Origin of the sequence: Streptomyces sp. SM11 (assembly GCF_002910905.1) — a bacterium.
Taxonomy (GTDB): domain Bacteria; phylum Actinomycetota; class Actinomycetes; order Streptomycetales; family Streptomycetaceae; genus Streptomyces.
On record NZ_NEUE01000164.1, the window covers coordinates 1 to 53,544 of the forward strand.

Sequence of the window (53,544 nt, forward strand, 5' to 3'; positions counted from 1 at the left end):
CGAACTGCCCACCCGCCACGGCCGCGACACCGGCCGGATCGTCGAGGCCGCGGCCACCGGCGAACTGGGCGCGCTGCTCGTCGCCGGGGTCGGCGCCGAGGACCTGCCCGACCCGAACCGGGCCCTCCAGGCGCTCAACGAGGTCGGCTTCCTGGTCTCGCTGGAGCTGCGGCCGAGCGCGGTCACCGCCCGGGCGGACGTCGTCTTCCCGGTCGCCGCCGTCGCGGAGAAGTCCGGCACCTTCCTCAACTGGGAGGGCCGGGCCCGGATGTTCCAGGCGGCGCTGAAGCCCGAGCAGATGCCCCGGACGCTCGCGCCGACCGACTCCCGCGTGCTGCACATGCTGGCCGACGCCATGGACGTGCACTTCGCCCTGCCGGACCTGACCGCCGCCCGCCGCGAGCTGGACCGGCTCGGCGGCTGGGAGGGCGGCCGTGCGGAGGACCCGCGCGAGCCGGCGCAGCCGCTGCCCCGGCCCGGCGACGGCGAGGCGGTCCTCGCGGGCCACCGGATGCTGCTCGACCTGGGCCGGCTCCAGGAGGGCGACACCGCGCTCGCCGGGACCCGGCACGCGGCCGTCGCCCGGCTCTCGGCAGTCACCGCCGCCGAGTCCGGCGTCAAGGACGGCGACCTGCTCGCCGTCACCGGACCCGCGGGCACCGTCGAACTGCCCCTCGCGGTCACCGACATGCCGGACCGGGTGGTCTGGGTGCCGCTGAACTCGGTGGGGCGCGGCATTCCCGCCGACACCGGCGTGAACCCCGGCGGCCTGGTGCGGATCGGCCCCGCCGCCGCACCGGGTGCTCCCGTCGAACCATCGGAGGTACGAGCGTGACTGGCCTCGCCGCATTCACGACGGCGCCCGAGGGCGTCGTCCTCGCCGCCGAGGATCTCTCGATGTTCGGCACCGACCCCTGGTGGCTCGTCGTCATCAAGGCGGTCTTCTGCTTCGCGTTCCTGATGCTGGTCGTGCTGTTCTCGATCGTGTGGGAGCGCAAGGTCGTCGCCTGGATGCAGCGGCGCGTCGGTCCCAACCGGCACGGCCCCTGGGGGCTGCTCCAGTCGCTCGCCGACGGCATCAAGCTGATGCTGAAGGAAGACGTGATCGTCAAGCGCGCGGACAAGGCGGTCTACGTCATCGCGCCGATCCTCGCCGCGATCCCCGCCTTCATGGCGATCGCGGTGATCCCCTTCGGCCCGGCGGGCAACGAGGTCTCCATCTTCGGACAGCGCACCACGATGCAGCTGACGGACCTCCCGATCGCCGCGCTCTACATCCTCGCCGTCGGCGCGGTCGGGGTGTACGGCTTCGTCCTCGGTGGCTGGTCCTCGGGCTCGACGTACCCCCTGCTCGGCGGAATCCGTTCGTCCGCCCAGATGATCTCGTACGAGATCGCCATGGGCGCCGCCTTCGCCTCGGTCTTCCTCTACTCCGGGTCGATGTCCACCTCGACGATCGTGGAGGCGCAGGCGGACCGCTGGTACATCATGCTGCTGCCGGTCTCGTTCATCATCTACATGGTGACCATGGTCGGTGAGGCCAGCCGGGCGCCGTTCGACATGCCGGAGTCCGAGGGCGACCTGGTCGGCGGGTTCAACACCGAGTACAGCTCCATCAAGTTCGCGATGTTCATGCTCGCCGAGTACATCCACATGGTGACCGTGTCGATGATCGCGGTGACGCTGTTCCTCGGCGGCTGGAGGGCTCCGTACCCCGTCTCCGCCTTCTGGGAGGGAGCGAACCACGGCTGGTGGCCGATGCTCTGGTTCTTCCTGAAGCTCCAGGTGCTGATCTTCTTCTTCATCTGGCTGCGCGGCACCCTTCCCCGCGTGCGCTACGACCAGTTGATGAAGCTGGGCTGGAAGGTCCTCATCCCGGTCTCGGTGGTCTGGCTGATGCTCGTCGCCACGGTCCGGGCCCTGCGGAACGAGGGGTACGACTTCTCCCGGATCGTGCTGTACGTGGGCGCGGCCGTGATCGCGATCCTGCTGATCTCCTTCGTCGTCGACATGTTCCGTGACCGCAGGTCCCGGGCCGAGGAGGAGGCTGCCGGACCGGAGCCCGCCTTCGACCCGATGGCGGGCGGGTTCCCGGTGCCACCGCTGCCCGGACAGACGCTGCCACCGGTGCCCAGGCGCAGGCCACGACGGGACCGGGAGCTCGTTGTCAGTGGCGGAGCGGATACTCAGAGTGACGAAAGCGCGAGTGACGGAAAGGAGGCCGGCGGTGTCTGACAAACCAGAGCTCACGGGCTCATCGGGATCCGCTGGGTCCTCGGGGGACTCGGCGGACAAGTTCCAGAACCCGGTGGCCGGCTTCGGCGTGACCTTCAAGGCCATGTTCAAGAAGCGGCTCACCGAGCAGTATCCGGAGACGCCGAAGGTGACGGCGCCCCGCTTCCACGGCCGCCACCAGCTCAACCGCCACCCGGACGGCCTGGAGAAGTGCGTCGGCTGCGAGCTGTGCGCCTGGGCGTGTCCGGCGGACGCGATCTACGTGGAGGGCGCGGACAACACCGAGGAGGAGCGCTACTCCCCGGGGGAGCGCTACGGCCGCGTCTACCAGATCAACTACGCGCGCTGCATCCTGTGCGGACTCTGCATCGAGGCCTGCCCCACCCGGGCGCTGACCATGACGAACGAGTTCGAGCTCGCCAACACCACCCGCGAGAGCCTCATCTACACCAAGGACGAGCTGCTCGCGGGCCTGGACGAAGGCATGGTCGACAGCCCGCACGCGATCTTCCCCGGCATGGACGAGCAGGACTACTACCGGGGCGTGGTCACCGAGGCCGCCCCCGGCACGGTCCGTCAGACGGCCGTGTCCAAGGGCGAGGGCGACCAGCGGGACGAGGACCCCATCGAGTCCACCCGGGCCGCCGACGCCCGGCAGGACAAGGGGGTGGGGGCGTGAACTCCCTGGCCGCATCCACCGCCACGTCGACCGGCGAGGCCGTTCAGTTCTGGATCCTGGGCACCGTCGCCGTTCTCGGCGCGCTCTGCACGGTGCTGGCGAAAAAGTCCGTGCACAGCGCCCTGTCACTCGCCGGAACCATGATCGTCCTCGCGGTGTTCTACCTCGCCAACGGCGCGTATTTCCTCGGCATCGTCCAGATCGTCGTCTACACCGGCGCGATCATGATGCTGTTCCTCTTCGTCGTCATGCTCGTCGGCGTCACCGCGGCGGACTCCCTCAAGGAGACCCTCAAGGGGCAGCGCTGGCTGGCCCTCGGATGCGCCCTCGGGTTCGCCGTGCTGCTGATCGCGGGCATCGGCAACGCCTCCCTGAGCACCTTCAACGGGCTCGGCGCGGCCAACGCCCGGCACGGCGGCAACGTCGAGGGAATCGCCAACCTCATCTTCACCAAGTACGTCTTCGCCTTCGAGATCACCGGCGCCCTGCTGATCACCGCGACGGTGGGCGCGATGGTGCTCACGCACCGCGAGCGCACCGAACGGGCCAAGACCCAGCGGGAGATGTCCGTGGAGCGCGTGCGCGGCAAGCACCTCCCGCCACTCCCCGCCCCCGGCGTCTACGCCCGGCACAACGCGGTGGACATCCCCGGTCTGCTCCCCGACGGCACGCCGTCCGAGCTCACCGTCATGCAGACCCTGCGGGAGCGCGGTCAGATCCGCGACGTCTCGCAGCAGTCCCTCGCCGATCTCAAGGCCCTGGAGCAGCGCTCCGGGGAGCGGCTCGGACGTGAGGACGCGGACGCCGTGGCACGCGGAGCCAATCCCGCGTCCGCGGCGGAGAATTCGGAGGCCGCCCAGTGAACCCGGTCAACTACCTCTACCTCGCGGCCCTCCTGTTCGCGATCGGCGCCTCCGGGGTGCTGATCAGGCGGAACACGATCGTGCTGTTCATGTGCGTCGAGCTGATGCTCAACGCCTGCAATCTGGCGCTCGTCACGTTCTCCCGGATGCACGGCAACCTCGACGGGCAGATCGTCGCGTTCTTCACGATGGTCGTCGCCGCCGCGGAAGTCGTCGTCGGACTCGCGATCATCGTGTCGTTGTTCCGCTCCCGCCACTCGGCCTCGGTCGACGACGCCAGCCTGATGAAGCTGTAAGGGGTCGGAAACGTGGAGAACCTGATTGCGCTGCTCGTCGCGGCGCCCCTGCTCGGAGCGGCGGTCCTGCTCTGCGGCGGACGCCGGCTGGACCGGACCGGCCACTGGCTCGGCACCCTGCTCGCCGGCGCCTCGTTCGTCGTCGGACTCGTCCTGTTCACCGACATGCTGGGGAAGGGCGCCGAGGACCGGGCCCTGCACCAGCACCTGTTCAGCTGGATCCCGGTGGAAGGCTTCCAGGCCGACATCGCCTTCCAGCTCGACCAGCTGTCGATGACGTTCGTCCTGCTCATCACCGGTGTGGGCACCCTGATCCACATCTACTCCATCGGCTACATGGAGCACGACGAACGCAGGCGCCGCTTCTTCGGCTATCTCAACCTGTTCCTCGCGGCGATGCTCATCCTGGTCATCGCCGACAACTACCTGCTGCTGTACGTCGGGTGGGAGGGCGTCGGTCTGGCATCGTTCCTGCTCATCGGCTTCTGGCAGCACAAGCCCACCGCGGCCACCGCCGCGAAGAAGGCCTTCCTGGTCAACCGGGTCGGCGACATGGGCCTGTCGATCGCCATCATGCTGATGTTCACCACCTTCGGCACCTTCGCCTTCGGGCCGGTGCTGGAGTCGGCGGGCGAGACGAGCCAGGGCAAGCTGACCGCCATCGGCCTGATGCTGCTGCTGGCCGCCTGCGGCAAGTCGGCCCAGGTGCCGCTGCAGTCCTGGCTCGGCGACGCGATGGAGGGCCCGACCCCGGTCTCCGCCCTCATCCACGCCGCGACCATGGTCACCGCCGGTGTCTATCTCATCGTCCGCTCCGGCGCGATCTTCAACGCCGCTCCGGACGCCCAGACGGTCGTCGTCATCGTCGGCGCGGTCACGCTGATCTTCGGTGCGATCGTCGGTTGCGCGAAGGACGACATCAAGAAGGCCCTCGCCGGGTCCACGATGTCGCAGATCGGCTACATGATCCTCGCCGCGGGCCTCGGCCCCATCGGCTACATCTTCGCGATCATGCACTTGGTGACGCACGGCTTCTTCAAGGCCGGGCTCTTCCTCGGCGCGGGCTCCGTCATGCACGGCATGAACGACGAGGTCGACATGCGCAAGTACGGCGGCCTGCGGAGGTACATGCCGGTCACCTTCGTCACCTTCGGCCTCGGCTATCTGGCCATCATCGGCTTCCCCGGCCTGTCCGGCTTCTTCTCCAAGGACAAGATCATCGAGGCGGCCTTCGCCAAGGGCGGCACCGAGGGCTGGATCCTCGGCTCCGTGGCCCTGCTGGGCGCCGCGATCACCGCGTTCTACATGACCCGCGTGATGCTGATGACCTTCTTCGGCGAGAAGCGCTGGCAGCCGGACGCGGAGGGCCACGAGCCGCACCCGCACGAGTCCCCGAAGTCGATGACGATCCCGATGATCGTGCTGGCCTTCGGCTCGGTGTTCGCCGGAGGGTTCTTCGCTATCGGCGACCGGTTCATCAACTGGCTGGAGCCCGTCACCGGTTACGACCACGGGCACGCCCCGCTGAGCGCGGCCACGGTCACCGGAGCCACCGTGGTGGCCCTGGTCATCGGCGTCGGCATCGCCTGGGCGATGTACGGGCGCAAGCCCGTGCCCGTCGTCGCCCCGCGCGGCTCGGTCCTCACCCGGGCCGCCCGCCGCGATCTCCTCCAGGACGACTTCAACCACGTGGTCCTGGTCCGCGGCGGCGAGCACCTCACCCGCTCGCTGGTCTACGTGGACCACTCCCTCGTGGACGGAGTCGTCAACGGCACGGCCGCCTCGGTCGGCGGGCTCTCCGGCCGGCTGCGCAAGATGCAGAACGGCTACGCCCGCACCTACGCGGTCTCGATGTTCGGCGGTACGGCGGTCGTCATCGCCGCGACCCTGCTGATGAGGGCGGTCTGATCACATGTCCTTTCCCCTCCTGACCGCGACGGCGGCACTCCCGGCGATCGGCGCCATCGCCACCGCCGCCGTGCCCGCCGCGCGGCGCACCGCGGCCAAATGGCTCGCGCTGCTGTTCTCGCTCGGCACACTCGTCCTGGCGGCCGTCGTCTTCCTCCGCTTCGAACCGGGCGGCGACCGCTACCAGCTCACCGAGTCCCGGGCCTGGATCGCAGACTTCGGCGTCCGCTACGAACTGGGCGTGGACGGCATCGGGGTGGCGCTCCTCGGCCTCACCGCGCTGCTGATCCCGTTCGTCATCGTCGCGGGCTGGCACGACGCCGATCCCCAGGAGACGAAGTCCTCGCGCTGGCGTCCGACACAGGGCTTCTTCGCCCTGATCCTCATGGTCGAGGCCATGGTGATCCTGTCGTTCGTCGCCACCGACGTCTTCCTCTTCTACATCCTGTTCGAAGCCATGCTCATCCCGATGTACTTCCTCATCGGCGGCTTCGGCGACCGGGCCCACGCGGGCACCGACGAGAACGCCGCTACCCAGCGGTCCTACGCGGCGGTCAAGTTCCTCCTCTACAACCTGGCCGGCGGCCTGATCATGCTGGCCGCCGTCATCGGGCTGTACGTGGTCGCGGGCAGCTTCTCGCTCTCCGAGATCGCCGAGGCCCGCGCCAACGGCTCCCTGGAGATGGCGACCAGCACCGAGCGGTGGCTCTTCCTCGGGTTCTTCCTCGCCTTCGCGATCAAGGCCCCGCTGTGGCCGCTGCACACCTGGCTGCCCAACGCGATGGGCGAGGCCACCGCACCGGTCGCCGTGCTGATCACCGCGATCGTCGACAAGGTCGGCACCTTCGCGATGCTCCGCTTCTGCCTCGGGCTCTTCCCGGAGGCCAGCAAGTGGGCGACACCGGTGGTCATCACCCTGGCGCTCGTCTCCATCGTGTACGGGGCGCTGCTCGCGGTCGGCCAGCGCGACATCAAGCGGCTCATCGCCTACGCCTCGATCTCGCACTTCGGCTTCATCATCCTGGGCATCTTCGCGATGACCAGCCAGGGCCAGTCGGGCGCCACGCTCTACATGGTCAACCACGGGATCTCGACGGCCGCGCTGCTGCTGGTCGCCGGATTCCTCATCACCCGGCGCGGATCACGGCTCATCGCGGACTACGGCGGGGTGCAGAAGGTCGCCCCCGTGCTGGCCGGGACGTTCCTCATCGGCGGGCTCGCCACCCTGTCGCTGCCCGGACTCGCCCCGTTCGTCAGTGAGTTCCTGGTCCTGGTCGGCACGTTCAGCGTGTATCCGGTGGCCGGCATCATCGCCACCTCCGGCATCGTGCTCGCCGCGCTCTACGTCCTGGTCCTCTACCAGCGCACGATGACCGGCCCGGTGAAGGAATCGGTCCGGTCCATGCCGGACCTCAAGGCCCGGGAGCTGGCGGTGGCGCTTCCGCTGATCGCCGTGCTGATCTTCCTGGGCGTCTTCCCGAAGCCGCTCACCGAGGTCGTCAACCCGGCGGTGGAGCACACCATGTCCGACGTACAGAAGAAGGACCCCCAGCCCGAGGTGGAGGCCGCCAAGTGAGCGCAACAGCTGTCCACAGTCTGTGGACTACGGCGAGCGGGGTGACATCGGCGGCACCGGGCAGCACGTTCACGGCGCCGAAGATCGAGTACACCCAGCTGATGCCGGTCCTGATCATCGTGGTCGCCGCCGTCCTGGGCATCCTGGTGGAGGCCTTCGTGCCGCGCCGGGCCCGCTACCACAGCCAGCTCTTCCTGACCGTGGTGGCGGTCGCCGCCTCGTTCGCCGCGATCGTCGGCCTCGCGGCCGGCGGGTACGGCACCACGAAGGCCCAGATCGCGGCCATGGGCGCCATCGCGATCGACGGCCCCACCCTGTTCCTCCAGGGCACCATTCTCCTGGTCGCCATGGTGGCGGTGTTCACCTTCGCCGAACGCCGGCTCGACCCCACCGCCCACGGCAACCGGGTCGACTCCTTCGCCGCCCAGGCCGGAGCCGTACCGGGCGGGGAAGGCGAGAAGGCCGCCGTCCGGGCCGGCTTCGCCACCACCGAGGTCTTCCCGCTCCTCCTCTTCTCGGTGGCGGGGCTGCTGGTCTTCCCGGCCGCCAACGACCTGCTGACCCTGTTCATCGCGCTGGAGGTCTTCTCCCTCCCGCTCTACCTCCTGTGCGCCGTGGCCCGCCGCAAGCGGCTGCTGTCGCAGGAAGCCGCCGTGAAGTACTTCCTGCTCGGCGCGTTCTCCTCGGCGTTCTTCCTCTTCGGGATCGCCCTCCTCTACGGCTACGCGGGCTCCCTCGCGTACGCCGACATCGCCAACGTCGTCGACGGCTCGGTCCTGGAGATCGACCCGGCCCTCGCCGACACCATGGGCAACGACGCACTGCTGCTCATCGGCGGCGCGATGGTCCTGGTCGGCCTGCTCTTCAAGGTCGGTGCGATCCCGTTCCACATGTGGACCCCGGACGTCTACCAGGGCGCCCCGACCCCGGTGACCGGTTTCATGGCCGCCGCCACGAAGGTCGCCGCGTTCGGCGCGATGCTGCGCCTGCTGTACGTGGCACTGCCCGGCCTCGCCTGGGACCTGCGGCCGGTCATGTGGGCGGTGGCCATCATCACGATGCTGGGCGGCGCGATCGTCGCGATCACCCAGACCGACATCAAGCGCCTGCTGGCCTACTCCTCGATCGCGCACGCGGGCTTCATCCTCGCGGGTGTCATCGCGGCCAGCCCGGAGGGCATCTCCTCGGTCCTCTTCTACCTGCTGGCCTACTCCTTCGTGACGGTCGGCGCGTTCGCCGTCGTCACGCTGGTGCGGGACGCGGGCGGCGAGGCCACCCACCTGTCGAAGTGGGCCGGACTCGGCCGCCGCTCGCCGCTGGTCGCGGCGGTCTTCGCGGTGTTCCTGCTGGCCTTCGCCGGTATTCCGCTGACCTCCGGGTTCTCCGGGAAGTTCGCGGTGTTCAAGGCGGCCGCCGAGGGCGGTGCGGGCGGACTGGTCGTCGTCGGTGTGCTCTCCTCGGCCGTCGCGGCGTTCTTCTACATCCGGGTGATCGTCCTGATGTTCTTCAGCGAGCCGAAGGCGGACGGCCCCACGGTCGCCGTCCCGTCCCCGCTGACCATGACGACGATCGCGGTCGGCGTCGCCGTCACCCTGGTGCTGGGCCTGGCCCCGCAGTACTTCCTGGACCTGGCGAGCCAGGCGGGAGTCTTCGTGCGGTAGCCCGCGCAGTATGAGCGACAGCAGCGCCGGACGGTCGGCTATCCACAGACCGTCCGGCGTTGTCGTTGCCTCCGCCTATCGTGGACGGGGACGAGAGCAGGACGGACAGGGCCGGGACGCGCGGACCTCGGGGGACAGAGCATTGGGTGTGACCATGGATGAGACCACCGGGACGGTGACCGACACCGACACGGGCGGCGAGAGCGAGGCGCGGCGGACGCTGCACCGCGTCTTCGGGTACGAGTCGTTCCGCGGCGAGCAGGGCGCGGTCATCGAGCATGTGGTGGCGGGCGGCGACGCGGTCGTGCTCATGCCCACCGGCGGCGGAAAGTCCCTCTGCTACCAGATCCCGTCCCTGGTCCGGCGAGGCACCGGCGTCGTCGTCTCGCCGCTGATCGCCCTCATGCAGGACCAGGTCGACGCTCTGCGGGCGCTCGGCGTCCGGGCCGGCTTCATGAACTCCACGCAGGACTTCGACGAGCGGCGCTCGATGGAGGCGCAGTTCCTCGCGGGCGAGCTGGACGTGCTCTACCTGGCGCCCGAGCGGCTGCGCCTGGACTCCACCCTCTCCCTCCTGGCCCGGGGCGAGATCTCCGTCTTCGCGATCGACGAGGCGCACTGCGTCGCCCAGTGGGGCCACGACTTCCGCCCCGACTATCTGGCCCTGTCCGTGCTCGGCGAGCGCTGGCCGGACGTCCCGCGCATCGCCCTGACGGCGACCGCGACCCACGCCACGCACGAGGAGATCACCCGCCGCCTCGGCATGCCGGACGCGAAACACTTCGTCGCGAGCTTCGACCGGCCGAACATCCAGTACCGGATCGTGCCGAAGTCCGAGCCCAAGAAGCAGCTGCTCTCCTTCCTCAAGGAGGAGCACGCCGGGGACGCGGGCATCGTCTACTGCCTCTCGCGCAACTCCACCGAGAAGATCGCCGAGTACCTCTGCCGCAACGGCGTCGAGGCCGTTCCGTACCACGCGGGCCTGGACGCCGGGACGCGCGCCACCCACCAGGCGCGCTTCCTCCGCGAGGAGGGACTCGTCGTCGTCGCGACGATCGCGTTCGGCATGGGCATCGACAAGCCGGACGTCCGCTTCGTCGCCCACGTCGATCTCCCCAAGTCCGTCGAGGGTTACTACCAGGAGACGGGCCGCGCGGGCCGTGACGGGGAGCCGTCGACGGCCTGGATGGCGTACGGACTCCAGGACGTCGTCCAGCAGCGCAAGCTCATCCAGGGCGGCGAGGGCGACGAGGCGTTCCGCCGCCGGGCCGCCTCCCATCTGGACTCGATGCTGGCCCTGTGCGAGACGGTCCAGTGCCGCCGGGCCCAGCTGCTGACCTACTTCGGCCAGGAGCCCACGGCCCCCGCCTGCGGCAACTGCGACACCTGCCTGGCCCCGCCGGAGACCTGGGACGGCACGGTCGTCTCGCAGAAGCTGCTCTCCACGGTGGTGCGGCTGAAGCGCGAGCGGAACCAGAAGTTCGGTGCGGGCCAGATCATCGACATCCTGCTGGGCCGCAAGACCGCCAAGGTCATCCAGTTCGACCACGACCAGCTCTCCGTCTTCGGCATCGGCGAGGAGCTGGCCGAGGCGGAGTGGCGCGGTGTGGTGCGCCAACTGCTGGCGCAGGGCCTGCTCGCGGTCGAGGGGGAGTACGGCACGCTGGTCCTCACCGAGGAGAGCGCGACGGTCCTGGGCCGGGAGCGGGACGTGCTGCTCCGCAAGGAGCCCAAGAAGCCCACGACCCGCTCGTCGTCCTCCGCGGGCGGAGCCAAGGGCGCCAAGGGCAAGGCGGCCGCCGCCGACCTCCCCGAGTCCGCCGTCCCGGTCTTCGAGGCGCTGCGTGCCTGGCGTGGGGCCACGGCGAAGGAGCAGGGCGTCCCGGCGTACGTCATCTTCCACGACGCGACGCTGAGGGAGATCGCGACGCTGCACCCGAGCTCCCTCGCGGAGCTGGGCGGCGTCAGCGGCCTGGGCGAGAAGAAGCTCGCGACGTACGGGGAGGGCGTGCTGGAGGTCCTGGCGCAGACGCCGGGGGGCGGGGCACCGGCGTCCCCGGAGGCCTCGGCTCCCGCCGCTCCGGCCGCGTCGCCCGCCGCCGCACCCACGGCCCTCGTGCCCGCGTCACGCCCGGCGGCCCCGGTTCGCGCCAAGGCCCCGGTCGCCCCGGTCCCGCAGCACAGCGACCCCGAGTTCGGCTGGGACGAGGAACCGCCCGAGTACGAGTGAGACGCGTACCGGGCGGTGAGGGCGAAGGCGGCGGATCTACCCCAGGTCCGCCGCCCGGCGGCGGGGCGTGATCGCGGTGAGGTCCAGGTCGACGGGGAAGGGCACCGCGATCTTCATCCGGTCGTGGAAGATCCCCGTCGAGGTGTACGCACCGGTGGCCGGTTCAAGCTCGAAGACGTACACCACGGCACGCCCGTCGTGGTTCTCCACCCGCCAGTAGTGGGGGATCGTGGCGCGGGCGTATTTCACGGGCTTGGTTTCCCGGTCGCGGGACCGGGACTCGGGGGATACGACCTCGATGGCGAGGCGCACCGACTCGGCGGGGAACCGGGTCTGGTTCGGGTCCTGGATGATGTCACCGTCGATGACGATCACATCGGGCTCGGGCCGGTTGTAGCGGTTGATGTCGATGGTGAACTCGCGCACGACCTCCAGCTCGGGCGGAACCAAGGACTGCAGCTGCCACTCGAAGAAGCTGACTGCTCGTGAACGGAACAGGGTCTGCGGACTCACGAAAACGAGGCTCCCGTCGATCAGCTCCGTGTGCGGAGGCAGATTCGGGAGTGTGTCCAGGTCATCGGCGGTCCAGCCGCCCTCGGGCGGGACCGCCCACCGCGGCTCGGAGGCCTCGGGTTCGATGCTCATCATTGCTCCCATGGGGAGGAGTCTCGCGGGCCCGACCAGCGTATCCGCCGGGAACCGGATGAGGCTCCCCCGAACGTGTGAACGCCTCGCGCACCGCTGACCGGGCCCGCTCGCCCGGCCCCCGCCGCCATCTACTCCCCGCCGCCCCCTCCGCAGCCGCCGCCCTCTCCGCCCTCGCCGCTCCAGCCGTCGCCGGACTCGTGCTGCTTCACGTTGTAGTGGACCGCTGCGGCGGTCCACTCGGTGCGGCGCATGACCTTCATCACCGTCCGGCCCGTGCGGCCGAGGCGGGTCAGGTCGCCGGCCAGACCGATGGCGGCGGCCAGGGCGGCCAGCACTCGGTCGCGGTGGTCCGGATACCCCGCCGCCTCGGCCGCCGCGAACCGGTCGAGGACTCCCCGCGTGAGGTCCGGCACGCCCGGGAAGTGGCGGTGGTACGGGAAGACGCCGAGGAAGCGGCGGGTCTCCCGGGACAGGACGGCGCGTTCGACCAGGGAGTCCAGGTACTTCTCCTGTACGTGCCGGTCGTTGTCACCCACCCAGCGCCGGGCGCGGACCCCCGGGCGGCGGCGGCTCTTGGCCGGCGGGCCCAGGGTCCGGAGCAGGGCGGAGAGGAGCGGGTCGGCCGGGTCCAGCGGGTTCACCACCTGGACCCGGCCGCTCTCCTCCCGTATCCGCCCCTGGAGCTCCAGCTCCGCGAGGACGGCCCCGGCGGTCCCGTACGCCAGATCGCGGGCCTTGCACGTCGGCCTGCCCCGCTCCGGGTCCAGGGCGAGCAGGATCAGTTCCTCGGGCAGCGTCAGTACGGGGGCGTCGTGCGTCATGGCGCGGTGACGATCCTTCCGGTCACGTCGCCGAGGCCCACGCGGGTGCCGTGCGGACCGGGGGCCCAGGCGGTCAGGGTGACCGTGTCGCCGTCCTCCAGGAACGTCCGCTTGCCCTCGGGGAGTTCGAGCGCCTCGCGGCCGTTCCAGGTGAGCTCCAGGAGCGAGCCGCGCTGGGCGGGCTCGGGGCCGCTGACCGTGCCGGAGCCGTACAGGTCGCCGGTGCGCAGCGACGCGCCGTTCACCGTCATGTGGGTGAGCTGCTGGGCGGCCGTCCAGTACATCGAGGCGAACGGCGGCTCGGTGACGACCTGGCCGTTGATCTCGACGGTGATCCGGATGTCGAAGCCGCCCGGTTCCTCGTCCTCGGAGTCGTCGAGGTAGGGCAGGAGAGGGACGTCGCGGGCCGGGGGTGCGGTGCGGGCGGCGTCCAGGGCCTCCAGCGGGGTGACCCAGGCCGATACGGAGGTGGCGAAGGACTTGCCGAGGAACGGGCCGAGCGGCACGTACTCCCAGGCCTGGAGGTCGCGCGCGGACCAGTCGTTGAGGAGCGAGAGGCCGAAGACGTGCTCGCGGAAGTCGGCCAGCGGGACCGGGGTGCCGTGCGCGGAGGGGACGCCGACGACGAAGCCGACCTCGGCCTCGATGTCCAGCTTCACCGAGGGCCCGAAGACGGGGGCCGGGTCGGTCGGCGCCTTGCGCTGGCCGTTGGGCCGCACCACGTCGGTGCCGGAGACTACGACGGTGCCGGAGCGGCCGTGGTACCCGATCGGCAGGTGCTTCCAGTTGGGGGTGAGCGCGTCGCCGTCCGGCCGGAAGATCTTCCCGACGTTGGTGGCGTGGTGCTCGCTGGCGTAGAAGTCGACGTAGTCCGCGACCTCGTACGGCAGGTGCAGGGTCACCGCGGCCACCGGGTGCAGCAGTGGCTCGATGTCCGCGCGATGGGCGGGGACCGTCAGCCAGGCGGTGAGTGCGCGGCGCACGTCCCGCCAGGCGGTGCGGCCCGCCGCGAGCAGCGGCGTCAGGCTCGGCTGCGCCAGCAGCCCCGCGTACGGGGAGCCCAGCGCGTGGGCGGCGGCCCCGGCGTCCAGGACGTGGTCGCCGATGCGGACGCCGACCCGGCGGTCGTCGGGGTGGTCGGGGGTGGAGAACACACCGTACGGAAGGTTGTGCGGGCCGAAGGGGTCGCCCTCGGCCAGATCGAGCGGGCTGCTCTGCTCGGGCATGTGGTGCTGCCTCGCTTTCCAGGTCGCGTGGAGGACACGTTACGTCGGTGCTCCTACCCAGCGGCAGTGCCCCGACTATCCCCAACTGTGCGCATTGCCCGGAAAGTTCGTTCGGGTCCCCCGGAATTCCGGGGGACCCGAACAGGGAACACGCGCGCGGCTCAGCCCGCCGTGCGCGGGATGCGCTTCTCCCAGGTGCGGTGGAAGACGACCTCCCCGCCGTCCTTGCAGATCACCTCGTCGGAGGTGATGAAGTCCTGGTCGTCGGCGGCGATCTCGGAGCGGGTCTCGATCTCCACGTCCCAGGCCATTTCCGGGCGGTGCAGCCGGATCCGCCAGTCGGAGCGGGTCCGCGCGGAGAGCGGGTCGTCCTGCTGGATCGTATACGTCTCCAGGGCGTCCTCGGTGAATTCGAGGCCGTCGGGGTAGACCCGCGTACCGCCGTAGCGGGGGTCGACCTCCAGGCGCCATTCGCCCTCGGCGACATCGCGGACGACCAGGCGTTCGGGGCGCGGCTCCTCCAGGGTGACCGGGTGGACGACGCCGAGCGGTTCGGACTGTTCCGGTTCGCCGAAGGCGATCGCCGGATCCTCGGTGTGGCGGCGCACCGGCAGCTCGACGAAGCTGCCGTCGGCGTCCAGGGTGAAGCCCGCCGAGCCGGCCTGCGGCCAGATCCAGGGCCAGTACGAGGAGGAGACGGCGAGCCGGATGCGGTGGCCGGGCGGGAAGATGTGCCCGATGCCGTTGAGGTCGAAGACGACGTCCTCGGTCTCGCCCGGCGTCCAGTCGTCGGTGCGGTCGCGGCCGTGGCGGGCGGCGAGGTTGAGGACGCCCCGGGTGACCAGGGTGGAGGAGCCGTCCGGTGCCACGTCGCAGAGCCGGGCGACGGCCTGACCGCGCGGGACGTCCATCCGGATGCGGAGCTTCACGCGCGGCCGGCCGAGGATCTCGATCGGCGCGTCCGCGACGGGGAACTCGAACGACACCGACTTCGCGTCCTCGTCCCGCTGGTCCGGCGGCAGGTCCGCGTCGTTGCCGAACGGGAAGAAGCGGCCCGCGTCCACCCCGGTCTGCTGCGGCGAGGCGACGATCCGCTCGCCGCCCTGGAGGGCGTACGCCACCGGGGCGACGTTCTCCGAGGGCCAGCTCGCGTCCCCGACCCAGCGGCCGGGCAGCGTCTCGTACACCGTGGCGGGCGGGTGCGAGCCGCTGATCCAGGACCGCAGCAGCGGCTCCCGCATCACGCCCGTCTCCTTGCCCTTGAGGTGCTGGTCCCACCAGCGCAGCGTCTCCTGGAGGAAGCCGATCGCGGGTCCCGGCGGCAGTCCGCGGTCCGGGTACTGGTGCGACCACGGCCCGATCAGTCCGCGCACGCGGTCCGGGTCCAGATGCTCCACCAGCCGCAGGACGGTGTCGCGGTACGGGTCGTGCCAGCCGCCGACCGCGAGGACGTTCGCCTTGATCGCGCCGTAGTCCTCGCAGACGCTGCCGTGCTTCCAGTAGTCGTCGCGGCTCTGGTGGGCCAGCCAGATGTGGACGAAGGGGGCGACCGCCTCCAGCCGCTTCAGCCACATCTCCTTCCACGCGTCGCCGACCTGCGCCGGGTCCGGCGGGCGGCAGACGAAGGCGAGCATGGTGGCGGCCCAGGCGTGCATGTCCACGGCGAGGACCGAGCCGCCCATGTAGTGGACGTCGTTGTCGTAGCGGTCATCGGCCGAGCAGACGGTGACGATCGCCTTCAGCGGCTCGGGGGCGAGCGCGGCGATCTGGAGCGAGTTGAAGCCGCCCCAGGAGATGCCGAACATCCCGACCCGGCCGGAGCACCACTCCTGCTGGGCCAGCCAGTGGATGACGGCGACCCCGTCCTCCAACTCCTGCGCGTCGTACTCGTCGCCCGGCAGCCCCTCGCTGTTGCCGTGGCCCCGGACGTCGACCCGTACGGAGGCGTAGCCGTGGCCCGCGTACCAGGGGTGGCGCTGCCAGTCGCGCGGCGCGGTCCAGTCGCCGAGCCGGTAGGGCAGGTACTCCAGCAGGGCCGGGACCGGTTCGTCGGTCAGCGGCCGCCAGATCCGGGCGTAGAGCCGGGTGCCGTCGGACAGCGGGATGGAGACGTCCTCGCGGGTGGTCTCGTACGGGAACTCGGTCGTGATGTTCATGGGTCACCTCGATGTACGACGACGGGTGCGAAGGGGCGCGCTCAGTGGACGGGGTGCATCGTGCGCCGCAGCCAGGGCGTGGCGACGATCATCGCCACGCCGGCCGCCACCGCGATGGCCCCGTTGACGCCGAAGTAGGCGGGGTTGGAGACCTGGCCGTACAGCTTCACGATCTGGGCCTGGATGCCGTTGGCCAGGGCGAGGGAGAGGAACCAGAGCGCCATCGTCTGGCTGGCGAACGCCTTCGGGGCGAGCTTGGTGGTGGCGGACATGCCGGAGGTCTCCAGCAGGATGTCGCCGAGCCCGAGCAGCAGGTAGGAGCCGACGATCCACCAGGCGGCCATCCGGTACACGTCGTCGGTGTGACCCGAGGTCGGCAGGACCATCAGCAGGAAGGAGAGCCCGCCGAGGATCACCCCGAACGCGATCTTGTTGGAGGCGTGCGGCTGGCGGGGGCCCATCTTCACCCAGACCGCGGCGACGACCGGGGCGAGCGCGACCTCGAAGGCGCCGAGGGCGGAGGCGTACCAGCCGGCCGGGAAGGTGAAGCCGAGGATCTCGGTCCGGGCGTTCGTCGACGCGAGCAGAATCATCGTCGAGTACGCCTGGAAGAGGATGAAGTTGAAGACGACGGACCCGAGGAAGAGGACGACGTACGGGCGGAGTCTGCCGCGTTCCTCGGCGGTGACCCGGGGGGAGCGGAACATCACCACGAAGTAGGCGATCGGCGCGATCACCGAGATGACGGTGAGCACGTCGACGAAGCGGTCCATCGTCAGCCAGCCGGCCAGGGCCAGCGCGGTGGCCACGACGGCGACGGCCACGGCCCCGCCGATGATCAGCCGGACCACGCGGCGCATCGCGGCGGGGGCCAGCGCGAATTCGGCGGCGTGCTTGCGCCCGGCCAGGTGACGGCGGCCCGCGACGTACTGGATCAGACCGAGGGTCATGCCGACCGCGGCGGCCGAGAAGCCCCAGTGCCAGCCGGCGTGGTCGCCGAGCCAGCCGGTGATCAGCGGGCCGGCGAAGGCCCCGATGTTGATGCCCATGTAGTAGAGGGCGAAGCCGGCGTCGCGCCGCTCGTCGTCGGTGCGGTAGAGCTTGCCGACCATGGAGGCGACATTGGGCTTGAGCAGGCCTGTTCCGGCGCTGATCAGGCCGAGGCCCACCCAGGTCATGGTGTCGGTGGGAACGGCCATGGAGTAGTGGCCGCACGCGATGAGGATGCCGCCGTACAGCACGGCCCGGTAGGAGCCGAGGATCCGGTCGGCCAGCCAGCCGCCCGCCACGGAGACCAGATAGACCAGTGTTCCGTAGGCGGCGGAGACGGAGGCGGCGGTACCGGGGTCCATGTCCATGCCGCCGTTCGCCACCGTGTCGGCGAAGAACAGCACCAGGATGGCCTGCATGCCCAGGAACGAGAACCGCTCCCAGACCTCCAGGCCGGACAGGGTCATCAGGCCCCGTGGCTGCCCGAAGAAGGCGTGGTCGTCCTCGGGCGGGGGCTTGGCCGGCTCGGTGCCGGCGATGCTGTGGGACAAAACGGGAACTCCTGATCGTATGATCTTATCCCGAACATACCGGCGGTGATGGGAAGCCGCCCACGGTGATCCATGGAGGACCGGATACGCTGAGTTGATTCGAGACTCAGCGACACGTCGACATTGCGTGTGATCGTCAGCAGACAGGAGATGCCCTCGTGACCGTCGTCGGGCCGTTCGGACTGCACGTGCGGGACCAGGCTCTTGAGGCCGATGTCCAGTCGGGCCTGGCCGCTGTCGAGGCGGGGCTGCTCGAAGCCACCAAGAGTGACGTGCCCTTCATCACGGACGCCGCCCAGCACCTGGTGCGTGCGGGGGGCAAGCGGTTCCGCCCGTTGCTGGTCATGCTCGCGTCACAGTTCGGTGATCCCGGTGCGCCGGGAGTCGTCCCCTCGGCCGTCGTCGTCGAGCTGACGCACCTGGCCACGCTGTACCACGACGACGTGATGGACGAGGCCGACGTGCGGCGCGGGGTGCCCAGCGCCAACACCCGCTGGGGCAACTCCGTCGCCGTCCTCACCGGCGACTTCCTCTTCGCCCGCGCCTCCCACATCCTGGCCGACCTCGGCCCCGAGGCCGTCCGCATCCAGGCGGAGGCCTTCGAGCGGCTCGTCACCGGCCAGATTCTGGAGACCGCGGGCCCGCGCGACGGTCGCGACCCCGTCGACCACTACCTGGACGTGCTCAGCGGCAAGACCGGCTCGCTGGTCGCCGTGTCCGGCCGGTTCGGCGCGTTGATGGCCGGGGCCGACGAGCGGACCGTGGACGTCCTCACCCAGTACGGGGAGCGGCTCGGCATCGCCTTCCAGCTCGCCGACGACGTCCTCGACATCGCCTCCGACTCCCACGAGTCCGGCAAGACCCCCGGTACCGACCTGCGCGAGGGCATCCCGACGCTTCCGGTCCTGCGGCTGCGCGCCCAGGCGGCGGAGGACGGCAAGCCCGACGACCTGGAGCTCGTCGAGCTGCTCGACTCCGACCTCAGCGGCGACGAGGCCCTGGCCGAGGTGCTGCGCCGGCTGCGCGCCCACCCGGCGCTGGAGCAGGCCCGCCAGGACACCGTGCGCTACGCCCAGGAGGCGCGCGCAACGCTCGCGCCGCTGCCCGAGGGGTACGCGAAGTCCGCGCTGGAAGAGCTGTGCGACGCCGTGGTGCACCGCGCGGGCTGATGAGGGTGTGCCTGCTGGCGCCGTGGTGCGCCGTGCGGGCCGGGGCCGTGCCGACGCGGGTCGACGTGGCGTCACCCGGTGTCCTACCCCTACTGGATGGCCCAGGTGCCCCGTCCGGTTGTCATACCGGAGCAGTAGGCGGAGTTGATCCCCCGGGCTGACGCTTCGGGCCGTCCGTTTTGGTCAGATGGATACCAACGGAAGCGCCGACCACGGAGGTAGGGCACACATGGCACCGAACGACAGCGCGGAAACCACCGGCGAGGCCACGGGCACTGTCGTGGGCCGCCGGAAGGCGGCGCGCTACATCGTCCCCGTCGCGGTCGCGGGAGTGGCGGCCGCGACGATCGGGCTCGTCCCGGCGCTCGCGAGCACCGGCGACCCGGACCTGCCGAAGATCAGCGCGCAGGAACTCATCGAGAGGATCGCCGCTTCCGACGAGGAGCAGCTCTCCGGCACGTTCAAGATCAGCACCGACCTGGGCCTGCCCCTCGACGGCCTCGCGGGTTCGCTCGTACAGGGCGGCGAGGACAAGGACGGCGGCGCGGCGGCCCCGCAGGACAAGCTCATGGAGCTGACGTCCGGCACGCACACGCTGCGGGTGGCCGCCGACGGCCCGGAGCGGCAGAAGCTCTCCATCCTCGGGGACGCGTCCGAGTACAGCGTCATCCACAACCAGGGCGAGGTCTGGGCGTACGACAGCAAGTCCGACGAGGTCTACCACGCCGAGGCGCCCGAGGGCCGGGACGGCGGCGACGGCCGCGGCGACGGTGCCGAGAAGGCTCCGAAGCTTCCCGAGGGCGCTCCGGCGACCCCGAAGGACTTCGCCGAGCAGGCGCTCGCGGCGGCCGGGGACACCACCTCGGTCACCGTGGACGGCACGGCGCAGGTCGCCGGGCGGGACGCGTACCAGCTGCTGATCAAGCCGAAGCAGTCCGGTTCGACGATCGGCTCGGTCCGCATCGCCGTGGACGCCGAGAACGGCGTACCGCTGAAGTTCACCCTGTCCGCGGCGAGCGGCGGCAAGGCCGTGGTCGACGCCGGGTTCACCAAGGTCGACTTCTCCCGGCCCGCCGCGTCCACGTTCTCCTTCACGCCGCCCAAGGGTGCCAAGGTGACCGAGGCCGACGAGCCGGCGACCGGCGAGGACGAGCACGGCGCGATGCAGAAGGCGCTCCCCGGGCAGCTGGCCGAGCTGGACGGCTTCGAGGGCCTCAACGTCATCGGCGAGGGCTGGACCTCGATCGCCGAGATCAGGACCCCCGGCGGCAAGGGCCTCCCCGCGGCCGGCTCGGGCGACGTCCCGGCCGAGGCGCAGGGCTTCCTCGACGCGCTGGGCGACAAGGTCACCGGGAAGTTCGGTTCGGGCACGGTCTTCAAGACCCGCCTGGTCAACGCCCTGCTGACGGACGACGGCTCGGTGTACGTCGGAGCGGTGACGAAGGACGCGCTGGTGCGTGCCGCCGACGCCGCCGCCAAGTAGGACACGCCCGGCGCCCGCCGTGCCGGGCGTCCGGCGCCGGACACCCGCCCCGTCGCACACTGTGCGGCGGGGCGGCAACGCCGTAAGGACCTGGCAGCCGCGCGGACGGAGAGGTGCGACCGGGATGACGACGACGGGTACAGCAGCGGTGGGCGGGGCAGGCGAGGCCGGCGTGGTGGCCACCGGTCCGGTCATCCGCACCCGCGGCCTGACCAAGCGCTACCGGGGCGGCCAGCTCGCCGTGGACGGCCTCGACCTGACCGTGCCCGCCGGCAGCGTCTTCGGCTTCCTCGGCCCCAACGGCTCCGGGAAGACCACCACGATCCGGATGCTGATGGGCCTCATCGACCCGACGTCCGGCACCGCCGAGGTGCTCGGCCGCCCGATGCCGGGGGCCGCCCGTACGGTGCTGCCGGAGGTCGGCGCGCTGATCGAGGGGCCCGCGCTGTACGGCTTCCTGAACGGCCGGGACAACCTCCTGCGGTACGACCGGGCCGACCCCACCGCCGACCCGCGCACCCGCCGGGCCCGCGTCGGGACGGCCCTGGCGCGGGTCGGGCTCGCCGCCGCCTCGGGCAAGAAGGCCAAGGCGTACTCGCTCGGCATGAAACAGCGCCTGGGGCTCGCCGCCGCCCTGCTCAGGCCGCGCCGGCTACTGGTCCTGGACGAGCCGACCAACGGCCTCGACCCGCAGGGCATGCGCGAGATCCGTCTCCTGGTCCGGGAGCTGGCGGCCGAGGGCACCACGGTGTTCCTCTCCTCCCACCTGCTGGACGAGATCGAGCAGGTCTGCACGCACGCCGCGGTGATGGCCCGCGGCCGGCTGATCGTCCAGGGCCCGGTCGCCGACCTCGCCGCGGGCGCCCGGGGCCGGCTCGCCGTCACCACGCCCGACCCCGGGGACGCCGCCCGCGTCCTTGGGGAACACGGGCTCACCGGCCTGAGCGCCGACGGCGACCGGCTGACCGCCGACGCCCCGCCCGCCGCCGTGGACCTCGCCGACCTCAACGCGGCGCTGGTGACCGGCGGGGTGCGGGTGCGGTCCTTCGGCGTCGAGCGGGGTTCGCTGGAGGACGCCTTCGTCGCACTCACGGGAGAGGGATTCGATGTCGCGGGCTGAACAGGTGCCGCAGGCCGAGACGGTGTCGCGGGCTGAGCAGGTCATGCCTCCGGGGAGCGCGGGGCTCCGCCCCCGTAGCCCGCTGTGGACCCTGGGCATCCTCCGGTCCGAGATCACCACGCTGCTCCGCCGCCACCGGACCTTCGCCCTGCTCGGCGTGCTCGCCGCCGTACCCGTCCTCATCGGGATCGCGGTCCGGATCGAGACGGGCGGCGGCGGTGGCGGGGCGGGCGGCCCGGACGCCGGGGCGGGTCCGGCGTTCCTCGCCCAGATCACCAACAACGGCCTCTTCCTCGTCTTCGCCGCCCTCGCCGCGACGCTGCCGGTCTTCCTGCCGATGGCCGTCGGCGTCGTCGCGGGCGACGCCATCGCGGGCGAGGCGAGCAGCGGCACCCTGCGCTATTTGCTGGTCGCCCCGGCGGGCCGGACCCGGCTGCTGCTCGTGAAGTACGCCTCCGTCCTCGCCTTCTGCCTGGTCGCGACCCTGGTCGTGGCGGCGTCGGCGCTGGCGGTGGGCGCGCTGCTGTTCCCGGTGGGGGAGGTCACCACGATCTCCGGGACCCGGATCGGTTTCGGCGAGGGGCTGGCGCGGGCGGCACTCACGGCGCTGGTCGTCGCCGTCTCCCTGACCGGGTTCGCCGCGCTCGGGCTGTTCGTCTCGACGCTGACCGGCAGCGGGATCGGGGCGATGGCGGCCACGGTCGGGCTGCTGATCACGGTGCAGATCCTGGACAGCATTCCGCAGCTGAGCGGCGTGCACCCGTATCTGTTCGCGCACTACTGGATGTCCTTCGCGGACGTCCTGCGCGAACCCGTCCACTGGGACGACCTGATCAAGAACTTCCAGTTGCAGGGGCTGTACGTCGCGGTGTTCGGCTCGGCGGCCTGGGCCCGCTTCACGGCCAAGGACATCACAGCCTGAGTGAGCGGCCCGGGAGGCGATCCGGGAGGAGCGGATCTCCTGGCCGGATCGGATCGGCGGGAGGCCGTCCGCGCCGTCGGCCGGGCGAGCCGTCCCCCGATCGGCTCGTCGCGGCACGAACGGCACGAACGGTGCGGACAACGGGGACGACACGACACGGTACGTTCCGTTTCCGCCTGGGTATTGTTCGGTCTTTGGCGACGAGATGTCAACAAGAGATTGGCTGGAACCCCCCTATGCTCACCGAATGATCACATCGCCGAGCAGCGTGCGCCGTAGCGAACGGTCACGCCGCGCGATCCTGCGGTCCGCTCTCGACCTCTGTACGGAGCGGGGGTACGGGCACGTCACGATAGAGGCCATCGCGGCCGGCGCCGGGGTCAGCAAGAAGACGATCTACCGCTGGTGGCCGTCGAAGGGCGCGGTACTGCTGGAGGCGTTCACGGACGCCCTGGTCGACGCCACCCCGTTCGTGGACACCGGCGATATCGGTGCCGACCTGCGCACCCATGTCGCCGGCGCGGTGAATCTGCTCTCGGTCCCGCCGTTCGGCCCGGCCTACGCGGGCATTCTCTCCGAACTGCACCACGACGACCTCCTGGCCCAGCAGCTGCGGGAGCAGCTGGTCGACCCGCGCGTCGAGGAAGCGATCGGCCGGCTGCGCAGCGCCCAGGAGCAGGGCCAGATCCCGCCCGGCGCGGACCTCCCGCTGGCCGTGGAGATGCTGTACGGCCCCGTCTACTACCGCCACGTGCTGCGCAAGCCCGTCCAGGACGAGGAAACGGTCGCCGCCCTGGTGGACCACGTGCTGCGCTCGCTGCGCGCGCCGGGGTATTAGGGGGTGTCCGGCGGAAGTCTTTGCCGAACGGTCGACCAAGCGCCGCCCCGGATAGCGTCCTCGCGTTCCTTCCCGTCCGGGGCGCGGGTCCCTCCGGCGCACCCGGAGGAGCCCGCCGAGAGGTGTGTGCGATGAGCGTGCTCAAGATGTCGGAAGTGGCGGACGCCCTGCCCCGGGCGTGGAGGAGCGGCACAGCGAGCCCGAGGCGCTGCTCGTGCTCGACGGCCTCCTCGAACTGTCCGTGGACGGAGCGGCGGTGACGGTGGGGCCGGGCGAGCTGTACGTGGTGGGCGCGGGCGTCGCCCACGCGGTGCGCCCCGGCAGCCGGGGGACGCTGATCATCATGGATACGGAGTGTGGGCATGCTGTCTCCGGAGACGGCTGACGGTGCCTGCCTTCCACCCCCGGGAGGCCCCGGGCGGACGTCCACCGGTGGCCGGGCCCGGTGAGCCGGGTGATGCTGGACCGGCGCGTGCCGGCTCCGGTGCTCCGGTGCGCCGGAGCCGGAGGGTGGGTGGAGCCGTGTCGGACGCCGAGACCCCGGCCGGGCCCGGAGGGGCAGCCGGGACGGGAAGCGGGGGAGGGGCGGGAAGAGCGGCAGGGGCGGCCGGGACGGGAGCGGGAGCCGGGATGCCTCCGGGCGGGCCGGACCAGCTGGACGAGGCCGTACTGGCGACGTTGTTCGCCCAGTCCTCCCTCGGCCTGGTCGTCCTCGACCCGCAGCTCCGGCTGGTACGTGCCAACTCGCTCGTCGAGGGCGTGGAGACCGGGGAGTACATCGGCCGCCGTTTCACCGAGGTCTTCCGGCTCGACGACCCGGACGGTTCCGAGCAGCTCATGAAGCGGGTGCTCGCCGGCGAGGGTCCGGTGCGCGACCACCTGGTCCGGGGCCGGCTGCGCCGGATCCCCGGCGACCGGGAGTTCCTGGTCTCCGCCTACCGCATCGACGGCCTCGGCCCCGGCTCCGCCGACAGCCCCGACGCACCCGCCTTCGGCGTGCTGACCGCGATCGTCGACGTCACCGAGCGGGAACGCGCCCGCGCCCGGGAGACAGCGCTCGCCGCCGTGCGCGACGCGGTCGGCGGCTCCCTCGACGTCGCCGCCGTCTGCCGCGCCTTCATCGACGCCCTGGTGCCCGGTTTCGCCGACCTCGCCGTCGTCGAGGTGGTGGACGAGGTGCTGCGCGGCGCCGACCCGCCGGTGGGCCCGCTGCCGACCGAGACCCCGCTGCGCAGCGCGGCGAGCGGCCGGTGCGACGCCGTCCGGGATGCGGCGGAGGCCCGGAGCGGGGCCGGGGCCCGGCGGCGGCCGGCCGGGGCGACCCGCCGCCTCCCCGACCGTACGCCGTACGCGCTCGCCGTCGCCGATCTGCGGGCCCGACGCGTCGCGCTCGGCCCCGACACCCCGTGGCTGGCCACCGACCCGGACGGGGCGCACGCCGTCGTGGAGAGCGGCGCGCACTCCCTGATCGTCGTGCCCCTCACCCTGCGGGGCGCGGTCCTCGGGCTGGTCAGCCTCTACCGCTGCGGGGCTGCCGAGCCCTTCGACGAGGACGACGTCTCCCTCGCCGTCTCGGCGGCCACCCGGGCGGCCCTCGGCATCGACAACGCCCGCCGTTACGAGCGCGAGCACGTCATCGCCTCGACCGTCCAGCGACGGCTGCTCCCGCAGGCCGAGCGGCAGCAGACGGCCGTCGACACCGCGCACGTCCTGCTGCCCGGCCGGGACAGCGGCTGCTGGTTCGACACCATCGGCCTGTCCGGCGCCCGTACCGCGCTCGTCGTGGGCGGCGTCGCGGGCGAGGGCGTCCAGTCGGCCATCGCCATGGGCCAGTTGCGTATGGTCATCCAGGCGCTGGCGGGCCTCGATCTGGAGCCGGAGGAGGTCCTCGCCCGGCTCAAGGACACCGCCGACCGCCTCGCCGGAGAACGCGCCGCCCTGCCCTCGGGCGACTCCCTCCAGGGCGAACCCCTGAGCGCGGGCTGCGTGTACGGGGTCTACGACCCGTTCGCCCGCACCTGCACCGTCGCGCGCGCCGGGCACCCCGCGCCGCTGGCCGTCGGCCCCGACGGGCGAGCGGTCGCCCTCGACGTACCGGAAGGGCCCGGACTCTTCTCCGCCGACAGCGCGCTCTTCGCCCCCGCCACCGTCACCCTGGAGGAGGGCAGCCTCCTCGCGTTCTGCACCGCCGAACTGCTCTCCGGGGACGGAGCGGCCGAACGCATCACGGAGACCCTCGCCCTGCCGGGCCGGAGCCTCCAGCAGCTGGGCGACGACATCGTGTACGCGCTGCCGGACGACACCCGCTCCGCCGGTGCGGCCCTGCTCCTGGCCCGTACGGGTACGGTCTCCGATCACCTCGTCGCCACCTGGGACCTGGCCCAGGACCGCACGACGCCCGCCACCGCCCGGGTGCTCGTACGCGACCGGCTCCAGGGCTGGGGCCTGGACGAGGACACCGTCGACGCGACCGAGCTGATCGTCAGCGAGCTCGTCACCAACGCCGTCCGCTACGGCACCCCGCCGCTGCGGCTGCGTCTCCTGCTGGACTCCACGCTGACCTGCGAGGTCCACGACGGTTCCAGGTCCTCCCCGCACCTGCGGCACGCCCGGACCGTCGACGAGGGCGGCCGGGGCCTGTTCATCGTCTCCCGCCTCGCCTCCCACTGGGGAGCCCGCCACGGACCGGACGGAAAGGTGCTGTGGACCGAGCAGGAGCTGCCGGGCGACGATTCCGGGCCGTTCCCGCCCCCGCCGGGATGATTACCACCCGTACGGGCAGGTCGATCGCGCAGAGTGGTCCGTATGACGACACCTGCGGAGCTGCTCCGCTCCTTCGCCCGCACCCGCGCCTCCCTCGACGGCGAGGAGGTCACGTACTGGTGGACCGGAGACGTGTACTCCTGGGCCCCCGACGAGCCCTACCAGCGGGTCTTCGGCTTCGAGGGCCTCAACGTCTCCCGTCTGGTCCCGGACGTGGACGCCGGGCCGGACGCGTACCGGCTGCTCACCCGGGAGGCCGCGTTCTACCTGGACCCCGTCAGCCGCGAGATCCTGGAGACCTGGCATGACCTGCCGGTGGTGCACGTCTGGAACGACCCGGCGAACCAGAAGTGGCTTCCCTTCCCGATCCCGACGACCGACCTCGGGGATCAGGTCTGTTTCAGCCTGGAGATCCCGCTGGCCTACCCGTCACCGCTGCCGGTGGCCCAGTACCCGGTCCACTCGGCGGGGGACACGTACAAGGCCCTGGAGCTCTTCCAGTTCTTCGCCGACCGCGCCGACCTGGCGGGCCCGGCGCCCGGTGTCCCGGCCACCATGTCGTGGAGCCGGATGTCCCCGTGGCTGCCCTGGATGGCCCGGGGGCAGCGGCCCGGCGGCCTCACCTTCCACTGCCGGGGCCGCAAGCTCGGCGCGTACTCCGAGGTCCCCGAGCGCACCCGCGCCCACATCGCCGCCCACCACCCGGAGTTCGCCCACGCCCCGGAGCAGTGGAGCGAGCCGAACGAGACCAGCTGGACCTACTTCCGCAAGCTCAATCCGCCGCAGGGTTAGGGGACGTTCAGGGGAGGACGATGTCCCGGCCCGGGCCGCCCTCGACCGTGTCCTTCCCGGGGCCGCCGAGGATCAGGTCGTCGCCGCCCTCGCCGTGCAGCACGTCGTCGCCGGTGCCGCCGAGCAGGATGTCGTCGCCGTCCCCGCCCATGACGTGGTCGTCGCCCGGGCCCGCGTACACGAGGTCCGCACCGTCGTACGCCTCGATCATGTCGTCGCCCCGGCCACCCCACAGCAGTTGGTCGCCGTCGACGCTCATCAGGTGGTCCATGCCGTCGCCGCCGTCCAGGACGACGCGCCCCATGACCATGTCGTTCCCCGCGTCACCCCGTACCGTGTGCGCGGTGTGGGCGTGCAGGGTGTCGTCACCGGGTCCGCCGCTGACGGTGGCCACCCCGGGGTCGCTGGTGGCGATCTCGTCGTCGCCGTCACCGAGGAACACGTCGATCCGGTCCGGCCGGGCGCTGTCCGTGGGCAGTTCGCAGACGACGTACGTCTCGTCCCCGGGGGTGAGGTACGTGCAGTGGTCGCCGGGCTGGAGCGGTACCGCGTCGCGGAAGCCGATGCGCCGGACGCCGTCGGCCCGGTCCATCGGGACCACGTGGAGGTCGTTGGTCTGTCCCGCGGCCGCGGTGAAGGTGATCGACTGCTTCGCCCAGTCGGCGCCGACGCGGGCCTTCGCCCCGGTGGCGGCGGGGGCCGCGACTGCCGGGGGAGCGGCGAGGCCGGTGGCGAGCAGGGCCACGGCGGCCGCGCGGACGGTGACGTGGTGGCGGTTCATGGGGCCTCGTCTCGATGGGGCGGCCGGTGGGCCGGCCTGCTGGCGGGATGGCTGCCCGGGGGCCGGCCGGGCGGCCGCGAGGACGGTGTCCTCGCATCCTCGCGACCGCGGTCGGCGTGCTCCGGTACCCGGACGGACAGGTCCGGTTCGTCCCGGCGGGGCCGGGTGGTGCGGCGTCGCGTCAGCTCACATGGACGTCCACGCAGACGTAGAACGCGTTGGCGGTGTCGGCGATGTTCCACACGGCCAGCACCTTCTGCTTGCCGGACAGGCCACCGAAGCTGACCTGGTGGGTGACGGTCCCACCGGGCCGGGCGCCACCGTCGTCGAACTCCGCGATCTTCCGGCCGCCCGCGTAGTACTGCCAGGTGCTGGTGGCGTGCCGTGCCGTCAGCCGCCAGTTGAAGCTGGTCGTCCGGCCGACCGGGGTGACCTTCCAGCCCTTGCCGTCGTTGTTGAGCTCGGCAAAGGCGGCGTTGCCTCCACTGCAGCTCATCAGGCCCTTGGGGCCCTCGACGCTCTGCGGCTCGTACTTGATGGGACCGCAGGGGACCACGCGGGCGGCGCACTGGGCCTGTCGGCTGGGGGGCGATGAGATGTAGCCGTGCGCGCTCGCGCTGCCCGCCGGCAGGCTGACGGCCAGGAGCGGGGCGATGCCCGCGCCGATGGCGACGGCTAAGAGCCTCTTGCTTTTCATGACAACTCCTCTGTGGGGGTCTGTGCCTGCCCGCGCGAGGACGGGAAAGGCATGCGCATGTCAAGCTGCCAGGCTGTGACGGTGGGGCTGTCACGGGTGGCGACGAAAGCGTACCGCTCTTGGTCTAGACCAAGCTAGTGCGCGGACGTGACCTCTCTGCCCGGCTGCCGGGCTGCCGGGCGGATGTGCCGAACAGGCGCTCCAGAACCACCGCGACCCCGTCCTCCGCGTTCGACGCCGTCACCTCGTCGGCCGCCGCGCGCAGCTCGGGATGCGCGTTGCCCATGGCCACCCGGTGGCCCGAACCGGCGAACATCGGCAGGTCGTTGGGCATGTCCCCGAACGCGACCGTCCGCTCCGCCCCGACGTCGAGCAGCTCGCCGGCCAGGGCGAGCCCGGTCCCCTTGTCCACCCCGAGCGGAGCCAGCTCCACCGTGCCGGGCCCCGCCATGGTCACCGTCGCCAGATCGCCCACGGCCCCGCGCGCGGCGGCGGCCAGCGCGTCGTCGCCCAGCTCCGGGTGGCGCACCAGCACCTTGATCACGGGCCGCTCCCACAGCGCGGCGCGGGAGTCGACGCGTCGGGCGGGAAGCGTCGGGTTCGGCATCCGGTACCCGGCCTCGATCAGGGTCGCCCCTTCCGCGCCGTCCTGGTCCACGGCGGCGAACACCGCCCCGACCTCCGCCTCGATCTTCCCGAGCGCGGTGTCGGCGGCCTCGCGGTCCAGGGTGACGGACCGCAGCAGCCGCCCGCCGTTCGCCCCGGCCTCGTACAGCTGGGTGCCCTGCCCGCAGACGGCGAGCCCGGTGTACGCCAGGTCCGCGAGCAGCGCCCGTATCCCGGGGACGGGCCGCCCGGTGACGATCAGGTGCCGGGCGCCCGCGGCGGCGGCCAGGGCGAGCGCGGCGCGGGACCGGGCGCTCACGGTGTCGTCCGGGCGCAGCAGGGTGCCGTCCAGGTCCGTGGCGACGAGGGTGTACGCGGGAGAGGCGTCGGCGGTGTATGCGGGAGAGTCGCCGGGGGCGTATGCGGGTGGCGTGGGCATGGGCCCCAGCCTAGAAGGGCCCGAACGGCCGCTTGCCCGTCAGGGGTTGGATCGGATATGCGGTTCGCGGTCAGGCGGCCGTCCCGCCGGCGTTGCGGATGAGCTGTCGCAGCACCTTCATCGTGGTGACGTAGTCGGTGTCGTCGATGCCCTCGTGCAGCGCGGCGCGGATCGCGGGAGCATTGCGCTTGAGGTCGACGCGCGCCTGTTCCCCCGCCTCCGTGATCCACAGCCTGCCGCCCGAGTCCCGGGTCAGCCAGCCCCGCTCCACGAGCGCCTCGGCCTCGGCCGCCAGGTCGTCCTCGGGTCGGATGTACGAGGCCATGGCCTGCTGGAGCTCGGGGACGGTCATCCCTTCGCCGTCGGGCGAGATGTCGTGCGCCGACAGATTGCGCAGAAGCCAGAACTGGGGCTGGGTGTGGCCCTTCTCGGCCTGCCGGTCGCGGGTGTAGGCGATCAGTGCCTCGTAGGCGACCCCGGTCCAGTAGGCGGCGGGCTGTCCGGCGAGTTCTGCGTCGCTGAGCTGCTGATCGGGCATGACGTGTGCTCCCTCGGTGGTGCGGTCGGGGGCCCGCGTGTGTCGTGCGGGCCCTACGGCGACCGTAGGACCTCAAGCTCGGTTGAGGGCAAGGCGTCCGGGCGTCATGTGCCGTTCGTGCGCAGGAAGATCTCAAGCCGTTCGGTGAAGCCCGGTGCCGCGGCGACGAAGTGACCGGCGCCCGGATGCACACTGCGCTCGCCGCCGAGCGCAACCGCGAGGGCGTCGCAGATCCGCTCGAGCGCGGCCGCGTGGCCTCCGGACGTGACGAGCACCGGGATACCGGCGGCACGGATCACGTCGAGCCGAGGGCGTGCCTCGCTGGTCGGTCGGCCACCGTGCGCCCGCCGAACGCCGGCGGCCACGCCCTCGGGGAGCGGTCCGTCGCCGATGGGCGCACCCGTGAGTCGGAGGAACTCGCGCAGTGCTGCGGGGGAGGTGTCCATACCGTTGGCGAGGACCGTATCCCCGGGGCGCTCCAGCCGTGCCACCTCTGGATCGTCAGGGACGAGGTAGTTGAGCGGCGGCTCGATCAGGGTGAGTGACCGCACGTTGCCCGGCGAGGCAGCGGCTGCGATCAATGCCCCAAGAGCGCCGTAGGAGTGGGCGACGACATGCGGGCGGCAGACGAGCAGCGGTGCCAGGTCCAGGGCGTCCACGACGAAGTCCTGACGCCCCTGCGGTGGTGGCGGGCTCGGCGGATAGCCACGGCGATGGACGTATGCCAGCGTCCACCGGCCGGCCAGGGGAGCGACCGGGCCCCACGTCGTTCGCGGGCCCGCGCCGCCATGCACGAACAGGACCTCGGGACCGGAGCCATCACGGACGACCGCTATCTCGCTCACGAGGCGAGCGTAGCGGCGCACGGCGATCCACTGTCCCGCGTCCGGGGGCTTTGCGGAAGATTACGGACGAGCGGGCCGAAGCCCTCCCCGGTCGAACGCAGCGGGTATACGCGTCATCGGGGCGACCGGGCCTGGTACAGGCAGGGCGAAGCCCCACCGTGCCTGCACGGTGGGGCCGTTGCTCCGGCGGCTCGGGTGGCTCAGGCGGTGCCGAAGCCCCCGGTCCGGACGCCGGCCACGAAGGCGGTGAACGCGGTGGCGGGGACGTCGAGGACCGGGCCGCTGACGTTCTTGGAGTCGCGGACGGGGACGATGCCGTGGGGGGTGGCGAGGTTGGTGGCGACCTCGACGCACGCGCCGCCGTTGTCGCTGTACGAGGACGTGAACCAACGGGGGGTCTCGGTTGTCACTGGATGCCCTTTCGCAACTGCCTGAACATGTCTACGGACGCCGCCTGGGAGGGCGCTACCGCCTGCATCTGATGGTAGGCCGTCAGATGGGAAACCACCGAGCCACTTTCGCGCTCCAGATAGCCCTGTTGCGCGGACTCCGCGTACGACATGAGCGAGCGGTCCGGCATGGTCAGGATGTAGATCGGCAGATTGAACGGGCGGAGCTCGCCCATGTCGAACGTCGCCACCTGAAGCACGGTGTTGGGCTGCTCCGCGAACTCGATCAGGCGGTCCATCTGCGCCTTCATCACCTCCGGCCCGCCGACCGGCCTGCGGACGCAGCTCTCGTCCAGCATCGCGAAGACCAGCGGCGGCTTCTCCCGGACCAGGGCCGCCTGGCGCTCCGCGACCAGCGAGATGCGCTCCTGGGCCTGGTCAGCGGTGATGGCCCCCCGTCTGACCGCGCTGTCGGCCAGGACCGTGGTGTACTCCGGGGTCTGGAGCAGCCCCGGCATGACGCCGACCTCGTACAGCCGGATCTCCGCCGCCCGGCGCTCGTAACCGAGGAACTCCGGGAAGCCCTCCAGCAGGCTGCCGTGCTTGATCTGGCCCAGCTCGCGCTCGAACGACGCCTCGATCCCGGTGAGCCCCAGCACTCGGTCCGTACTACGCGAAAAGCGCAAGGTCGCGAGTTTGCGACCAGTTTCCACCGATGAGATGTGTGTGCTGGAGTAGCCGTTGTGATTCCCCAGCTCCTCCTGTGTCCAGCCCCGCGTTTCCCGTAACCCGCGCAGACGTGCACCGTAGGCCGCCTGCGCGGAGCTTTCCGGATTCAACTCCTTGATGTTCACGGACCCCACCCCGATCTTCCGTGCCGAATAGGCAGGTTGAATGGCTCCTCACGTTAGGTCACGCTGAATCGCCCCGGTAGTCATACGGCTACAGAGAGGAGCGATAGGTGTACGGCGAGAACGTTTGCCCGAACGCGCAGGAGCCTCCCGACCTCCCGGCCCCCGGAACGCTCATGGTGGACACCGCTCGGGGCGACCGCGTGGGCGAGTTCCGTGGGGTCGCCGGCCCCTACTGGTCGTTGCGGCCCGTGGGCGGCGGGGCGGAGTGGGAGGCCGAGCCGCACCGGGTCCGGCCCGCGCTCCTGATAGAAGAGCTCCGGGCCAGGACCGCACGGCTCAACGCCCGCAGCCGGGGCGAGGTGCTGTGAACGCGGGTCAGGCACCGGTGCGTTGGTACGTCGCCGAGAGCCACGGCGGCGACGCGGCGCGGTCCGTGCGGCTCGGCGGGATCATCGCGCCGACGCGGCGGCTGGCCCTCCGCTGGCTGCGGCGGCAGGCCCGGCGCTTCGCGGACGCGCTGGACCCGGACCCGTACACCCCCTGGGTCCCGGCCCGTGCGCTGTACCCGGTCGCCGAAGGGGGCCGGCGCGACGCGTCGGCCGAACCCCGTTCCTGGGCTAACAGTTTCCGCGAGCACGACTACGCGCTGGGGCGGCTCGCGGACGGGCTGCCGTACGAGTTCGTCGCCCGGGACGCGGCGGCCTGGTACGGCCTCGTCATGCGCCCCCTGATCCCCGCCTGTACCCCTACCCCTGCCCCTCCCACTCCTCACCGGCAAGGATGAGCGTCATGTTGCAGTGCACCGCCTTCACCGAACTCCCCGAGATGGGCGCACGCGTGGCGCTCATGGGCTCGGCGGACGGGCAGGGTCAGGCGTCGGACGTGCCCGAGCTGGACGACTTCCTGCTCTGTGAACTCGGTGAGCACGACGAGTCGACCGAGCACGCGGCCCAGCTCTGGTCGGCCTCGGCTCCCGCCGGGCGGGACCTGTGGATGTTCTGGACCGAGGCCGACGGACGCCGGAAGTTCCGCTTCAAGCAACTGCTGCCGTGTCCGGCCGTCATCCACCGGCTGTCGGTCAAGGAAGGGGACGCCTGCGTGCTGTACGACCGGCACCCGGCCGCGCACTCCTGGGACGTGAGAGACCCGCTCGCCGATCTGATGGCGGAGCGGATCCGGGAGGACGTACGGCGCGACCGGGACGGATGGGGCGGAGAGGCGCCCTGAGGCTGTGCCCCCGCCCGGCCTCGGTCCGGCCTCGGTCCGGCCCCGGCCTCATGGGTCGGTACGCCTCGTCCGGGTCAGCTCAGGCAGAACTCGTTGTCCTCGGGATCCGCCATGACGATCCAGCTTCCACCCTGCTCGTCGACCGTACGCAGCACCCGAGCGCCCAGCCCCACCAGCCGTCGCTCCTCCGCGTCACGCTGCCCCGGCGCGGAGTGGACATCGATGTGGAGGCGGTTCTTCACCGTCTTCGGCTCCGGCACCCGCTGGAACAGCAGCCGCCGCTCCCGCCCCGTACCGCTGACCTCGTCGTACGGGTCGTCCGGATGCCGGGCCGCCGCCAGGTCGAGCCAGGCGCGGCGGCCGTGGGCGTGGGTGGTGATGGCCTCGGGTACGGCTCCGGCCGCGAGCAGCTGCTCGACCAGCGGGCTGTTGTCCTCGACGAGGTAACCCAGGGCCGCCGCCCAGAATCCGGCCTGCGCGTGCGGGTCGGCGCTGTCGATCACGAGCTTCCAGGACAGTGTCTGAGTCATGGAAACCGTTTATAGTGGTTACATGAGTGGAGAGGCAACGGACACGCCTGAACGGTCTGAACGGCAGGGTCCGGGGCCCGGTCGGCAGGAGCTCTCGGGGCTGTTGCTTCGGCATCCGGACGGCAGCTCGTTCCGGTTCGATCCCGGCGCGCTGTGCCTGGAGCTGCTGCCGACCGGGGGGCCCGGCCCGTTGTCGTACTTCGAGGTGCTGCACGAGCCGGCCGACCTGGTGCGCTGGGTGGAGGAGAGCCGGCTGCCGGACGGGCTCGGTCCGGGCGACGGGCCCGGTTCGGGTCCGGGTGTCGCGCTTCTCGTGAACTCGGCGGAGGTGGCGGACGCGCGTGCTCTGCGCGATGCGCTCTGGCGGCTGGCCGAGGGGCATGTGCAGGGGGCGCCGCCCGGCGCGGACGACCTCGCCACCCTCAACGGCGCGGCGGCGCACCCGCCCCTGACGGCCCGGCTGACCGCGGGCGGCGGCCGGGCGTGGGCTCCGGGGGGTACCGGGGCCGGGCTGCTGGCCACCGTCGCCCGTGATGCGGTCGACCTGTTCACCGGGGCGTACGCCCACCGGATCCGCACGTGCGGCGCGCACGGCTGCCGCCTGCTGTTCGTCGACACCTCCCGCCCCGGCAGGCGCCGCTGGTGCTCGATGGAACGCTGCGGCAACCGCCACAAGGTCCGGGCCCACCGCGCCCGGCTCGCCGCTGACGGCGAGTGAAGGGGGCTGCACCCGCCCCGTGGTCGATGGCGGCTATCTCTGTGCATGGGTCACGAAAATCTATGTCCGCCGGAGTAGACATTGGATGGTGCTGTGGTTATGGTTTCTCTCGTAGCTCAGAGAGACAGCAGGGCCCGGCAGAGACGAACTGCCGGGCAGCAGTACACGCAGTTGCCGTTCGCAGGACGGTGCGGTGGTGGAGTTTCGAAGCCAGGGTTGTTGCAGGACGGCGACGGGGCTGACGGCCGCACCGGGTGGCCCGCAGTGATCAGGGGCCGCCGTCAGCAGTACCGCGATTCACGCGGGAGCAGTACCCGCAAGTGCAGTACCCAGCAGTGAAGTGAGCAGCACCTCGGTGAAGGCGTCGACTGCGGGCGCGCGCACCGGGAGGTTCGGCAGCGGGGTTCTAAGCCGGAGCAGACGCAGGATGGGCGACGGGGCTGGCTGTCGAAGAGTGGTGCTGTCACAGGCCACAGAGCAGTACGTAGGAGAGTAGTACGCAGGAGAGCAGTACCAGCAGTAGGCAAGTGATTGATCCCAGAGGGAAGAACGGAGGAGCGAGGCGCCATCAGGATCGCCCGGGCGGAGTCGTGAGCCCGGGTACCGCAGGACATCGATAGTGAGGTGGTCTCCGGTCAAGCAACCGCGATCCCCGCAACCCCGGCAGCTTCCAGGCCGGGTCGGCGGAAACAGAAGGCCGGCGCAGTAACCAGGGCCGGCAGATGGTGTAGCAGTTCCTTCGGGGCCCGAGTGCCATACGGCACTCGGGCCCCTCCACGCATTCCACAGAGAGGTGCAAATGACAGCAGGCGACTCGTTCGGCCGTCTCGATGACGACGACTATCCCGCCTACACCATGGGCCGGGCCGCCGAGATGCTCGGCACCACGCAGGGCTTTCTCCGGGCTATCGGAGAAGCCCGCCTCATCACCCCGCTGCGTTCCGAGGGCGGGCATCGCCGCTACTCCCGCTACCAGCTGCGCATGGCCGCACGCGCCCGGGAGCTCGTCGACCAGGGCACCCCCATCGAGGCCGCCTGCCGCATCGTCATCCTCGAAGACCAGCTCGAAGAAGCCCAGCGCATCAACGCCGAATACCGCAACGCCGCCGCACCGGAGAACCCGACGACCGCAGGCTGAGGTGGTGCTGCTCCCCTGCCCGGCCCTGATCCGCGTCGGGACCGGTATGCCGGTATACGGGCTGATGGGCTGTCGTCGGGCGGGAGGGTGCCGCTGCAGCGGCACCCTCCGAGCCATAAATGGCGACCGGCCCTGCTGGAACGCTGCGTTGCGGGTGGGGCAGTATCTATGACCGCGAGACGAGAGTTAAATGTTTCGCGCGGGCAGCCTGTTTACCGCAGCGAACAGAGTGGAGTTATTTACCGTACGTAGGCCGCTACCGCGTGCTATTGTCGATCTCAGTTGCAGTCGTGGTTCCCAGAAAACTTCAACGCTTTCGTCGGCATTTTAGCCACGGGAAGCGTTCTGTATTTCCGGTTATTCTCCGGTCGGGGCATCATCGCGGCGACCCGGTATCCGTGGATTGCGGGTCCTGGCGTACTGCCCCAAAGGAGATATGACATGGCATCCGGCACTGTGAAGTGGTTCAACGCGGCCAAGGGTTTCGGCTTCATCGAGCAGGACGGTGGCGGCGCTGACGTGTTCGCCCACTTCTCGAACATTGCCGCCGAGGGCTTCCGCGAGCTGCTCGAAGGCCAGAAGGTGACCTTCGATATCGCGGCGGGACAGAAGGGCCCGACGGCCGAGAACATCGTTCCCGCCTGACGCTGACGCGTACTTCGTAGCTGGGGCCCGCATCCCTCGGGGTGCGGGCCCCAGCTACGGGCATTCCCGGGGGGCGTCGCCTGTGTGGCGACGATGCCCGCAGATCCCTCTCCAGGGACACGGGCCTCTTCGGAGCCGTACCCGTAGACGCCCTGGACTCCCTGCCCGCGTGACGTCGCCCATGTCATCGCCTGCACGTGCGCCCGATGCGCCGCAGGTCAGATCTGATCTCGCATTTCGTTCGGTCCGTTCTTGTGATTCCCCGCGCTGTTCTTCTGCTGCGAGAATTCCTTGATACGTGCCGTGTCAAGGAAGGTTCTGCATGAACCCCGCACGTACGAACAATCGCTCCTCACGCGCCCGCAGCCGTACGGGCAGTCCCGCTTTCGGCTCCGATGCCGGTGCGCACCGGAGCAACCGCTCCGGCTCGCCGGCCCCGCGCCGTTCCGCAGGACCGAGCCGTCAGGGCGGCCGCGGCCGGCGGCCCGCGGCGGCCTCGGGCGAGTTCGCCCTGCCGGAGACCATCACCCCCGCGCTGCCCGCCGTCGAGGCGTTCGCCGATCTCGACCTGCCCGAAGGGCTGCTGGCCTCTCTCACCGCACAGGGCATGCGCGTCCCGTTCCCGATCCAGGGCGCGACCCTGCCCAACACCCTCGGGGGCCGCGACGTCCTCGGACGCGGGCGTACCGGATCGGGCAAGACCCTCGCCTTTGGCCTGGCCCTGCTGGCCCGCACCGCCGGACAGCGCGCCGAGGCCGGTCAGCCGCTGGCCCTGATCCTCGTGCCGACGCGTGAGCTGGCACAGCAGGTGACCGACGCCCTCACCCCCTACGCCCGCTCGGTCAGGCTGCGTCTGACCACCGTCGTCGGCGGAATGCCGATCGGCAGGCAGGTCAGCGCACTGCGCCGTGGCGCCGAAGTCGTCGTCGCGACGCCGGGGCGCCTCAAGGACCTGATCGACCGGGGCGACTGCCGGCTGAACCAGGTCGCGATCACCGTCCTGGACGAGGCCGACCAGATGGCCGACATGGGCTTCATGCCCCAGGTCACCGCGCTCCTGGACCAGGTACGCCCCGAGGGCCAGCGGATGCTGTTCTCCGCCACCCTCGACCGCAACGTCGATCTCCTGGTCCGCCGCTACCTCACTGACCCGGTGGTCCACTCCGTCGACCCGTCCGCAGGCGCGGTCACCACGATGGAGCACCACGTCCTGCACGTCCAGGGCGCCGACAAGCACCGGACGACGACCCGGATCGCGGCGCGCGAAGGCCGGGTGATCATGTTCCTGGACACCAAGCACGCCGTCGACCGGCTGACGCAGGACCTGCTGAACAACGGGGTACGGGCCGCTGCCCTGCACGGCGGGAAGTCGCAGCCGCAGCGCACCCGGACCCTGGCCCAGTTCAAGACCGGCCACGTCACCGTGCTCGTCGCGACGAACGTCGCGGCACGCGGCATCCACGTCGACAACCTCGACCTCGTCGTCAACGTCGACCCGCCGACCGACCACAAGGACTACCTGCACCGCGGTGGCCGCACCGCGCGGGCCGGCGAGTCCGGCAGCGTCGTCACTCTGGTCACCCCCAACCAGCGCCGCGACATGACCCGACTCATGGCGGCCGCGGGCATCGTTCCCCAGACCACCCCGGTCCACTCCGGGGAAGAGGCGCTCAGCCGGATCACCGGCGCCCAGGCACCCTCCGGCATCCCCGTGACGATCACCGCGCCGGTGACCGCGCGGCGTGAGCGCAGCCGCACCACGGGCTCCCGCGGCCGACGCAGCCCCGCCTCTGCCGCACGGCGCGTGAGCGCGCATCAGTCCGCATTCGACGCGGCGGCCTGACGCGGCGGCCCTGAACAGCCGAACGCGGCCGGCGGCTCGCCGGCCTGCCGGTCGTCGACGAGCAGGGCAGCGCGCTGGGCGTCCTGGCCTGGCCCGCTGAACCGCCTCACCGCGGCAGCCCCATCCCCTTCCACTCCCTGTGAGGCACCATGCGCTGCGTCATCGCCCGCTTCCCGTTCGACCTCACCAAGAGTGGCGTCCTGGAATCCATGAAGGGCGTCAAGCCCGAACAGGTCATCGGCGCGTCCGTGATCATCGGCCGCCGCACCTACCCGATCAAGCAGGTCGGGCAGGTCATCACACGTCAGGACCGCCGCGATTTCAGCGCCGGTGAAGTCCTCCGGGCCATGACGCAGCTCGGCTTCACCTGCCCCGGCCTCCCGTGCAACGCCGCGCCCAAGCGCGTCGCCAGCCCGTTCCAACAGGCTTCCACCATGCTCGGCGCCCCTGCCACCGTCTGACCGGACGACAGGCGTGAGCCGCCACCGGAACAACCGTGAGCCCGCCACCAGGACAGAACAGAACAGTGAGGGCCCTATCGACAGGCGCCGGTCGAGCCCTCGCCGCGTGCCGAGAGGTCCGTCAGCGCGCAGCGGTGTACTCAGCGGTCGGAGTAGCTGAAGTCGCCCATGGTCCAGGCGCTGACGTCATCGATCGCCACGCGGTACATCCCGCCCGTCTCCGGGATCCCCACCGTGCCCTGCAGAATCCGCGCCACATGGAAATGCAGATGCGTGGGCGCTTTGTCCACAGGCGTCGGGGCGGTGAAGGCGGCGGAGAACTCGCTCAGGCGGGCCGAGTCGGCCAGGACTTCCGACACCCGCTGCCTCCAGACCGCTTCGGGAGCCAGCCGCCCCGTGATGACAGCACCACCGGCGACCACGGTCAGAGTCATCTGATTGCTGTGCCCGGACTCCACCAGGGCAGCGACATCAACAAGCAGCTCGTCAGGCTTCGACATGGGGCCAATCCTACGCACGGCCGTCCGGCCGGCCAGGGGGTGTCTGACAATTCCCGTCTGCCTCACGGCCGCCCTGCGGGCGACGACGGGAATTGTCAGACACCCCCTGGCGGAGTGGAGCCATCACCGGCGTCAACAGCGCCGGGTCAGTGGCCCTGGGTCTCGTGTGGGGGGAGGGCGGCGCAGACGGGGCAGGTGTGCCGGTCGATCGCGGCCAGCAGGCGCGCGGCCGTCGTGCGTACACCCGACGCCGGGGAAAGCCCCCCGGCGTCGGGTGTGTCGTGCATGGCGGCCAGCCGGACGGCCGTGGCGCGCCCCGCCGCCACCGCGTCGTGTGCGGCGCGGGTCCACGCAGGGTGCTCGGCGTTCCCGGCGGTCAGGATCGTGCCGAGCAGATTCAGCACGCCCGCCCGGTCCCGGACCGTGTCCGTCGCCGCCAGCTCCCAGAGGAACGGCACCGTCGCCGCCGTCGAGTCGAAGACGGGCGGGGTGCCGATCCACCGCTCCAGATCGCCCAGGGCCTCGTCCGAGCTCGGCGCGTCGCCCCAGGCGATCCGCGACAGCACGCCGGGAATCTGGGACGCGGAGCCGTACGCGTGCTGCAGTTCGTGCCACCGCACGTTCCTCATGGCCCCCAGCACAGTCTCCATCCGGGCACTCAATCAGCCTTTACCGCGCGGCGTCCACCATGCCGGGGGACCGGTCCGAGGACTGGTCCGTGGACCGGCCCGTTCCGTGGAGCCGGCGCAGGTACTCCCGTACGGAGCGGGCGTCGTCCGCCGGGGCGGATGCGCCCACGTGGTGGTCGGGGCGGACGACCACGACGGTGCCCGTGCCCGTACCGCCGGAGGCTCCCGTTCCGTAGGCGGCGGCCGCGTGGCCCGCGTCGTCGACCACCGCTCCCGGCTCCGCCCCGGCCCGGTCCTCGTGCGCCGCGTACACCCGGCAGGTCCGCACCCCGGCGCCGCCGTACGCGTCCGCCACCTCGCGCAGGACCGCCGTGCTCCCGGGGCCGAAGCCGAGGACCGTGGTGCGGGGTCCGGCGAAGATCCGGTGCAGTCGGGTACGGGCTCCGGTCGCGGCGTCGGCACAGGGAGCATCCGGCGCCCGGTCCCCGCCGACGGGCGCGCCGGGCGCACCGTACCCGGCGTGCGGGGCAGCGGTGGGAGCGCCGGCCCGCGGGGCGTCCAGGGAGCTCCAGCGGTAGCCGACGCCCAGACCGGTGCTGTCCGGGGTGATCGCCGCGTCCAGACCGCCGCCGGGCCGGCGGATCGCCTCCAGGGTGGCCCGCAGCCGCTCCGATGTGAGGTCCAGGGTGTGGGCGGCCACCGGGAGCCGCTCCTCCTCGTAGGTGTCCAGCAGCGTCGCGTCCGCGTGACCGGCGAGCACCAGACTCAGCTTCCAGCCCAGGTTGAACGCGTCCTGGATGCCGGTGTTCATCCCGAGGCCGCCCGCGATGGCGTGCACGTGCGCCGCGTCGCCCGCGAGGAAGACCCGTCCCGCGCGGAACCGGTCCGCCATCCGTACGTTGACCCGGTACGTCGACAGCAGCTCGGCCCGCGTCAGGGCGCCGCCGGGCAGTGCGGTGTGGTGGGCGAGCAGCCGCCGGAACCCGTCGGCGGTGGGTGCGAGCGGCCGCCCCCGCCCGTCCCGCTCCGGCCCGGCCTGGAACCACCAGCCCGTCCGCGTACCGGGGATCGGGCAGAGCATCACCGCGCCGTCCTCGTCGAACCACTGGTGCCAGCGGGTACGGTCCAGGGCGCCGTCGGCCAGTTCGACATCGCCGCAGACCATCACCTGGTCCTCGTCGGTGGTCCCCTCGAATCCGATCCCGAGCAGCTTCCGTACGGAGCTGTGGGCGCCGTCGCAGCCCGCGACGTACCGTGCCCGGCCGGCCGGTCCTTCGGCGAAAGTGACGTCGACATGAGGCCCCTCGCCCTCGCCCTTGTCCTCGTTCGTATGCTGCGTCAGCCCCAGGACCTCGCGTCCCAGCTCGACGCGGACGCCGTACCCGGCCAGCCGGTCACGGAGGATCGCCTCCAGCCGCCACTGGGCGATCAGCCACCCCCGGTCGTAGGGGGCGTCCGGGGACGGCGTGGAGCCGGCCCACGGATCGGCCTCCGCGACCGGGAGGCGGTCGCGGTACTTGAGCATCGGCGGTGGGGCCGAACCGGCGGCGAGCACCTTCTCGGCCACCCCGAGATCGTCCAGGATCTCCAGCGACCGGGGGTTGGGCCCCTTGGCGCGCGAGGTGCGCGGCGGCGCGGGGGACCGGTCCACGAGCCGTACGACGGCGCCGCGCCGGGCCAGATCGCAGGCCAGCACCAGCCCGGTGGGTCCCGCTCCCACGATGAGTACGTCGGTCATGCCCATGCCTCTCCTTCGGTCCCGCTCTCCGGCCATCCATCCAGGACCAGAGAAACGTAACCGAGTAAGAAAAGCAACTAGGTAATCTTTCGTTGTGCGGGGTTCGGGGCCGTGGGTGTGGGGTCCGGTGCGGCGGCCACCGGTGCGGCGGCCGCCGTCGCCAGCAGCTTCAGTGCCAGCGCCCGGTTGCGCCGAGCGGTCCGCAACGCGTCCCAGGTCAGCAGCGACAGTGCCAGCCAGACCAGGGCGAACCCGGCCCACCGCTCGGGCGGCATCGACTCGTGGAAGTAGAGGACGCCCAGCCCGAACTGGAAGACCGGGGCCAGATACTGGAGCAGCCCCAGTGTGGACAGCGGCACCCGGACCGCCGCCGCGCCGAAGCAGATCAGCGGGATCGCCGTGACGATGCCCGTCGCGGCGAGCAGGGATCCGTGCCCCGCGCCCCCGGCCGTGAACGTCGACTCGCCGGTGGCGGCCAGCCAGAGCAGGAAGCCGAGCGCGGGCACGAACAGCACGGCGGTCTCGGCGGCCAGGGACTCCAGGCCGCCCATGTTCACCTTCTTCTTCACCAGGCCGTACGTGGCGAAGGAGAACGCCAGCACCAGCGAGACCCAGGGGGGCTTGCCGTGGCCGATCGCCAGGACGAGGACGGCGACCAGGCCCGTGGCGACCGCGGTCCACTGCGCCGGGCGCAGCCGTTCGCCCAGCAGCAGGACGCCCATGGCGATGGTGACCAGCGGATTGATGAAGTAGCCGAGCGAGGCCTCGACGACCTGGCCGTTGTTCACGGCCCAGATGTAGAGGCCCCAGTTGACGGTGATGGTCGCCGCCGCGACCGATATGAGGCCCAGCCTGCGCGGATCGCGGGCCAGCTCGCCGACCCAGGCCCAGCGGCGTACGACCAGCAGGGCGACGGCGACGACGCCGAGCGACCAGACCATCCGGTGGGCGAGGATCTCGATCGCCCCGGACGGCTTCAGTAGCGGCCAGAAGAGGGGGACGATGCCCCACATCCCGTATGCGCCGACTCCGTACAGCAGGCCCGCCCGCTGTTCGTTCTTGCCCTCCACGCGCCCTCCCGGACCACCCTCGCCGGCGGATCCGCCGACGGCACGACGGTAACGCCGGAAGGGCTTCGTGTCATAGCCGTCTCACGGAAACACTCATGACAGTGCTGTGTGCGGCGGGGTGGGGCGGGGGCGCGTCGGGGCTCAGGCGGCGGACAGGGCGGCGCGCACGGTCTCGGCGAGAGGTGTCGTCGGGCGACCGATGAGCCGGGCGAGGTCGCCGCTCGTCCCCGCGAGCCGCCCGCGCCCGATCGCCTCGTCCACATCGGCGAGGATCGCCGCGAAGCCCTCGGGCAGTCCCGCGCCGACCAGGATCTCCTGGTGCGCGGCGGCCGGCACGTTGTTGTACGCGATCTCCTCGCCGGTCAGCTCCGACAGCAGCGCGGCGTACTCGGTGAGCGACCAGGCGGTGTCGCCGCTCAGCTCGTAGGCGGTGTTGAGGTGGCCGTCGCCGGTCAGTACGGCAGCTGCCGCGGCGGCGTAGTCGGCCCGGGCGGCGGAGGCGACGCGGCCCTCGCCCGCGTTGGAGACGACCGCGCGGTGTGCCAGGACCGGGGCCAGGTTGGCGGTGTAGTTCTCCGTGTACCAGCCGTTGCGCAGGAAGGTGTACGGCAGTCCGGAGTCGAGGATCAGCTGCTCGGTGGCCCTGTGCTCGTCGGCCAGCGTGAAGTCCGCGTCCGGTCCGCCGAGGATGCCGGTGTAGGCGAGCCGGGCGACGCCCGCCGCCTTCGCCGCGTCGATGACTGCAGCGTGCTGTGACACCCGTCGGCCCACCTCGCTGCCGGAGATCAGCAGCACCCGGTCACCGGTCCGGAAGGCTCCGGCGAGGGTCTCGGGGCGGCTGTAGTCCGCGATGCGCAGCTCCACGCCCCGGGCGGCGAGCGCGGCGGCCTTCTCCTTGTCGCGCACCACCGCGACGACGTCGCCGGTCGGGACCGTGGCCAGCAGGGCGTCGACGACGAGGCGGCCGAGTGCGCCAGTGGCTCCGGTGACAACGATGCTCATGGGGGGCTCCAGTCTCAGGTGTCTCAGGTGTCTCAGGTATCTCGGGCCCCTGATGTCTCGCGGGGACCGTTCCCGATCGAGGCTACGTCGGACACTAACCAGGAGAAAGTACCCACTTTGAAGTAAGGTACTGGTATGGGAGTTAGCGCAAGGAGTGCGGAGACGTCATCCATCGACTCGGGGGCCGGTCCGCAGGGCCTGCCGAAGCCGGTCCAGGACGTCAACCAGCCGATGTGTCCGTCCCGGCTGGTGCTGGAGCATGTGACGAGCCGCTGGGGCGTTCTCGTCCTGGCGGCCCTGCTGGAGCGTTCTTACCGTTTCAGCGAGCTGCGCCGCACGATCGGCGGCGTGAGCGAGAAGATGCTGGCCCAGACCCTCCAGACGCTGGAGCGCGACGGCTTCGTCCACCGGGACGCGAAACCGGTGATCCCGCCCCGGGTGGACTACTCGCTGACGCCGCTCGGTACCGAGGCCGCCGAGCAGGTGTGGGCGCTCGCCCGCTGGACCGAACGCCAGGTGGACGTGGTGCAGGCGGCACGCGAGGCATACGACGAGGCCCGGGCCTGACCCCCGTGGGGGATCCGGCCCGGGCCCCGGGCGGTGCGCGTACGGTCCTCGCTCGGCCTCGGCCTCGGCCTCGGCTTTGGCCTCAGCCTCGGCCTCAGCCGATGACCGTCCAGGTGTCGTTGCCCGCGAGGAGCGAGCCGAGGTCGCCCTTGCCGTCGCGCTCGACGGCGGCGTCCAGCTGGTCCGACATCAGCGTGTCGTAGACGGGCCGTTCGACGCTGCGCAGCACCCCGATGGGGGTGTGGTGCAGGGTGTCCGCGTCGGCGAGCCGGGACAGGGCGAACGCCGTCGTGGGCGATTCCGCGTGGGCGTCGTGGACGAGGACCTGCGAGCGGTTCTCCTCCGTGATGGCCACGACCTTGAGATCACCAGTGGCCGGATCGCGGACGACACCCTTGGGATCCTGGGATCCGAAGAGGATCGGCTGCCCGTGTTCGAGGCGGATGACGGCCTCGGCGGCCTGTTCCTTGTCCTTGAGGACCTCGAAAGCGCCGTCGTTGAAGATGTTGCAGTTCTGGTAGATCTCCACCAGCGCCGTGCCGGAGTGCTCGGCGGCCGCGCGCAGCACGCTCGTGAGGTGCTTGCGGTCGGAGTCGACCGTCCGCGCCACGAACGTGGCCTCCGCGCCGATGGCGAGGGACACCGGGTTGAAGGGCGCGTCGAGCGAACCCATCGGCGTCGACTTGGTGATCTTGCCCAGCTCGGAGGTGGGGCTGTACTGGCCCTTCGTCAGCCCGTAGATCCGGTTGTTGAACAGGAGGATCTTGAGGTTGACGTTGCGGCGCAGGGCGTGGATGAGGTGGTTGCCGCCGATGGAGAGCGCGTCGCCGTCACCGGTGACCACCCACACCGACAGGTCGCGGCGGGAGGTGGCGAGCCCGGTCGCGATGGACGGGGCGCGGCCGTGGATGGAGTGCATCCCGTACGTGTTCATGTAGTACGGGAAGCGGGAGGAGCAGCCGATACCGGAGACGAAGGTGATGTTCTCCTTCGCGAGACCCAGCTCAGGCATGAACCCCTGGACGGCGGCGAGGACCGCGTAGTCGCCGCAGCCGGGGCACCAGCGCACTTCCTGGTCGGACTTGAAGTCCTTCATGGACTGCTTCGCCTCGGCCTTGGGCACCAGCTGCAGCAGTTCGTTGTGCCGCAGTTCGTCGGTGTCAGGCATCGATGGCCTCCTTGAGAGCCGTGGCGAGCTGCTCTGCCTTGAACGGCATTCCGTTGACCTGGTTGTAGCTGTGGGCGTCCACCAGATACTTGGCCCTCAGCAGCATCGCGAGCTGGCCGAGGTTCATCTCCGGCACGACGACCTTGTCGTAGCGTTTCAGCACCTCGCCGAGATTCTTCGGGAAGGGGTTGAGGTGGCGCAGATGGGCCTGGGCGATGGGCGCCCCCGCGGCGCGCAGCCGGCGCACGGCGGCGGTGATCGGCCCGTACGTCGACCCCCAGCCGAGCACCAGCGTGGCCGCCCCGGCCGGGTCGTCGACCTGGAGGTCGGGAACCTCGATGCCGTCGATCTTCGCCTGGCGCGTCCGGACCATGAAGTCGTGGTTGGCCGGGTCGTAGGAGATGTTGCCGGTGCCGTCCTGCTTCTCGATCCCGCCGATGCGGTGTTCGAGGCCGGCCGTCCCGGGAATGGCCCAGGGGCGGGCCAGGGTCTGCGGGTCGCGCTTGTAGGGCCAGAAGACCTCGGTGCCGTCGGCCAGGGTGTGGTTCGGACCGGTGGCGAAGGAGGTCTTCAGATCGGGCAGGGTCGACGTCTCCGGGATGCGCCAGGGCTCGGAGCCGTTGGCGAGGTAACCATCGGAGAGCAGGAAGACCGGTGTCCGGTACGTCAGGGCGATCCGGGCCGCGTCGATCGCGGCGTCGAAGCAGTCGGCCGGAGTCTGCGGGGCCACGATCGGGACCGGGGCCTCGCCGTTGCGCCCGAACATCGCCTGGAGCAGATCGGCCTGCTCGGTCTTGGTCGGCAGCCCGGTGGACGGTCCACCGCGCTGGATGTCGATGATCAGCAGCGGCAGCTCCAGGGAGACCGCGAGACCGATCGTCTCCGACTTCAGCGCCACACCCGGCCCGGACGTCGTCGTGATACCCAGCGCTCCGCCGAACGCCGCACCGAGCGCCGCACCGATCCCGGCGATCTCGTCCTCGGCCTGGAAGGTCCGCACACCGAAGTTCTTGTGCCGCGACAGCTCGTGCAGGATGTCCGAGGCCGGGGTGATCGGATACGACCCCAGGTAGAGCGGCAGGTCCGCGAGCTGCCCGGCGGCGATCAGGCCGTAGGACAGGGCGAGGTTCCCCGAGATGTTGCGGTAGGTGCCGGTGGGGAAGGCGTGCGACGCCGGGGCGACCTCGTAGGAGACCGCGAAGTCCTCGGTCGTCTCGCCGAAATTCCACCCGGCCCGGAAGGCGGCCACGTTCGCCTCGGCGATCTGCGGCTTCTTCGCGAACTTCTGCCGCAGGAACGTCTCCGTTCCCTCGGTCGGCCGGTGGTACATCCACGACAGCAGACCCAGCGCGAACATGTTCTTGGACCGCTCGGCCTCCTTGCGGGGGAGCCCGAACTCCTTCAGCGCCTCCAGCGTCAGCGTCGTCAGCGGCACCGGATGGACGTTGTAGGCCTCCAGCGAACCGTCCTCCAGCGGACTGGTCGCATACCCCACCTTCGCCATCGGCCGCTTGGTGAACTCGTCGGTGTTCACAATGATTTCCGCGCCACGCGGTACGTCGTCGATGTTCGCCTTCAGCGCGGCGGGGTTCATCGCGACCAGGACGTTGGGGGCGTCGCCCGGGGTCAGAATGTCATGATCGGCAAAGTGGAGCTGGAAGGAAGAGACTCCCGGCAGGGTGCCTGCGGGGGCCCGGATCTCGGCCGGGAAGTTCGGCAGGGTGGAGAGATCGTTGCCGAAGGAAGCGGTCTCCGAGGTGAACCGGTCACCCGTGAGCTGCATGCCGTCACCCGAGTCGCCCGCGAAACGGATGATCACTCGGTCCAGGCGACGGACCTCCTTCCCGTCGCCGCCCGTGGTTCCCGTCGTACCTGACAGGGGGGCTCGCTGACCCCCGAGGGCGGCGTCATTGGCCTCATCGGCCTTCTCTGCCGCGCTACTGACCTGGCTCGTCACTGAACTGGACCTCCCTTGGGGCGGCGGTTCGGAATCGTCCGGCCAGCCGGCGACCCCAGAGGCCACCTTACGTCTGCGTAGGTGGCCTTCCAGGGACCGATCATATGGTGGACGCTGTTTTGAGACAGCTATTGGTAAGGTTTGTCACCTTTTGCAAGCCCCCCGATCGTGGGGTGGACGCGACTGCACCCTGGGTCTTTGGTCCTAGGCCCCCTTGGCTTCCCTTTGTTCCTCTCCTGGTCCTCCTGGTCCTCCTGTGGCTCTCTTCCTCGATCAGAGGTGCCCGTCCGGCGCCCGTCGGACACTCCCGGGTCCGCGCAATGCCCCCGGAGCGCTCCCGGAGCGCTTTCGGAGTGTGGCCACCGGGGCTCGCCCGGAGCCCGCGCCCCGCCTCCGGCTCCTCAGATACTTGACGCCGTGTCAGATCGTTAGGAATTCAGGTAGGTCAGCACGGCGAGGACGCGCCGGTGGTCCCCGTCGCTGGGCGAGAGACCCAGCTTCAGGAAGATGTTGCTGACGTGCTTCTCGACCGCTCCGTCGCTCACCACGAGCTGCCGGGCGACGGCAGAGTTCGTCCGGCCCTCGGCCATCAGGCCGAGGACCTCCCGCTCGCGTGGGGTCAGCCTGGCCAGCACGTCCTGCTTCCGGCTGCGGCCCAGCAGCTGCGCCACCACTTCCGGGTCCAGCGCCGTCCCTCCCTGCGCCACCCGGACGACGGCGTCCACGAACTCGCGGACCTCGGCCACCCGGTCCTTCAGCAGATACCCCACCCCGCGGCTGCTGCCCGCCAGCAGCTCGGTGGCGTACTGCTCCTCCACGTATTGGGAGAGGACCAGCACCCCGATGTCCGGGTAGTCCTTCCGCAGCCGCACCGCCGCGCGCACTCCCTCGTCGGTGTGCGTCGGCGGCATCCGCACATCGGCGACCACCACATCGGGAAGCGCCTGCCGGCCGTCGAGCTCCGCCACGGTCTTGAGCAGCGCCTCCGCGTCCCCGACCCCCGCGACCACGTCGTGCCCGAGATCGGTGAGCAGACGGGTGAGCCCCTCCCGGAGCAGGACCGAATCCTCGGCGATGACCACGCGCACCCTGTTCTCCACGTTCTCCACGACTGCGAGTCCCCCACTGTTCCGAATATGCCGCGTTCCCCGCGACCCCGCACGCACCACGCCCGGCCACCGCGCACCGCGCCCCGACCGCTCAAGCATCCCAGGCCCCGGACACGGATGGGGGACCTGTGGATAACCCGCGCGGACCGGGCGTAGAGCCGTGCGAGGACCCGAGGACCCGAGGCCCCCGCCGCTCGCCCCGGACTCACGGCCGTACGCCCTGGACGCTCACGGCTGCATGCCCCCCGGGGGCCCCGGATGCGCACGCCCGTACACCCCATTGCCGGACCGAGGGGGCCGGGCGACGGGGCGTACGTACGCGGAGGGGGAGAAGGGGCCGAAGAGGAAAGAGGGCGAGGGCGAGGGGGGAGGGGGAGGAGTGGGGCGGAGGCGCGTTCCGGTCAGCCGCGCCAGGGCAGCTCGGCCGTGACCGTGGTCGGGCCACCGGCCGGGGAGTCGACCACAAGGACCCCGTCCACGGCGTCCAGCCGCTCCGTCAACCCGGCCAGGCCGCCGCCCGAGGCCGACGACGCACCGCCCCGGCCGTTGTCCGTGACCTGGAGCATCAGCCGGTCGGCCGCCCGCCACACGTCGACCGTGGCCCGGGTCGCCCGGGCGTGCTTGCTGACGTTCTGGAGCAGCTCCGAGACGGTGAAGTACGCCATGCCCTCGATCGCCTGCGCGGGCCGCGAGTCCAGGTCCACCTCGACCGTCACGGGCACGGTGCAGCGGGAGGCGATGGCGGAGAGCGCGGCGTCCAGGCCCCGGTCGGTGAGGACGGCGGGGTGGATCCCGCGGGCCAGGTCGCGCAGCTCCTGGAGGGCGACCTTGATCTCGCCGTGTGCCTCGTCGACCATGCGGGCCGCGGCTTCGGGGTCGTCGGTGAGCTTCTCCTTGGCGAGGCCGAGCCCCATGGCGAGGGCGACCAGGCGGGCCTGTGCGCCGTCGTGCAGGTCGCGCTCGATCCGGCGAAGGTCGGCGGCGGCGGTGTCCACGACCACGCCCCGGTCCGACTCCAGCTCGGAGACCCGGGTGGCCAGCCGGGACGGGCCCAGCAGACCGGTGACCATCAGCCGGTCCACCGTCAGTAGACCCCGCACGATCCACGGCGCCGCCATCACCAGCACCAGGCCTATGGCCCCGGTCACCGCCAGCTCGGCGGGCGAGTCCAGATACTCCTGGTGGGTCCTGTCCCCGTACAGCTGGAGGCCGTCCTGCCCACCGAACACCGGGAAGAGCCAGAACCACAGCGGGTACGTCAGCGCCGCCAGGCCGTACGTCCAGAACGAGATCGCGACGACGAACGTGAACGTCGCCCACGGGAAGTGCAGCAGTGTGTACAGCAGATGCCGCCAGGACACCCCGCTCTTGAGGACCGCGCCCATCCAGGACATCGGGCCGCCGGTCTCTCCCCGCACCCGCTCCGGATCCGCCACCTCCACCCGCAGCAGCCCGCGCGCCCGGTGCCGCTCCAGCGCGCCGAAGCCCCGGAAGACGGCGAGACCGACCGCGAGGACCGGTATCCCGATGAAGGTGACCAGCAGACCCGCGCTCATCGAGGTCATGGTGACCGCGAAGACGAACGCCACCGTGCTGAGCGGGAAGCTCAGCAGCGCGTAGAGGAGCTCGCGCCAGGTACGGGCCTCCAGGGGCGCTCGCAGCGGCGCCGGGAGGAAGTGCTTCGCCGGGGTCCTCGCCCCGAAGCCGGGGCCGGAACCCTGATGTTCCCGGTCCCGCGTGTCCGGTCCGTATGCCGTGGCCATGAGTCCCCGTCCGTCTCTGTCTCAGTCTCTCAGTGGGCTGTGCGTGGGGTGTGCGCCGCCATGACGCGGAGGCGGCCCGTCACCACGGACCGTTCTCCCTCAAGGGTGCTGGCCGACGGCTTTCCGCACCATGAGGACCCTCTCCGTATTCGACCGGGGGTTTTCCCCACCTCACCCGGGGGCGGCCGGGCAGGCCGGGCCGAGGCCCCACCCGGGGGCGGCCCGGGGCGTCCGGGGCCACCTCCGGGGCCCGCGGACAGCAGGGCAGCCGGTCAGGCCGCAGCCCGGTCGCGCCAGGGCAGCTCGGCGGTGACGGTCGTCGGCCCGCCTTCCGGCGAGTCCAGGACGAACACCCCGTCGACCGCGTCGAGCCGTTCGGTGAGCCCAGCCAGCCCCGTACCACCGTCCATCCGGGCCCCGCCCCCGCCGTCGTCCGTGACCTGGAGCATCAGCCGGTCGCCCGAACGCCACACGTCGACGGAGGCCGACCCCGCTCCGCTGTGCTTGCTGACGTTCTGGAGCAGCTCCGAGACGGTGAAGTACGCGATGCCCTCGATCGCCTCCGCAGGACGCCCCCGAAGCCCCACCGACACCTTGACCGGAACCGTGCAGCGGGAGGCGATGGCGGAGAGCGCGGCGTCCAGGCCCCGGTCGGTGAGGACGGCGGGGTGGATCCCGCGGGCCAGGTCGCGCAGCTCCTGGAGGGCGACCTTGATCTCGCCGTGTGCCTCGTCGACCATGCGGGCCGCGGCTTCGGGGTCGTCGGTGAGCTTCTCCTTGGCGAGGCCGAGCCCCATGGCGAGGGCGACCAGGCGGGCCTGTGCGCCGTCGTGCAGGTCGCGCTCGATCCGGCGAAGGTCGGCGGCGGCGGTGTCCACGACCACACCCCGGTCCGACTCCAGCTCGGCGATGCGCCGCTCCAGCTCGTCCGAGGGCGACAGCAGCCCGCGCGCCATCGCCCGGTCAACCGCCGTCAGCCCCCGCGTGATGAACGGCAGCACCGGCCACAGGACGAACAGGCTCACCAGAGTCACCGCGAACGTCAGCACCCCCCACGGCAGTCGGATGAACCCGTACAGCAACGCCCGCCAGCCCACCGGGTCCCTCAGCCCCGCCCAGAGCCGGACGAAGAACCCCTGGCCCCGGTGGCCGCGCGCCAGCGGACTCGGCTCCTCGACCCGTGCACCGAGCATCCCCCGCGCCCGCCGCCGCTCCAGCCGGCCCAGCAGCCGGGAGCCCTGGAGCCCGCCGACCAGCAGCGGCAGACCGATCACCGTGACGGAGAGCCCGGCGCCGACGGCGACCACAAGGACCGTGTAGACGAACCCGACGACGGCCAACGGCAGATTGGCGAGGAGATACGCGACCTCCCGCCAGGTCCACCGGTCGAGGGCGAAGCGGGCGGGCGGCAGCCGGTCTGGGTCCGGCACGGATGGGCTCATGGTCATACCCCCAGCCTGCCGGGCCGCCCCCGCGCACACCATGGGGCTCATGGGTGGGGTGAAGTAGGGATAACCCCACCCGATGCCCGACGCGGCTGCTTACACCCCGTTTAACAGGCCCTAGACTCCCGTGCGTACAGAATCAGGTACGCGGGACAGATACGGACAACGAAGGAGCAAGGGGCGGACGTGGCCGACGTGACCGGCGTGACCGGCGCTACGGACGTGACCGGCGCGGCAGGCGTGGCGGACGCGGCAGGAATGACCGGAGTGTCTGGCGGTCCGGTGGGCGGACCCACCGCACTCGCCTCGGAGTACTTCCAGAGCTACTCGGTCATCGGCCTGCTCGCCCTGGTCGGCGTCCTGTTCGTCGCCGTGGCCTTCGGAGGCGGGCGACTGCTGCGCCCCGTCGTCCCCACCCCGGAGAAGCTCCTCACCTACGAATGCGGCGTCGACCCGGTCGGCGAGGGCTGGGCGCACACCCAGGTCCGCTACTACGTCTACGCGTTCCTCTACGTGATCTTCGCGGTCGACTCCATCTTCCTGTTCCCGTGGGCCACGGTGTTCGCGGCGCCCGGATACGGGGCGACGACCCTGGTCGAAATGTTCATCTTCCTCGGCTTCCTGGCCGTGGGACTGCTCTACGCATGGAAGAAGGGCGTCCTCGCATGGGCCTGACGAGCCGGCCGACCCCCGAGTCCCAGCAGCCCGCGCCCGCGCCCCCGCCCCCGTCCGACCCGGTCCTCCTCCCCGAGCCGAAGCGCCTCGGCGTGCTCTCCCGGCTCGCACCGGAACCGATGAAGGTCGTCCTCAACTGGGGCCGCCGCTACAGCCTCTGGGTCTTCAACTTCGGACTGGCCTGCTGCGCCATCGAGTTCATCGCCGCGTCCATGGCGCGCCACGACTTCATCAGGCTGGGCGTGATCCCGTTCGCGCCCGGTCCCCGGCAGGCCGACCTCATGATCGTGTCCGGCACGGTGACGGACAAGATGGCCCCGGCCGTGAAGCGGCTGTACGAGCAGATGCCCGAACCGAAGTACGTCATCTCCTTCGGCGCCTGCTCCAACTGCGGCGGCCCCTACTGGGACTCGTACTCCGTCACCAAGGGCGTCGACCAGATCATCCCCGTCGATGTGTACGTACCCGGCTGCCCGCCCCGGCCCGAGGCGCTGCTCCAGGGCGTTCTCAAGCTCCAGGAGAAGATCGCGCGCGAATCCCTCGCCGAGCGGTACGCCTCCGGGGCGACTGCCGGCGGCCCGTCCACCGAGGCCCTGCGCAGCGGGCTGGTCGCCGCGCCGACTCCGACTCCGGCCTCGGCACAGACTTCGACGCCGGCCTCGACAGAGACCGCGACGCCGGGGGAGGGGCAGCGATGAGCGAACCCGACCGGTACGCCGAAACCGCGGCCGAGGCCTACGACCGGCTGCCGGACGCGGTCACCGATCTTTTCGGCGGCGAGGCCACGGCGGAGTCGGCGTACGACCTGCTGACCGTCGACGTTCCCGCCACCGCCTGGCTCACCGCGCTGCGGACCGCCCGCGACGAGCTCGGGTGCAGCTACTTCGACTGGCTCAGTGCCGTGGACGAACCGGGCACCGGCTTCCGCGTCTGCGTCCATGTCGCGGCCCTGGGCACGGGTAGAGTGCGGCGGCTGATGGTACGGACGACCGTGCCGCACGACGCGGCGGTCCTGCCCAGCGCCATCGACGTCTACGCGGGCGCCGCGTGGCACGAGCGTGAGACGCACGAGATGTTCGGTGTCGCGTTCGAGGGCCACCCCCATCTCGTACCGCTGCTCCTGCCGGAAGGCTTCGAGGGCCACCCGCTGTGCAAGGACTTCGTCCTGGCCGCGCGCGTCGCCAAGGCCTGGCCCGGGGCGAAGGAACCGGGGGAGCCGGCGGAGGGCCACACCGGTCCCAAGCGTCGCGCGATGCTCCCGCCCGGGGTCCCCGACCCGAACG

The 53,544-nt window shown here is 71.2% G+C and carries 52 protein-coding genes; 29 read left to right on the forward strand and 23 right to left on the reverse strand.

All coding sequences use genetic code 11. The features are described from left to right. The 9 genes from B9S58_RS14675 to recQ all read left to right on the forward strand — a co-directional run. The coding region (locus B9S58_RS14675) for a molybdopterin-dependent oxidoreductase (RefSeq protein ID WP_181009313.1) at positions 1-835 on the forward strand (835 nt) is incomplete at its 5' end. Continuing rightward, a complete protein-coding gene (gene nuoH, locus B9S58_RS14680) occupies positions 832-2,235 on the forward strand; it encodes an NADH-quinone oxidoreductase subunit NuoH (RefSeq protein WP_103532550.1) in 1,404 nt (467 codons plus the stop codon). The genes B9S58_RS14675 and nuoH, both read left to right, overlap by 4 nt. Beyond that, on the forward strand, positions 2,228-2,914 hold the full coding sequence (gene nuoI / locus B9S58_RS14685; RefSeq protein ID WP_103532551.1) for an NADH-quinone oxidoreductase subunit NuoI: 687 nt from the start codon (positions 2,228-2,230) through the stop codon (positions 2,912-2,914). The genes nuoH and nuoI overlap by 8 nt, the downstream gene beginning before the upstream one ends. Next, the gene (locus tag B9S58_RS14690) at positions 2,911-3,777 is read left to right on the forward strand and encodes an NADH-quinone oxidoreductase subunit J (protein ID WP_103532552.1); all 867 of its coding nucleotides are present in this window, start codon (positions 2,911-2,913) and stop codon (positions 3,775-3,777) included. The genes nuoI and B9S58_RS14690 overlap by 4 nt, the downstream gene beginning before the upstream one ends. Beyond that, positions 3,774-4,073, forward strand: coding sequence for an NADH-quinone oxidoreductase subunit NuoK (gene nuoK, locus B9S58_RS14695; RefSeq protein WP_018960446.1), 300 nt, complete (start codon positions 3,774-3,776; stop codon positions 4,071-4,073). Before B9S58_RS14690 ends, nuoK begins: the two co-directional genes overlap by 4 nt. Positions 4,074-4,085: 12 nt before the next feature. Beyond that, a complete protein-coding gene (gene nuoL / locus B9S58_RS14700) occupies positions 4,086-5,981 on the forward strand; it encodes an NADH-quinone oxidoreductase subunit L (protein WP_103532553.1) in 1,896 nt (631 codons plus the stop codon). Between the two features lie 4 nt (positions 5,982-5,985). Then, positions 5,986-7,557 carry an NADH-quinone oxidoreductase subunit M gene (locus B9S58_RS14705; protein ID WP_103532554.1) on the forward strand — a complete coding sequence of 524 codons (1,572 nt, stop codon included), beginning with the start codon at positions 5,986-5,988 and terminating at the stop codon, positions 7,555-7,557. Further along, a complete protein-coding gene (gene nuoN, locus B9S58_RS14710; RefSeq protein WP_103532555.1) occupies positions 7,554-9,218 on the forward strand; it encodes an NADH-quinone oxidoreductase subunit NuoN in 1,665 nt (554 codons plus the stop codon). The genes B9S58_RS14705 and nuoN overlap by 4 nt, the downstream gene beginning before the upstream one ends. Before the next feature lie 154 nt (positions 9,219-9,372). Beyond that, positions 9,373-11,448 (forward strand): DNA helicase RecQ, encoded by a 2,076-nt coding sequence (gene recQ / locus B9S58_RS14715; protein WP_103532592.1) that lies wholly within the window; start codon positions 9,373-9,375, stop codon positions 11,446-11,448. A 36-nt stretch (positions 11,449-11,484) separates the two neighbouring features. Here recQ and B9S58_RS14720 read toward each other — a convergent pair whose 3' ends face one another. From B9S58_RS14720 to B9S58_RS14740, 5 genes are all read right to left on the reverse strand, one after another. Continuing rightward, positions 11,485-12,093 (reverse strand): Uma2 family endonuclease, encoded by a 609-nt coding sequence (locus B9S58_RS14720; RefSeq protein WP_103532556.1) that lies wholly within the window; start codon positions 12,091-12,093, stop codon positions 11,485-11,487. 131 nt (positions 12,094-12,224) lie between these two features. Continuing rightward, positions 12,225-12,917 (reverse strand): GPP34 family phosphoprotein, encoded by a 693-nt coding sequence (locus tag B9S58_RS14725; RefSeq protein WP_103532557.1) that lies wholly within the window; start codon positions 12,915-12,917, stop codon positions 12,225-12,227. Further along, positions 12,914-14,143 carry a fumarylacetoacetase gene (fahA, locus tag B9S58_RS14730; protein ID WP_103532558.1) on the reverse strand — a complete coding sequence of 410 codons (1,230 nt, stop codon included), beginning with the start codon at positions 14,141-14,143 and terminating at the stop codon, positions 12,914-12,916. Before fahA ends, B9S58_RS14725 begins: the two co-directional genes overlap by 4 nt. Positions 14,144-14,304: 161 nt before the next feature. Beyond that, entirely contained in the window at positions 14,305-16,299 is a 1,995-nt protein-coding gene (locus B9S58_RS14735) for a CocE/NonD family hydrolase (RefSeq protein WP_103532559.1), read from the reverse strand. Positions 16,300-16,340: 41 nt separating this feature from the next. Beyond that, positions 16,341-17,840 carry a peptide MFS transporter gene (locus B9S58_RS14740; RefSeq protein WP_103532560.1) on the reverse strand — a complete coding sequence of 500 codons (1,500 nt, stop codon included), beginning with the start codon at positions 17,838-17,840 and terminating at the stop codon, positions 16,341-16,343. Between the two features lie 158 nt (positions 17,841-17,998). Here B9S58_RS14740 and B9S58_RS14745 point away from each other — a divergent pair, with 158 nt between their 5' ends. From B9S58_RS14745 to B9S58_RS14780, 8 genes are all read left to right on the forward strand, one after another. Next, entirely contained in the window at positions 17,999-19,009 is a 1,011-nt protein-coding gene (locus tag B9S58_RS14745) for a polyprenyl synthetase family protein (protein ID WP_103532561.1), read from the forward strand. A gap of 229 nt (positions 19,010-19,238) precedes the next feature. After that, positions 19,239-20,492 carry a DUF2092 domain-containing protein gene (locus B9S58_RS14750; protein ID WP_103532562.1) on the forward strand — a complete coding sequence of 418 codons (1,254 nt, stop codon included), beginning with the start codon at positions 19,239-19,241 and terminating at the stop codon, positions 20,490-20,492. A gap of 124 nt (positions 20,493-20,616) precedes the next feature. Further along, positions 20,617-21,612, forward strand: a complete 996-nt coding sequence (locus tag B9S58_RS14755) for an ABC transporter ATP-binding protein (protein ID WP_258044510.1) — start codon at positions 20,617-20,619, stop codon at positions 21,610-21,612. Continuing rightward, entirely contained in the window at positions 21,599-22,534 is a 936-nt protein-coding gene (locus B9S58_RS14760; protein WP_374935678.1) for an ABC transporter permease, read from the forward strand. The genes B9S58_RS14755 and B9S58_RS14760 overlap by 14 nt, the downstream gene beginning before the upstream one ends. Positions 22,535-22,781: 247 nt before the next feature. Beyond that, a complete protein-coding gene (locus B9S58_RS14765) occupies positions 22,782-23,372 on the forward strand; it encodes a TetR/AcrR family transcriptional regulator (protein WP_103532564.1) in 591 nt (196 codons plus the stop codon). 178 nt (positions 23,373-23,550) lie between these two features. Further along, the gene (locus B9S58_RS14770) at positions 23,551-23,757 is read left to right on the forward strand and encodes a cupin domain-containing protein (protein WP_258044511.1); all 207 of its coding nucleotides are present in this window, start codon (positions 23,551-23,553) and stop codon (positions 23,755-23,757) included. Positions 23,758-24,002: 245 nt separating this feature from the next. Further along, positions 24,003-26,135 carry a SpoIIE family protein phosphatase gene (locus B9S58_RS14775; RefSeq protein ID WP_103532565.1) on the forward strand — a complete coding sequence of 711 codons (2,133 nt, stop codon included), beginning with the start codon at positions 24,003-24,005 and terminating at the stop codon, positions 26,133-26,135. Between the two features lie 42 nt (positions 26,136-26,177). Continuing rightward, positions 26,178-26,927: a DUF1838 family protein gene (locus B9S58_RS14780; protein ID WP_103532566.1), complete on the forward strand. Its 750-nt coding sequence runs from the start codon at positions 26,178-26,180 to the stop codon at positions 26,925-26,927. A 7-nt stretch (positions 26,928-26,934) separates the two neighbouring features. Here B9S58_RS14780 and B9S58_RS14785 read toward each other — a convergent pair whose 3' ends face one another. The 7 genes from B9S58_RS14785 to B9S58_RS14815 form a co-directional block, all read right to left on the reverse strand. Continuing rightward, the gene (locus tag B9S58_RS14785) at positions 26,935-27,708 is read right to left on the reverse strand and encodes a calcium-binding protein (RefSeq protein ID WP_103532567.1); all 774 of its coding nucleotides are present in this window, start codon (positions 27,706-27,708) and stop codon (positions 26,935-26,937) included. 181 nt (positions 27,709-27,889) lie between these two features. Beyond that, entirely contained in the window at positions 27,890-28,405 is a 516-nt protein-coding gene (locus B9S58_RS14790) for a lytic polysaccharide monooxygenase auxiliary activity family 9 protein (RefSeq protein ID WP_103532568.1), read from the reverse strand. Positions 28,406-28,529: 124 nt separating this feature from the next. Then, positions 28,530-29,450: an HAD family hydrolase gene (locus B9S58_RS14795; protein WP_103532569.1), complete on the reverse strand. Its 921-nt coding sequence runs from the start codon at positions 29,448-29,450 to the stop codon at positions 28,530-28,532. A 70-nt stretch (positions 29,451-29,520) separates the two neighbouring features. Next, on the reverse strand, positions 29,521-29,988 hold the full coding sequence (locus B9S58_RS14800; protein ID WP_103532570.1) for a transposase: 468 nt from the start codon (positions 29,986-29,988) through the stop codon (positions 29,521-29,523). A gap of 104 nt (positions 29,989-30,092) precedes the next feature. Further along, the gene (locus tag B9S58_RS14805) at positions 30,093-30,833 is read right to left on the reverse strand and encodes an alpha/beta fold hydrolase (RefSeq protein ID WP_103532571.1); all 741 of its coding nucleotides are present in this window, start codon (positions 30,831-30,833) and stop codon (positions 30,093-30,095) included. A 200-nt stretch (positions 30,834-31,033) separates the two neighbouring features. Further along, on the reverse strand, positions 31,034-31,243 hold the full coding sequence (locus B9S58_RS14810; RefSeq protein ID WP_103532572.1) for a DUF397 domain-containing protein: 210 nt from the start codon (positions 31,241-31,243) through the stop codon (positions 31,034-31,036). Next, the gene (locus tag B9S58_RS14815) at positions 31,240-32,076 is read right to left on the reverse strand and encodes a helix-turn-helix transcriptional regulator (RefSeq protein ID WP_103532594.1); all 837 of its coding nucleotides are present in this window, start codon (positions 32,074-32,076) and stop codon (positions 31,240-31,242) included. The genes B9S58_RS14810 and B9S58_RS14815 overlap by 4 nt, the downstream gene beginning before the upstream one ends. Before the next feature lie 107 nt (positions 32,077-32,183). Between B9S58_RS14815 and B9S58_RS14820 the strand changes: the two genes are divergently transcribed. Genes B9S58_RS14820 through B9S58_RS14830 form a run of 3 tightly spaced genes read left to right on the forward strand, consistent with a single transcriptional unit; the run spans position 32,184 to position 33,303 of the window. Beyond that, on the forward strand, positions 32,184-32,444 hold the full coding sequence (locus tag B9S58_RS14820) for a hypothetical protein (RefSeq protein WP_103532573.1): 261 nt from the start codon (positions 32,184-32,186) through the stop codon (positions 32,442-32,444). Then, positions 32,441-32,860: a hypothetical protein gene (locus B9S58_RS14825; RefSeq protein ID WP_103532574.1), complete on the forward strand. Its 420-nt coding sequence runs from the start codon at positions 32,441-32,443 to the stop codon at positions 32,858-32,860. Before B9S58_RS14820 ends, B9S58_RS14825 begins: the two co-directional genes overlap by 4 nt. A 5-nt stretch (positions 32,861-32,865) precedes the next feature. After that, positions 32,866-33,303, forward strand: coding sequence for a hypothetical protein (locus B9S58_RS14830; protein ID WP_103532575.1), 438 nt, complete (start codon positions 32,866-32,868; stop codon positions 33,301-33,303). A 74-nt stretch (positions 33,304-33,377) separates the two neighbouring features. Here the strand turns inward: B9S58_RS14830 and B9S58_RS14835 are convergent, their stop codons facing one another. Beyond that, positions 33,378-33,833 (reverse strand): VOC family protein, encoded by a 456-nt coding sequence (locus B9S58_RS14835; RefSeq protein WP_103532576.1) that lies wholly within the window; start codon positions 33,831-33,833, stop codon positions 33,378-33,380. Between the two features lie 22 nt (positions 33,834-33,855). Between B9S58_RS14835 and B9S58_RS14840 the strand changes: the two genes are divergently transcribed. From B9S58_RS14840 to B9S58_RS14860, 5 genes are all read left to right on the forward strand, one after another. Further along, positions 33,856-34,551, forward strand: a complete 696-nt coding sequence (locus tag B9S58_RS14840; RefSeq protein ID WP_374935679.1) for a CGNR zinc finger domain-containing protein — start codon at positions 33,856-33,858, stop codon at positions 34,549-34,551. Positions 34,552-35,350: 799 nt separating this feature from the next. Then, positions 35,351-35,689 carry a MerR family transcriptional regulator gene (locus B9S58_RS14845; protein ID WP_103532578.1) on the forward strand — a complete coding sequence of 113 codons (339 nt, stop codon included), beginning with the start codon at positions 35,351-35,353 and terminating at the stop codon, positions 35,687-35,689. A 441-nt stretch (positions 35,690-36,130) separates the two neighbouring features. Next, the gene (locus tag B9S58_RS14850; RefSeq protein WP_103532579.1) at positions 36,131-36,334 is read left to right on the forward strand and encodes a cold-shock protein; all 204 of its coding nucleotides are present in this window, start codon (positions 36,131-36,133) and stop codon (positions 36,332-36,334) included. A 322-nt stretch (positions 36,335-36,656) separates the two neighbouring features. Then, positions 36,657-38,177: a DEAD/DEAH box helicase gene (locus B9S58_RS14855; protein WP_103532580.1), complete on the forward strand. Its 1,521-nt coding sequence runs from the start codon at positions 36,657-36,659 to the stop codon at positions 38,175-38,177. Positions 38,178-38,326: 149 nt separating this feature from the next. Then, the gene (locus B9S58_RS14860; RefSeq protein WP_103532581.1) at positions 38,327-38,638 is read left to right on the forward strand and encodes an SCO5918 family protein; all 312 of its coding nucleotides are present in this window, start codon (positions 38,327-38,329) and stop codon (positions 38,636-38,638) included. A 140-nt stretch (positions 38,639-38,778) separates the two neighbouring features. On the opposite strand, the gene B9S58_RS14865 is transcribed toward B9S58_RS14860, so the two are convergent. The 5 genes from B9S58_RS14865 to B9S58_RS14885 form a co-directional block, all read right to left on the reverse strand. After that, positions 38,779-39,138, reverse strand: coding sequence for a hypothetical protein (locus B9S58_RS14865; protein ID WP_103532582.1), 360 nt, complete (start codon positions 39,136-39,138; stop codon positions 38,779-38,781). A gap of 146 nt (positions 39,139-39,284) precedes the next feature. Further along, positions 39,285-39,788 carry a hypothetical protein gene (locus B9S58_RS14870; RefSeq protein WP_103532583.1) on the reverse strand — a complete coding sequence of 168 codons (504 nt, stop codon included), beginning with the start codon at positions 39,786-39,788 and terminating at the stop codon, positions 39,285-39,287. A 19-nt stretch (positions 39,789-39,807) separates the two neighbouring features. Beyond that, a complete protein-coding gene (locus B9S58_RS14875) occupies positions 39,808-41,511 on the reverse strand; it encodes an FAD-dependent monooxygenase (RefSeq protein WP_181009314.1) in 1,704 nt (567 codons plus the stop codon). Between the two features lie 71 nt (positions 41,512-41,582). Next, entirely contained in the window at positions 41,583-42,575 is a 993-nt protein-coding gene (gene rarD, locus B9S58_RS14880) for an EamA family transporter RarD (protein WP_103532584.1), read from the reverse strand. Positions 42,576-42,716: 141 nt separating this feature from the next. Then, entirely contained in the window at positions 42,717-43,577 is an 861-nt protein-coding gene (locus B9S58_RS14885) for an SDR family oxidoreductase (RefSeq protein WP_103532585.1), read from the reverse strand. A 135-nt stretch (positions 43,578-43,712) separates the two neighbouring features. On the opposite strand from B9S58_RS14885, the gene B9S58_RS14890 reads away from it, so the two are divergent. After that, a complete protein-coding gene (locus B9S58_RS14890) occupies positions 43,713-44,144 on the forward strand; it encodes a winged helix-turn-helix transcriptional regulator (protein ID WP_374935680.1) in 432 nt (143 codons plus the stop codon). A gap of 94 nt (positions 44,145-44,238) precedes the next feature. Here the strand turns inward: B9S58_RS14890 and B9S58_RS14895 are convergent, their stop codons facing one another. The 5 genes from B9S58_RS14895 to B9S58_RS14915 all read right to left on the reverse strand — a co-directional run bounded on the left by B9S58_RS14895 (position 44,239) and on the right by B9S58_RS14915 (position 51,589). After that, positions 44,239-45,312: a 2-oxoacid:ferredoxin oxidoreductase subunit beta gene (locus tag B9S58_RS14895; RefSeq protein WP_103532587.1), complete on the reverse strand. Its 1,074-nt coding sequence runs from the start codon at positions 45,310-45,312 to the stop codon at positions 44,239-44,241. Next, a complete protein-coding gene (locus tag B9S58_RS14900; RefSeq protein WP_103532588.1) occupies positions 45,305-47,269 on the reverse strand; it encodes a 2-oxoacid:acceptor oxidoreductase subunit alpha in 1,965 nt (654 codons plus the stop codon). The genes B9S58_RS14895 and B9S58_RS14900 overlap by 8 nt, the downstream gene beginning before the upstream one ends. A 428-nt stretch (positions 47,270-47,697) precedes the next feature. Beyond that, positions 47,698-48,357, reverse strand: a complete 660-nt coding sequence (locus B9S58_RS14905; protein WP_103532596.1) for a response regulator transcription factor — start codon at positions 48,355-48,357, stop codon at positions 47,698-47,700. A 422-nt stretch (positions 48,358-48,779) separates the two neighbouring features. After that, positions 48,780-50,141, reverse strand: coding sequence for a sensor histidine kinase (locus B9S58_RS14910; protein ID WP_103532589.1), 1,362 nt, complete (start codon positions 50,139-50,141; stop codon positions 48,780-48,782). 272 nt (positions 50,142-50,413) lie between these two features. Next, complete coding sequence (locus B9S58_RS14915; protein ID WP_103532590.1) at positions 50,414-51,589, reverse strand: sensor histidine kinase; 1,176 nt, start codon at positions 51,587-51,589, stop codon at positions 50,414-50,416. A gap of 255 nt (positions 51,590-51,844) precedes the next feature. Here B9S58_RS14915 and B9S58_RS14920 point away from each other — a divergent pair, with 255 nt between their 5' ends. The 3 genes from B9S58_RS14920 to B9S58_RS14930 form a co-directional block, all read left to right on the forward strand. Next, positions 51,845-52,261, forward strand: a complete 417-nt coding sequence (locus B9S58_RS14920; RefSeq protein ID WP_103532597.1) for an NADH-quinone oxidoreductase subunit A — start codon at positions 51,845-51,847, stop codon at positions 52,259-52,261. Continuing rightward, the gene (locus B9S58_RS14925) at positions 52,252-52,959 is read left to right on the forward strand and encodes an NADH-quinone oxidoreductase subunit B (protein WP_103532591.1); all 708 of its coding nucleotides are present in this window, start codon (positions 52,252-52,254) and stop codon (positions 52,957-52,959) included. Before B9S58_RS14920 ends, B9S58_RS14925 begins: the two co-directional genes overlap by 10 nt. Further along, positions 52,956-53,544, forward strand: a 589-nt coding sequence (locus tag B9S58_RS14930) for an NADH-quinone oxidoreductase subunit C (protein WP_146063505.1), incomplete at its 3' end; no start/stop codon positions are given. The genes B9S58_RS14925 and B9S58_RS14930, both read left to right, overlap by 4 nt.

Excerpts from the sequence above, each read along its gene's own strand:
- B9S58_RS14705 (WP_103532554.1), top strand. The coding sequence starts at position 5,986 with ATGTCCTTTCCCCTCCTGACCGCGACGGCGGCACTCCCGGCGATCGGC.
- recQ (WP_103532592.1), top strand. The coding sequence starts at position 9,373 with ATGGATGAGACCACCGGGACGGTGACCGACACCGACACGGGCGGCGAG.
- B9S58_RS14720 (WP_103532556.1), bottom strand. The coding sequence starts at position 12,093 with ATGAGCATCGAACCCGAGGCCTCCGAGCCGCGGTGGGCGGTCCCGCCC.
- B9S58_RS14725 (WP_103532557.1), bottom strand. The coding sequence starts at position 12,917 with ATGACGCACGACGCCCCCGTACTGACGCTGCCCGAGGAACTGATCCTG.
- fahA (WP_103532558.1), bottom strand. The coding sequence starts at position 14,143 with ATGCCCGAGCAGAGCAGCCCGCTCGATCTGGCCGAGGGCGACCCCTTC.
- B9S58_RS14735 (WP_103532559.1), bottom strand. The coding sequence starts at position 16,299 with ATGAACATCACGACCGAGTTCCCGTACGAGACCACCCGCGAGGACGTC.
- B9S58_RS14750 (WP_103532562.1), top strand. The coding sequence starts at position 19,239 with ATGGCACCGAACGACAGCGCGGAAACCACCGGCGAGGCCACGGGCACT.
- B9S58_RS14755 (WP_258044510.1), top strand. The coding sequence starts at position 20,617 with ATGACGACGACGGGTACAGCAGCGGTGGGCGGGGCAGGCGAGGCCGGC.
- B9S58_RS14760 (WP_374935678.1), top strand. The coding sequence starts at position 21,599 with ATGTCGCGGGCTGAACAGGTGCCGCAGGCCGAGACGGTGTCGCGGGCT.
- B9S58_RS14765 (WP_103532564.1), top strand. The coding sequence starts at position 22,782 with ATGATCACATCGCCGAGCAGCGTGCGCCGTAGCGAACGGTCACGCCGC.
- B9S58_RS14775 (WP_103532565.1), top strand. The coding sequence starts at position 24,003 with ATGCCTCCGGGCGGGCCGGACCAGCTGGACGAGGCCGTACTGGCGACG.
- B9S58_RS14780 (WP_103532566.1), top strand. The coding sequence starts at position 26,178 with ATGACGACACCTGCGGAGCTGCTCCGCTCCTTCGCCCGCACCCGCGCC.
- B9S58_RS14785 (WP_103532567.1), bottom strand. The coding sequence starts at position 27,708 with ATGAACCGCCACCACGTCACCGTCCGCGCGGCCGCCGTGGCCCTGCTC.
- B9S58_RS14790 (WP_103532568.1), bottom strand. The coding sequence starts at position 28,405 with ATGAAAAGCAAGAGGCTCTTAGCCGTCGCCATCGGCGCGGGCATCGCC.
- B9S58_RS14795 (WP_103532569.1), bottom strand. The coding sequence starts at position 29,450 with ATGCCCACGCCACCCGCATACGCCCCCGGCGACTCTCCCGCATACACC.
- B9S58_RS14800 (WP_103532570.1), bottom strand. The coding sequence starts at position 29,988 with ATGCCCGATCAGCAGCTCAGCGACGCAGAACTCGCCGGACAGCCCGCC.
- B9S58_RS14830 (WP_103532575.1), top strand. The coding sequence starts at position 32,866 with ATGTTGCAGTGCACCGCCTTCACCGAACTCCCCGAGATGGGCGCACGC.
- B9S58_RS14835 (WP_103532576.1), bottom strand. The coding sequence starts at position 33,833 with ATGACTCAGACACTGTCCTGGAAGCTCGTGATCGACAGCGCCGACCCG.
- B9S58_RS14840 (WP_374935679.1), top strand. The coding sequence starts at position 33,856 with ATGAGTGGAGAGGCAACGGACACGCCTGAACGGTCTGAACGGCAGGGT.
- B9S58_RS14845 (WP_103532578.1), top strand. The coding sequence starts at position 35,351 with ATGACAGCAGGCGACTCGTTCGGCCGTCTCGATGACGACGACTATCCC.
- B9S58_RS14850 (WP_103532579.1), top strand. The coding sequence starts at position 36,131 with ATGGCATCCGGCACTGTGAAGTGGTTCAACGCGGCCAAGGGTTTCGGC.
- B9S58_RS14855 (WP_103532580.1), top strand. The coding sequence starts at position 36,657 with ATGAACCCCGCACGTACGAACAATCGCTCCTCACGCGCCCGCAGCCGT.
- B9S58_RS14860 (WP_103532581.1), top strand. The coding sequence starts at position 38,327 with ATGCGCTGCGTCATCGCCCGCTTCCCGTTCGACCTCACCAAGAGTGGC.
- B9S58_RS14865 (WP_103532582.1), bottom strand. The coding sequence starts at position 39,138 with ATGTCGAAGCCTGACGAGCTGCTTGTTGATGTCGCTGCCCTGGTGGAG.
- B9S58_RS14870 (WP_103532583.1), bottom strand. The coding sequence starts at position 39,788 with ATGGAGACTGTGCTGGGGGCCATGAGGAACGTGCGGTGGCACGAACTG.
- B9S58_RS14875 (WP_181009314.1), bottom strand. The coding sequence starts at position 41,511 with ATGGGCATGACCGACGTACTCATCGTGGGAGCGGGACCCACCGGGCTG.
- B9S58_RS14885 (WP_103532585.1), bottom strand. The coding sequence starts at position 43,577 with ATGAGCATCGTTGTCACCGGAGCCACTGGCGCACTCGGCCGCCTCGTC.
- B9S58_RS14890 (WP_374935680.1), top strand. The coding sequence starts at position 43,713 with ATGGGAGTTAGCGCAAGGAGTGCGGAGACGTCATCCATCGACTCGGGG.
- B9S58_RS14895 (WP_103532587.1), bottom strand. The coding sequence starts at position 45,312 with ATGCCTGACACCGACGAACTGCGGCACAACGAACTGCTGCAGCTGGTG.
- B9S58_RS14910 (WP_103532589.1), bottom strand. The coding sequence starts at position 50,141 with ATGGCCACGGCATACGGACCGGACACGCGGGACCGGGAACATCAGGGT.
- B9S58_RS14915 (WP_103532590.1), bottom strand. The coding sequence starts at position 51,589 with ATGACCATGAGCCCATCCGTGCCGGACCCAGACCGGCTGCCGCCCGCC.
- B9S58_RS14920 (WP_103532597.1), top strand. The coding sequence starts at position 51,845 with ATGACCGGAGTGTCTGGCGGTCCGGTGGGCGGACCCACCGCACTCGCC.
- B9S58_RS14925 (WP_103532591.1), top strand. The coding sequence starts at position 52,252 with ATGGGCCTGACGAGCCGGCCGACCCCCGAGTCCCAGCAGCCCGCGCCC.